The organism is Bacillus sp. JJ1532 (assembly GCF_036965085.1).
Lineage (GTDB): Bacteria > Bacillota > Bacilli > Bacillales > Cytobacillaceae > Cytobacillus.
The window spans coordinates 1-40,961 of record NZ_JBALOW010000041.1 but is presented as its reverse complement, the minus strand read 5'-3'; the positions used below and the strand labels follow the sequence as shown (position 1 = coordinate 40,961).

General features: G+C 35.9%; 29 protein-coding genes. 22 read left to right on the top strand and 7 right to left on the bottom strand.

What is annotated here, in order from left to right; genetic code table 11:
* Positions 1 to 186: 186 nt before the first annotated feature.
* On the bottom strand, positions 187 to 1,071 hold the full coding sequence (locus tag V7122_RS14230) for a helix-turn-helix transcriptional regulator (RefSeq protein ID WP_335527321.1): 885 nt from the start codon (positions 1,069 to 1,071) through the stop codon (positions 187 to 189).
* Between the two features lie 202 nt (positions 1,072 to 1,273).
* Positions 1,274 to 1,894 carry a hypothetical protein gene (locus tag V7122_RS14225; protein ID WP_335527319.1) on the bottom strand — a complete coding sequence of 207 codons (621 nt, stop codon included), beginning with the start codon at positions 1,892 to 1,894 and terminating at the stop codon, positions 1,274 to 1,276.
* Between the two features lie 436 nt (positions 1,895 to 2,330).
* Here V7122_RS14225 and V7122_RS14220 point away from each other — a divergent pair, with 436 nt between their 5' ends.
* Positions 2,331 to 3,305, top strand: a complete 975-nt coding sequence (locus V7122_RS14220) for a nuclease-related domain-containing protein (RefSeq protein ID WP_335527318.1) — start codon at positions 2,331 to 2,333, stop codon at positions 3,303 to 3,305.
* A 464-nt stretch (positions 3,306 to 3,769) separates the two neighbouring features.
* On the opposite strand, the gene V7122_RS14215 is transcribed toward V7122_RS14220, so the two are convergent.
* The gene (locus tag V7122_RS14215) at positions 3,770 to 5,188 is read right to left on the bottom strand and encodes a short-chain fatty acid transporter (RefSeq protein ID WP_335527317.1); all 1,419 of its coding nucleotides are present in this window, start codon (positions 5,186 to 5,188) and stop codon (positions 3,770 to 3,772) included.
* Between the two features lie 314 nt (positions 5,189 to 5,502).
* Here V7122_RS14215 and V7122_RS14210 point away from each other — a divergent pair, with 314 nt between their 5' ends.
* The 3 genes from V7122_RS14210 to V7122_RS14200 all read left to right on the top strand — a co-directional run bounded on the left by V7122_RS14210 (position 5,503) and on the right by V7122_RS14200 (position 9,938).
* Complete coding sequence (locus V7122_RS14210) at positions 5,503 to 6,255, top strand: NUDIX hydrolase (protein WP_335527314.1); 753 nt, start codon at positions 5,503 to 5,505, stop codon at positions 6,253 to 6,255.
* 136 nt (positions 6,256 to 6,391) lie between these two features.
* Positions 6,392 to 7,774: a S41 family peptidase gene (locus V7122_RS14205; protein ID WP_335527312.1), complete on the top strand. Its 1,383-nt coding sequence runs from the start codon at positions 6,392 to 6,394 to the stop codon at positions 7,772 to 7,774.
* A gap of 232 nt (positions 7,775 to 8,006) precedes the next feature.
* Positions 8,007 to 9,938 (top strand): hypothetical protein, encoded by a 1,932-nt coding sequence (locus tag V7122_RS14200; protein ID WP_335527311.1) that lies wholly within the window; start codon positions 8,007 to 8,009, stop codon positions 9,936 to 9,938.
* A gap of 251 nt (positions 9,939 to 10,189) precedes the next feature.
* Here the strand turns inward: V7122_RS14200 and V7122_RS14195 are convergent, their stop codons facing one another.
* Genes V7122_RS14195 through V7122_RS14185 form a run of 3 tightly spaced genes read right to left on the bottom strand, consistent with a single transcriptional unit; the run spans position 10,190 to position 12,181 of the window.
* Entirely contained in the window at positions 10,190 to 10,462 is a 273-nt protein-coding gene (locus V7122_RS14195) for a hypothetical protein (RefSeq protein ID WP_335527308.1), read from the bottom strand.
* Complete coding sequence (locus tag V7122_RS14190; RefSeq protein WP_335527307.1) at positions 10,462 to 11,193, bottom strand: Ig-like domain-containing protein; 732 nt, start codon at positions 11,191 to 11,193, stop codon at positions 10,462 to 10,464. Before V7122_RS14190 ends, V7122_RS14195 begins: the two co-directional genes overlap by 1 nt.
* 1 nt (position 11,194) lies before the next feature.
* Positions 11,195 to 12,181: an Ig-like domain-containing protein gene (locus V7122_RS14185; RefSeq protein ID WP_335527304.1), complete on the bottom strand. Its 987-nt coding sequence runs from the start codon at positions 12,179 to 12,181 to the stop codon at positions 11,195 to 11,197.
* A gap of 586 nt (positions 12,182 to 12,767) precedes the next feature.
* Here V7122_RS14185 and V7122_RS14180 point away from each other — a divergent pair.
* Positions 12,768 to 15,116, top strand: coding sequence for a hypothetical protein (locus V7122_RS14180; RefSeq protein ID WP_335527302.1), 2,349 nt, complete (start codon positions 12,768 to 12,770; stop codon positions 15,114 to 15,116).
* Positions 15,117 to 16,063: 947 nt separating this feature from the next.
* On the opposite strand, the gene V7122_RS14175 is transcribed toward V7122_RS14180, so the two are convergent.
* On the bottom strand, positions 16,064 to 17,392 hold the full coding sequence (locus V7122_RS14175) for an Ig-like domain-containing protein (RefSeq protein WP_335527301.1): 1,329 nt from the start codon (positions 17,390 to 17,392) through the stop codon (positions 16,064 to 16,066).
* 182 nt (positions 17,393 to 17,574) lie between these two features.
* Here V7122_RS14175 and V7122_RS14170 point away from each other — a divergent pair, with 182 nt between their 5' ends.
* The 17 genes from V7122_RS14170 (at position 17,575) to V7122_RS14090 (ending at position 40,913) form a co-directional block, all read left to right on the top strand.
* The gene (locus V7122_RS14170) at positions 17,575 to 19,587 is read left to right on the top strand and encodes a WD40 repeat domain-containing protein (RefSeq protein ID WP_335527298.1); all 2,013 of its coding nucleotides are present in this window, start codon (positions 17,575 to 17,577) and stop codon (positions 19,585 to 19,587) included.
* Between the two features lie 214 nt (positions 19,588 to 19,801).
* Positions 19,802 to 22,453, top strand: a complete 2,652-nt coding sequence (locus V7122_RS14165) for a hypothetical protein (RefSeq protein ID WP_335527296.1) — start codon at positions 19,802 to 19,804, stop codon at positions 22,451 to 22,453.
* Positions 22,454 to 22,714: 261 nt separating this feature from the next.
* On the top strand, positions 22,715 to 23,194 hold the full coding sequence (locus V7122_RS14160) for a tetratricopeptide repeat protein (protein WP_335527294.1): 480 nt from the start codon (positions 22,715 to 22,717) through the stop codon (positions 23,192 to 23,194).
* Positions 23,195 to 23,204: 10 nt separating this feature from the next.
* Positions 23,205 to 24,794, top strand: a complete 1,590-nt coding sequence (locus tag V7122_RS14155; RefSeq protein WP_335527293.1) for an O-antigen ligase family protein — start codon at positions 23,205 to 23,207, stop codon at positions 24,792 to 24,794.
* Positions 24,795 to 25,730, top strand: coding sequence for a Wzz/FepE/Etk N-terminal domain-containing protein (locus tag V7122_RS14150; protein WP_335527291.1), 936 nt, complete (start codon positions 24,795 to 24,797; stop codon positions 25,728 to 25,730).
* 176 nt (positions 25,731 to 25,906) lie between these two features.
* Positions 25,907 to 27,742, top strand: a complete 1,836-nt coding sequence (locus V7122_RS14145) for a polysaccharide biosynthesis protein (RefSeq protein ID WP_335527289.1) — start codon at positions 25,907 to 25,909, stop codon at positions 27,740 to 27,742.
* A 1,090-nt stretch (positions 27,743 to 28,832) separates the two neighbouring features.
* Complete coding sequence (locus V7122_RS14140) at positions 28,833 to 29,450, top strand: sugar transferase (RefSeq protein ID WP_335527287.1); 618 nt, start codon at positions 28,833 to 28,835, stop codon at positions 29,448 to 29,450.
* 41 nt (positions 29,451 to 29,491) lie between these two features.
* On the top strand, positions 29,492 to 30,385 hold the full coding sequence (locus tag V7122_RS14135) for an NAD-dependent epimerase/dehydratase family protein (RefSeq protein WP_335527286.1): 894 nt from the start codon (positions 29,492 to 29,494) through the stop codon (positions 30,383 to 30,385).
* A 21-nt stretch (positions 30,386 to 30,406) separates the two neighbouring features.
* Positions 30,407 to 31,588, top strand: a complete 1,182-nt coding sequence (locus tag V7122_RS14130) for a glycosyltransferase family 4 protein (protein ID WP_335527284.1) — start codon at positions 30,407 to 30,409, stop codon at positions 31,586 to 31,588.
* A 6-nt stretch (positions 31,589 to 31,594) separates the two neighbouring features.
* The gene (locus tag V7122_RS14125; RefSeq protein WP_335527282.1) at positions 31,595 to 32,632 is read left to right on the top strand and encodes a polysaccharide biosynthesis protein; all 1,038 of its coding nucleotides are present in this window, start codon (positions 31,595 to 31,597) and stop codon (positions 32,630 to 32,632) included.
* A 15-nt stretch (positions 32,633 to 32,647) separates the two neighbouring features.
* Positions 32,648 to 33,757 (top strand): capsular polysaccharide biosynthesis protein CapF, encoded by a 1,110-nt coding sequence (locus tag V7122_RS14120; protein WP_335527280.1) that lies wholly within the window; start codon positions 32,648 to 32,650, stop codon positions 33,755 to 33,757.
* A 2-nt stretch (positions 33,758 to 33,759) separates the two neighbouring features.
* The gene (gene wecB / locus V7122_RS14115; protein ID WP_335527278.1) at positions 33,760 to 34,884 is read left to right on the top strand and encodes a non-hydrolyzing UDP-N-acetylglucosamine 2-epimerase; all 1,125 of its coding nucleotides are present in this window, start codon (positions 33,760 to 33,762) and stop codon (positions 34,882 to 34,884) included.
* A gap of 15 nt (positions 34,885 to 34,899) precedes the next feature.
* Positions 34,900 to 36,036: an N-acetyl sugar amidotransferase gene (locus tag V7122_RS14110; RefSeq protein ID WP_335527276.1), complete on the top strand. Its 1,137-nt coding sequence runs from the start codon at positions 34,900 to 34,902 to the stop codon at positions 36,034 to 36,036.
* 62 nt (positions 36,037 to 36,098) lie between these two features.
* Positions 36,099 to 37,307, top strand: a complete 1,209-nt coding sequence (locus tag V7122_RS14105; protein WP_335527275.1) for a glycosyltransferase — start codon at positions 36,099 to 36,101, stop codon at positions 37,305 to 37,307.
* Complete coding sequence (locus tag V7122_RS14100; protein WP_335527273.1) at positions 37,304 to 38,446, top strand: glycosyltransferase family 4 protein; 1,143 nt, start codon at positions 37,304 to 37,306, stop codon at positions 38,444 to 38,446. The genes V7122_RS14105 and V7122_RS14100 overlap by 4 nt, the downstream gene beginning before the upstream one ends.
* 14 nt (positions 38,447 to 38,460) lie before the next feature.
* Positions 38,461 to 39,618 carry a glycosyltransferase gene (locus tag V7122_RS14095; protein WP_335527271.1) on the top strand — a complete coding sequence of 386 codons (1,158 nt, stop codon included), beginning with the start codon at positions 38,461 to 38,463 and terminating at the stop codon, positions 39,616 to 39,618.
* Positions 39,612 to 40,913, top strand: a complete 1,302-nt coding sequence (locus tag V7122_RS14090; RefSeq protein ID WP_335527269.1) for an O-antigen ligase family protein — start codon at positions 39,612 to 39,614, stop codon at positions 40,911 to 40,913. Before V7122_RS14095 ends, V7122_RS14090 begins: the two co-directional genes overlap by 7 nt.
* The last annotated feature ends 48 nt before the right edge of the window (positions 40,914 to 40,961 follow it).

Sequence of the window (40,961 nt, the reverse complement as noted above, 5' to 3'; positions counted from 1 at the left end):
GTTGTACCGGGTAATCAGCCAGTTCAACAGGATCTATACTATGCTGCACAGGATAGTCGGCCAAGTTAGAAATATTAGAACCGAAAGCACCCAATCCTAAAACAGATAATGACAGGGCAGTTACTTTTAATAGTTTTTTCACATTTCCACCAGCTTTCCCATATTTTATAAGATAAGTAGATTGTATCAGGACTTAAGTAGTTTAGCAATCTCACTTTCCATAATACTTAGTAATTTTGTCTTTTTCTCCAATGTTAACAGGTGAAGGCACTCGTCTAAATAGTGTTTTCCTTTTTCAACTTCCCCCATTTGAACATAGTTATGTCCAATTTGGTAATGAAATTCATTTAAGAGATATAGCAATTCTTCATTAATACAGAGATTTAGTCCTTTATAACAATAAGAAAGAGATTCTTCATACATATCTAATTTGGTATACGCTTGAGATAAGCCAAATAAAATTCTTAATTTCCCTTTCATATTTAATACGTGTGGGAGATTTTCTATATTATTTAAGGCCTCAAGAAAAATGGTCACGGCACTGCGATAATTTTTAGTATCGTAAAAAATAAGCCCAATACTTGTTAGGATTTCAATTTCCCTCTCAGTAAGAGATACCCTTTTTGGATTGGTTAACGCTATTGCCTTACTCAAAGTATCAAATGCTTTATCCGAGTCGCCATCAAGGTGATGGTAACAAATTCCCTGATGCCACATCAAATATTGCTTTAAGGATTTTTGAGTAAATAAGGGACTGTCTTCTTCTTGTTGAATGATATTGCTGATTGCTTCGTAATTACGATCTCTTTTAAACTTTTCTATTAGTTGAATAACTGCATTTGGGTAATGGACAGTTGTCTTGGAAGCGATATCGAAAAAATAGGTTAGTTCCATATCGAGCTTTTTTGAGAATTTATAGAGCACATCTATGGTGGGGTAGGATCGTTCTTTTTCGAAAGAGATTAATTCATCTACTGTGCAAATTCCTTCTGCTAATTCCTCTACTGTTAAGTTTTTGTATTGCCGAAAGGATTGGAGGATTTCTCCAAATAAATATTTCTCTAGCTTCATATAAATCCCTCTTTTCAACAATCTCTAATTCTATAGTAACATATTCCTTTTCTCTTAATAAAGGGAAGAGTGACTTATGTTTTGAAAATTCAATAGTATTTGGAAATTTTATTTTCAATGTGGTGAATTTAGAATTATTTATTATTATTCATTATAGTTAATTATTATACAACAGTATTTTGGATCTGTGTATTTTTCAAGGTCATTTCCTCCATGGATAAAATGCTAGATTCAATACTATCCATTGAAAGATCGTTACTATAACCCCGATTTGATCATATATTGGATATTGGTCAAAAAACCTCAGAATAAAGAATTGCAGCGGCAAAAGACATAGGGAGAATAGCAGTAAATTTCGATTTGATTTTTGCCATAAAGGATATAAGTAGGATTGTTGAGTCCGTATATCCCGGATCATCCATCGGATAGATAAACCTAAAAAGAGAAGATCGAAAGGGAAAATGATTTTTCCTACCGGTATGTCTGTTCCTAATGTGTCCCCCCGAAAATGAACTGTTTCGGAGGAGAAAAACCATGAGCCTGATTCAGCGATTAACACGAAAAACCAGAGTAATAAAAGCCAATGAAATGGCTTGCGGGCGCCTCTCCATCCGAGAAAAATGACTGTAATCAGCAATGCGGTGAATATCAGCAGGAGCCAGTAATGCCCGGTGATTCCGCTTCCGCCTATTCCTAGCCATCCTGACCATGTATAGGAGCGGCCATCGAATAGCCCCCGAATCACAGGTAGCCAGAAAGTAATTCCGCTAACCATTACATATGCAAGAATAACGTGCAAAAGCCTATCTGGTTTCCATTTCATGCCGATCACCCCTAATAAATTGTATTAATCTTATTGATTTTCATGCCTTCTAAACGCATTTCTTAGAAAAATTGGAAAAAGGTTTGATACGGGGAAACTTTTTTCTGGAGCTTTAGTAATATATTAATTGAAAAAAATGTCATTTTATCAAATTGGAGTGAATTGGGAGAGAGACCTCTAGGCATGAAGCGGAAGTTTTGGGGGAGGCCATTCGCGCTTAAAAAGATGACAAAACGGAATTGGCTGACAACTTGCTTAAATTGGCTGATAAACCTTCATAATTGGCTGACAAACTACCAAATCTGGCTGATAAGCATGCATAATTGGCTGATAAACTATCGAATCTGGCTGACAAATAAAAAAAGTCCATTCATTAAGAGGAATTCAAGATAAAACATCGAATTAATAACTTCAAATACGGGAGAGGAGTGACATATTGATTAAAAAAGACAGAAAAAAGCCGATCACTTTACGAAAATTGGAAGCTTTGGACAGGAGAATAACGCCTGCTCATCCAAAAAAGCAATTAATAGCGGATGATTTGGCAAAAAAGAGAGCGGGTTTTCGCGGGGAGCAGGCGCTTGATTACCATTTAACCTTCATGCCGACTGAAAACTACCACATTTTCCACAGTTTAAGATTACAGGATCATAAAATGCGATTTTTCCAAATTGATACCTTAATCCTTACTCAAAAATTCCATTTAATCCTCGAAACAAAAAACTTCTCAGGGACCTTGTTTTTCGACCAGGAATTCCATCAATTATTGCGCACCAATCAAAACGAAAGTAAAGCCTATTCCGATCCGATCACCCAAGCAAATAGACAGACCCGTCAACTTCGATTGTGGTTAAATAGTCATCGTTTTCCATCCGCTCCAATCATTCCATTTGTAGTCATCAGTTCTCCATCGACCACGATACAAACGAATCCGCAATATTCCCACCTGCTGCGAAATGTAATTCACTCAGCTGCACTTCCCTTTAAAGTTGAAGAGATTGAGAAAAAACACAAATCGAACCTCTTAACCAAAAAAGAGCTAAATGCCATTTCTCGGCTGCTATTAAAAAAACATGTACCCTTTAATCAGGATATTCTGGCCAAGTTTCAAATTGGAAAAGAAGAGATTGTGACTGGAGTATATTGCAATAGCTGTTTGTTATTCTCCATGCGAAGAGAATGGGGGACTTGGAAGTGCACAAGATGTAACAAGGCAGATCCCGCTGCCCATCTCCAAGCACTTGAAGATTATGCGTTATTGTTTGGACCAACTATTACAAATTTGGAACTAAGAACATTTTTGGGAATCGAATCAGAGTCAGTGGCTAGGAAAATTTTAACCTCAACTTGTCCTGAATCTTTTGGGGAAAAAAAGAATAGAGGATATATAATTCCGATGTGGCTGGATTGACTAGCAGCTTTGGCTTCATCCTTATGAATGGGTTGCGCGCCGCATAATTGGCTTACAAACTGCATGAATTCGCATTGCGTCACCGAATTGGCTGATAAACTGCATGAATTGGCTGATAAACCACTTAAATTGGCTGACAAACCATCAAATTTGGCTGACAAACCTCCTAAATTGGCTGACAAACCATCAAATTTGGCTGACAAATCTACTAAATCTCCCTCAGAGGAGATTTTTTAATAGCATATTTGAGAAATTCCACTAGATTTCTTAGAAAAATTTGATAAAAAGCACTCTTCCAATGAAAAATAGCACTCTTTAAGAAAAAAACCAGGGTTAAAAATGCATTTTACCCAAAATGGAGGGTGTCACCACGGGGACAGGCGCTTGCCACAATTCAACTACGATAAAAAGACAAAACCCCCACTGTAATCAAAACAGAAGGGGCAAAAATATTTTAATCCAAATTATCCCGCAAATACCGGAGCCACATATGGCATTGTTTTTGCCAAAAGCCAAACCAATATTAGGACAACTGGTGCGTGGAAGATTAATTGCAAAATAGAATATCCTGCGAGATCTCTTGCTTTAACTCCCAAAACACCTAATAAAGGCAGCATAAAGAATGGGTTGACCATGTTAGGGAGTGCTTCTGATGCATTATATACCTGCACAATCCAGGCCATGCTGACATTTAATTCTTTTGCGGCTTCAAGTAAGTACGGCGCTTCTACGATCCATTTTCCCCCGCCTGAAGGGAGGAAAAGCCCTAAAATGGCTGAATATACGCCGGCAATGAACGGAAATGAATTTTCTGTTGAAATGGAAAGAAAGAATTTTACTAAAACATCATTCAGTCCAGAGTTCATTAAGATTCCGAAAATCCCAGCATAAAGTGGAAATTGTATGAGTACCCCACCGATAGCAGGCACTGAATTAGCGACTGAGTTCAAGAAGTTTCTAGGTGTCCAGTGCAAAAGCAATCCTATCATTAATAACATAAAGTTATAGTTATTAAGATTCAGTGCAGCAATCGGTCCCGTTTTCGAAATGACGTGAATGATATAAACTGAACCAATCGCAACTAATATTAGATTTAAGATTGGGCTGTATTCAAACCACTCTCCAGGGCGCTCAGCTTTCTTCTTCGTCTCATCAAGATTTCCTATTCTGCCATAATCAATTCCCGCCATTTCGGCAGTTTTCGCTTTGTCTTTACCCGGGGCAGACACATACGCAATCCAAACGGATAAAACAATGAGAACGACAATCATGGTTAAATTTTGCCAGGTAAAAATGGTTTCTGACATGGAAATCGTCCCACTAATTTCGTATAAAGCAGGAGGAATCGATGCTTTCGTTGCCATCAATAAGGCTGCAGAAGAGGAAAGGCCCAATGCCCAAACGCTTCCAAGTCCAAGGAATCCCGCGGCGCCCATTGCCCGGTAATCGACACCTTTTACTCGTTTACTAATCTCTTTTATTAGAATTCCGCTAAAAATCAAGCTAAAACCCCAGCTTAAGAGAGACGTAAACATGGAAAAGAAGGCGACAAAGGCTACTGCTCCCTTTGTTGATTTAGGGATTTCAGCAAGCTTAGCGATAAGTTTATGAACCGGTTTAGAAGAAGCGACCACATAACCTGTAATAATTATAAAGGCCATTTGCATAGTAAAAGGAATTAAATCCCAATAGTGTGTTCCAAAATCAACTCCAATTTCGACAGGAGTCCTTCCCATTAATAAGGCAATAATAGCGATCAAAACGACTGCAATTGCAGCGAAAATATAGGCATCTGGGAACCACCTCTCACTCCAGTTTGCGAGTGAAAAGCCCATACGAGCTAAAAGCCCTTCTTGCTCTGTATTTACTTTATCTTTCTTCATCAAGAGTCACACCCTTCGTAAAATTTTGACTATTTATTTTACCTTTCCACCTCTGATACAACTATAAACTTCGCTTTTGTCTTCTCCCTCATTAGACTGAAACCGCTTCCAAAACTTGCTTATACCATTACCCCCTATGATTGCCCCCATGGAAGATTTTACATTTTGTTTGAATATTAGTAAAATTCATAAATAGAATATACTTTATTCTATTTTCGAATAAAGGGAGAGAAGTGGCATCATGGGACTTCGTGACAAAGGGTAATATGAAGTTATTACCAAAGTTAAAAAAATGCCAAGAAAGGACCCCTCTCATGAACTCAATAATCATTGAAAAAGCACCCGCTATTGTAAAAGTAAAACTGGATCCTATCCCTATCAATCTGCCGCATGAAATCCGACACCAGCATGAACTTTATTGGCAAAAACAAACGAAAACGAATCCCTCCTTACGCAACGGAGAAGTCTTTACGATTACCACTATCAAGCAAACACAGGAGGAGCTTGTCGTTACGGTGGCTAAGACTGACTATAAACATTATTTATACACACTGAACCATGAAAACTGCGAAACACCATGCAAAGTCATTTATACGTGCGCCGCGGTCATAACAAGCGACAAGAAAATAGCCATTGGCCGAATGAATTGGACAACCTCTACACCTGGCCGCCTTCAATTCACTGGAGGAGGACTGGATGAATCGGACCTAGAAGAAACAACATTTAATTTAGAGAAAAACATCAGCAAAGAAATAAAGGAAGAGCTCGGATTAGACATTCACTCACCATCCACTCGCTCTTTTATCCCTAAATTCATAAAGCGTAAAGGTACACATGATTTTTGGGCAATTATTTATGAACTATCTGTTGAGTACACAGCCGCAGAAATGCATGCCCGATTCCTTACCCATAATCATCATTTAATAGAAATGGGACAGCAGCCAGAGTTTGATGATCTTCTATTTGTCCCTATTGAAAAATCAGCTGTAGAAGCCTTCATCCAAAATGAATCATCCCCGATGGTTGATTACCTAGCTCCTATTCTAGTGAAGTATACAGAATGCTAGGGAAAAAATATAACTATAATTCCATCCATAAATATACTAAAATAGGACTTAATACATAATGTCATTATCTGCCGTACGTGTTAGAATCTTCCAGTTACGACCGCGGACGGTGTTTGACAACAAGGGGGGAGCACCAATGGGGAATTTGAAAAAGTATTTTAGTTTATTGCTAGTTTTATTGCTGCTGTCGAATGTGACTTCTGTTTCTGCAGCGGAGCCGATTGATGAAATACGAGATTTGATTAAGGAATATTACATAGAGGACGTGCCGGCATCGGTATTATCAAAGCCGACTGCGAAGGAAATCACGGAGCATTTGGACCCTTATTCCGTCTACATGTCAGCTCAAGAGTTTAACCAGTTTACGAATGGCATTGAGCAGCAGTTAGTGGGAGTTGGGATCGTTCTGGATGAGGATCCAAAGGGAGTCAAGATTATTTCCGTGATCCAAAACGGTCCAGCTGATCGGGCTGGGTTGAAGGCAGGAGATATTATTATCGGTGCCAATGGAACGGGCTTAGCCGGACAATCCGTGCAAAAAGCCGTTTCGATTATTACGGGCGCAGCGGGTACTTCCGTCACGCTGCAATATATTTCAGTAGACACAAATGAAAAGGTCACAAAGACGTTAACAAGAGAATTAATCAGAATTCCGAATGTCGAGTATCAAATGCTCGGAGGGGATATCGGCTATATTCGCCTTCACAGCTTCTCACAAGAGGCAACAGAGGACATTACGAATGCCATTGGAAAATTACCGGGTGCAAAAGGCTGGATTTTTGATCTCCGGAACAACGGCGGAGGCTATGTGTCTACTGCCCAGGAAGTAGCAGGTCTATTCCCTAACGTAACAAACGCGTTCCAGCTTCGATATAAATCGCAGCAGCCTGAGGTTTACGCAGCCCTTCCGCAAAAGGTCAAGTTTACAATCCCAACTCATATTCTCATCAATGAATATAGCGCAAGTGCTTCCGAAATGGTCGCCGTCTCTGTCAAAGAACAAAAAGGGGCAACTTTATACGGACAAACTTCCTTTGGAAAAGGGTCCATGCAGTCGCTATTCACATTAAGTGACAGCAGCACGTTAAAATTAACAACAGCCCGATTCTATTCACCGAGAGGGATTCCTGTTCATGAAGTAGGCGTCACTCCAAATATTGAAACGGCCGTGGGAGAGGAATTAATCGTCTCGCATAGAGATCAACTCCTTGCGAAACACTCAACCTATCAAAAGCTGCCTGCACTAAAGGATGTTCCGGTAACCAAATCATTTACCGTTCAAATGAACATGCAAATGGATTGGTCCAAACTAAACGCTCAGGACGTTCAGCTGATCCAACTAGGCGGCAAGGAAGTACCGGTTGATGTGAAAATAGCGGATGATTATAAAATGACCATCACTCCGAAAGCACATTTGCAATCAAAGGGTAAATATTTGCTCATGATCCATCCGAAATGGACAAGCAAAAGTGCAAAGCAAATGCAGAATGGAATCTATTTAGAGGTAACAGTTAAATAAGATATGGCTAAGTGAACCCGGGAGAAATCCTGGGTTTTCTAATGTTATTGAGAACAAGGAAGAGGGCCATTACCATACTATATGTTCTTTATTAAGAAAAAAATGTTCGTTTTCTATTTAAAATTCAGATTATTTATTGTATAATATAGAATATAATTCAATGGGCATGTTCAAGTTGCTTATTTTTTTAGACTAATTGTTCTATATAACGAATAAAAAGGAGGACATCACATTGGTGCCAAGGTCTTCTCGACATAGGAGTAATAAGAGAAAACAAAGGAAAAGAATGTTTAAGGCTTTTTCGTCTAGTGTAGCTGTTTCATCCCTGATATTAGGAAGCGGGCATTTAGTATCGCCTACATACAGCGAGTTTAATTCAGTTAGAGAACAGGAAGTGGATATTTCTGCATGTTTTATTTTTCCTCAGACGATTGAGCAGATGCGAGACCGTACAATTGAACTTCAAGAGGAAGCGAAGTCTGTATTAGATGAAGCCTTAGGAAAAGTAGCGGAACTAAACGTTGAGTCCATGAATGAGAAATTAGCCGGCTTGAAGAAAGATGACGGAACAGAAGCTGGAGCTGAAGGGGGAACAGAAGGTGGCACTCCCTCCCAAGAACAAGAATCCGGTATAGATGTGACAACAATTGAAGGGCTTCAGGAGGCCCAAGCCCTATTAGTGGCAGAAATCGCCGCTCTAGAAAACACAATGACCACTCTTCAAAACACAATTACTACAAATGAGGAAGAAATAAAAACGCTTGAAGAAATCACCAAAGAGATTGATGAAATGGTAACTCAATTGGAAGAAATCATTTCAGTTGTTTTTCCTAAAGCCCAGGACCAAATTCAAGAAAAATTAGATGAAATGAATGAAATTATTGAATACATTCTTGAAATAAAAGATGCAGCCATCCAAGATTGTAAATTCGAACCTCAGTTTTTCGAGGACATCTTACTGCAAATGAATACGGAAAAAGCCAAGACGGAAGAATTGATCAGCAATCTGGAAGAGAATCTAGCTATTACCCAAGAGCAAATGAATCAGCTGGAAACTAATGCTTTAGAGCTGCAAACGGCCATGGAAGAACTTAAACAGGCAAATGTAGAATTGTTAGCCTCAATAGAAAGTATAAAAGCTCAAATCGCAGCGATCAATCAACAAATCACAGCAATTGGCCAGCAGATTGCTGACATGAAAGCATTACAAGTGCAAAAGGATAGCTTATTCGCAGGAATGGGTGCACTTAAAGAATACTTGGAAAAGTCAACGGACTTATCAGAGGAGCAAATCCAACTATTATTAGAAAAGTTAGCAGGTGTCGTCAAAGACATTGAAAAAATAACCCTTGATAACAAAGACATGTCCGCGATTGAAAAAGCAATACTTGAACTAGACCAAGAAATTAAGCAAGAAGAAGAGAAAGCAAAATTGGAGAAAGAAAGGCTTGCAAAAGAAGAACAGGAAAGACTTGAGAAAGAGCAGTTAGAGCAGGAGGAAAAAGAGCGGGAAGCTAAAGAAGCAGCAGATGAAGAGCTTGATCAGGAGCAAGAACCTGGTGAAGGTGAGGAAGAGCTAGAAGAAAAGCCAGTTGGAGAAGAAAATAAAGAAGATGGAGAGGGTAAAGAAGAGACTGAGGATAAAGATAAAGAAGAGCAAGAAGAAGGTAATGAAGAGGAAGACGGAAACGAAAATGAAGAGGAATCCAAAAAGGGTGATCAGGAGCTAGAGAAAGAAACGGATCAAGAAAATAAAGATAATCCAGGTCAAGGTAATCCTGAAAAAGCAGATCCTGCAAAGCTAGGGCAAGGTAAACCAAATGATAAACCAAAGCAAGAAGTGCCTAAGAAAGAAGAACCAACTAAACCAGGACAAGGCAATGATAACCAAGGTCAAAAACCTCAAGAGCCTCAAGAGCCCAAGCCTGTTAATAATTCCGAGAAGATAGACCAAGGGAATAAAGAGTTAGCAAGAAAAGAAAACTCGAATCAATGGGAAAATGGTATTAATCTTCTATTGAATCTGCTCGAAAGGCAAAAGTCAGGAAATGATAAAAGTACACCACAATTAAAAGACGATAACAAGGTTGAAATGAGAAATGAAGAAACGGACCATCCTGCAGTGGTGGAAGTAGCCCCAACGGCAACTCATAGTCCAGTTTAGATTATTAATTAACATGCAGCTCCGGTAGTAGGTCATGGCTACCGGGGTTTTTCTAGTTGGAGAGGTTTAACTATAGGCAGAGTTGGAAGTCACCCAGTGTATTAAAGATAAAACAAAAAAAGCCAGCACCCTCAATCAAGGATACTGACAAAAGTTCGGCAGATAACTCTGCCCAGTTAGGTAAGCACTAGCCATTGGAACAGTCCATTACTAGTGTCCATCTATAAGACGGTTTGACTATCAAAAAAGTTTCATTCAATCCGAAGAATTTTGAAAATATTTTCTTCTTGTTGGTCTTTCTGAGATAAATCGTCATTTTCCTCATCTGATTCGGTGACTTTACTGTTAGGCTCAGTTTCTGACGAATCATGGGAATCCTCATCCATGACCGTCTCTTGAGACTTGTCTTGTTCACCAGCAGCTTTATTGCCCTCTTTGAACTCACTAAAAAGCGTTGGCCAGATGATCAGGTTAATGATGATGAGGGTAAAAATGAACGTATTGATAAGAGCCTTTTTTGCCATTACGGAATCACGATCTCCTTTGTTTCCAGCACCTTATTGGATATGCTATACCCTTTAATAGTCAGCTTTTCTCCTTTCTTCAGGTCTGGTGTATAAAGGACAAACAAGTTATTTCCCTTATACTCAAATTCATTACTGCCGGCCTTCACCTTCGTCACATGGTCGCTAACTTTAACGGAGATTTCAACAAAGTGTGAATGGCGTTTGGTCTGGGTACTCACCAACTTCGTATCTTTCTGGGTTGAATTTGGAGTGGTGCTGGGACTAGGGTCATTTTTACTAGTGTTTGTTGAAACTTGTCGATTGTCAGTTTTTGTCGGACCGCTTGTCACTTTATTGGTGCTTTCTTTTGTAACTAGCTTAAAAGGCAAAACCGTATGTTCATTCAAAAACGTACTCTTACCCGTTTTTATATTCCCCTTAATGTACAAATAATATTGAACGCCTTCCTTATAAGAAGTTTCCGGTGTAATCGTTACTTTGCTTTCATTGGCAGAGAGACGCAGTTTTGTCTGCAACTTCTTCTGACTTTTATCTATAATATAGAAGTTTTGCTTCTTAACCGTTCCCTTGTTCACGGGTGCAGTAAAAGTAATGGACCAGCTCTTTAATGGATCCTTTATCGTCCGTTCATCTAATACAACCTTTTCAATCGAAGCTTCTCCTCTCAGAATTCCAGGAAATACGACAATAATCGCAATCATGCTAAGAAGAAGTAATGTTCTTCTCATTCTACCTGTCCTCAACCTGTACTTTAATATCCTGCATTAAGCTTTCAGATAGAAGGGTTGTGAACAATTTATCATTGGACAGGAGTTCATAGAAGGTGTAGCCCTTCCCAGCTGTTTGGTACTTAAAGGATTCCTTATAGGAGTTAATTATTTTGCCTTCTTCTGTAGCGAACTTAATTATTTTAGAGTCGATCGTTTTCTGATCTTTATTTTGAACGGTTACACGAACATCAAAGAAGTCAGGAACCTTTGAAAAACCGATATCGAACACCAATGTCCTTTGAGCTGCCCCTTTTGTTTTTGGAGGCACAGGATCAGCAAATCCCTTTTGCAGGACTTTTCCATTCTTCATAATATCAACGTGTACGGTATCTACATCATCACTCTTCGTTGTAATATCAATATTCGTGATGCCGCTAAAGGAAGTTTGGTCATCCTTCATCGCGCCGGGCTTCTTATGCATAATATTAATTTCATTTATATATCTCTCTGGAGCGAAGGCTTTTATTTGCCTAGGAGCATAGTCATCCAGTAAATTCGTCAGCCTTCTTTCGTTTACGACCATGAGTTCATAGAAATCAATGAAGTTCGTATGAAAGGAGTAGGAAAGAGATTGATAATATGTCCCATTTTGCAGCTCAACGGCTGGAGCATTCATTTGAACAAGGTATTCCTTGTTGAAATCCATCATATTCTCTGGAACGATGATTAACGTTTGCCCATCTTTCCGCACATTTTTAATGGGGAAATCATAATAGGTGCTATTGGTTCTTTCATACAATCTTATATATTGTGAGGACACATTTACGATGTTGCTATTAAACTCGATTTTAATGTCTGTATCGATTGGAACATTCTGATCCCCAGCTGCAGGAATGGTTTTTTCGATTTGGGGATAAGTAGTGGCCCTGGCATGGTTGTGAAACGCGGGGCCTATTATAGATAGAAGTAAAATGATCATAACTCCCATCACCTTGGCTGTCTTCATTGTCATTAACCACCTTCATATGTAATGTTTCGTTAGTCTTACTATACAACGAATTTCGACATTTCTCTACCGAAAAAAAGGAAAAAGCCGCCATAATTGGCGACTTTTCCTGAACGCTGAAGCGAAGGTTAGTACAAGCGTACTATACAAGTTAAAGAAAGCATCCATTTGGGAGAAAACCTTCTTACCCCTAGTGTACCAAATAATACGGAAAAATACATGAAAAATTTTCTAATTGACCCATTTTTTTATTTTATATGCAATTTTTTTTTGTTCTTGCATACAATTAAAGGGTGTGCATTGTCTATGAAACAGTAAATATATTACAAAATTAATAAAAATATGATAAAAATTGTAGAAATTTAGCAAGCTTTATATTATCATATGATATATAAACCAAAGTTGGAAAGCCTATCTTCACTTACCAAAAAAAATATACATTGGTAACTATTGCATTAAAGGTAATAGTTTGGTATACTTTTTTACTAGTTAGGTAAGCGGTGGATATAGAGGAAAATACAACCATTGGTTTATTCATTGCTAACAAAAAAATGCACTACATAGCATGAAGGGAGAATACAAGTTTATGAAAAAGAAAGCTATTAAACTAGCAACATCAACAGCTATCGCAGCTTCAGCATTCGTTGCTGCAGCACCAGCTAACCAAGCTGATGCGGCTGTGAACGTAGATCAATTAGTTAAAGATGCAGAAAACGCTGCAGGTGCTCTTAAGTGGGCTATCTCTGTAGAGGGTACAGCTGATGGTAAAACAGCTCCTCACGCTCTTTACAATCTTACAAAAGATACTAACAAAGCAGCTCAAGCAGCTGTTGCAAAAGCTAGCGGAGCTCAAAAAGTTCTTTACACAGCTCGTTTACAAGCTGTTGAACTTCAAATTTCTCGTGCAATGGCTTATATCGATGGAATCACTGCTGGTAAAAAAATCGAAGGTGATACAGCTACATTAAATGCTGCTATCGCTGCAAAAGACCTTGATAAGGTAGAAGATGCTTACCACAAAATGACTAAAGAATACCGCAAGCAAGCTGCGCTTCTTGACCGTGTATATGGTCAATCTACTCGTGACGTTATCCGTAATGCCACGAAGAAACCAGCAGAAGCTGCAATTGAAGCTGTAAAAGTTGACGTTACAGTTAAAATGCACTTAGATGCTGCAGATAAAGCTATCAAAGCTAATGACTTAAAAGCAGCTGGAGAATCTTTAGAAAAAGCTCAAGCTTGGCTTGATAAAGTAAGTGCAACATTCAAAGCTGAATTAACAAAGAGCAGTGAAGATGTAGTTAACGCACTTCCATTAAAAGTATCATCTGTAAGTGCTCTTGATAAAACTACTGTTGAAGTTAAGTTTACAAAAGCTGTAGATGTTGCATCAGTTTCACACTTTGCATTTGATAATAACTTAAGTGTTTCCTCTGTAGTTTTATCTACTGATAAAAAGGTTGCAACATTAAAAACTACAACTCAAGTAGAGGGTAAAACTTATACTTTATCCTATAAAGGTGAAAATACAGGCAAGAACTTTACTGTTGGTAAGAGTGCGGCAGATGATAAACTAACAGTGGATGCAACTGATGTTGCTCGTTTTGACAAAGGTACTAGTCGTTTATATGTAGTTACTCTAAAAAATCCTGATGGATCAGTATTTAAAGGGAAAGCAAAAGTAGATCTACAAAAACTAACATCTGCACTTAAAGCTAATGGTGTTACTACAGATGCTGGAACTGCTATTCTTCAATCCGTTAATGGTGTTACAGGTGTAGCAAGCACAAATGGATTTAATGCTAATATTACAACATGGGAAGGCTTAGTGAATGATGGTAAGTTAAACATTATCGTTGCTAACGCTTCTCTTGCTAATACAACTTCTGTTGGTGTAGCACCAGTAATTACTATGAACAGCAAAGCAGATAATGTATTTGATGCTGATGACAAATCTGTTGAAGGTGGAGCTGTAATCTTCCTTGAACAAGCAGCTAATGCTACTAATAATTTGTTTACAGATATAGATGTTAAGTATGTGAATAAAGATGCGAACTTCTTCACTGCAACAACAACTGGTGGCACAGTTGAAGTTAAATACAACTACGATAGCAATGATATCTATCAAGTTAATGGAAATGCAGTAACTGAGGCTGACTTTGAAAGCAAGCTTTCAAAAGCTGATAGAATTGACGTTAACTACCAAAATAATGCGAAAAATGGTCAATCAATTTTCAATATTACAGTTGATCATAATACTGCTGACTTAACAGTCACTACACCTTCTAAAGGAACATTAAGAGTAACAAATTCTTACTACACATTAGTTGGTACAGCTCAACCTGGCTACACAGTTCATGTTTACAGAAATAACGGTAATAATGCAGTACATGATTCTGGAGAACAATTAATTGGTAAAGTAGTTGCTGATTCAAATGGTAACTGGAGCCTTGGTGTAAACCTTGATACTAACCAATTAAATGATTTCGTTGTAGTACAAGAAATTACAGGTGTAACAGTGGCAAATGGTAAAGCTGGAGTACAAGTGAAACTTCAACATGGTAATTATATCATTACTGGTGCTGTTTTTGCAGATACTAATACTAATGGTTCAGTTGACCTTGGAGAAGTTGCTACAATTACTACAACTTCCGGAGATACAGTGAAAATTGCGGATGGAGCATCAATTACTGTTAAAGACTTTGATGGAACTTATGCTACTTTCACAAACGGTGTTAACAATACAAAAATTGAGAAAGATTCAACTAATGGTAATATCTTTAGAATTACTTTTGGATCTGCAAATGGTTCTATTTCCGGTGGAGATGGTAAATTAACTGGTAACCTAATTATTGATAGTGTTACAGGTATTACGAACCAAGATAATATTGTTTTAAACATTAAAGACAGCACAGATGCTGTAATTAATAACTAATTTTTATAAAGGTGCCTTTCGTGGATAAGTTTAACAGAAATTTGTGCATAGAAAGGACTGAAATTAAGAGGGTTATCGTATAAAGCGATAGCTCTCTTTTTTATATACATCCTAGCAAGCCGTTAATATTTAGTTGGTGAAAGTTCAATTAGAGAATTCAATGCATCCCAAAACAATGACAATTTCTTGCAGATGGTTACAATGATGTTTTCCTTAGGTTTAATGTTTTATTAAAGAAGTTGAAGAAAGTGGAACAGGAAACAGTTATTAAGGAGATTCTTCAAGCTTTAAGGTTGCATTCTAATCAGATGGAGCAATGGTTTAAAAAGAATTGAAAAGATTGAAAAAAGATTTGATTCTATTGAGGAGCGACTCGATCGAATAGAGAAGAAAATGGACGGGTTTCGTGTTGATATTGACAGAGACTTAGGAAACTGTTGACTTCATTGCTAAGAAAACCATACATTACGAAAAAACTCAGTGAGGTTTCATCATCAATAATTCATCTTAACACCCTCTTCATGTAGAGGAACACAATCCCATAGAGTCACATTGTAAAAAGAGTCTTTTGTTAAGTGAATGCTGCTATTCACTTCTGAAAGAGTAATCTTTCATCGTTTTTTTATAGATGAGTTTGAATAGGATCCTTGCTCTGTTAATTGCGATTGAATGTAGACATAATAGATAAAATTTCACATAGAGAATCCGGACTGATAAGTTCTGTTCTTTATGTTCTGTGGTAGTACTCTTTATTTGACAACTTGAAGTGGATACATGTGAGACATGCCCCTTTGATTTTCCCGCATTTTCCCCTATTCTAATCATAAAAAAGGGAAAGCCCTGCGGTGTTTTACCTATCGCAGAACTTTCCTTTAAAATTTAAAAATCCCTAATCCCACTTCAACCTTTAAGAAACAAGAAAATTCGGGGAGATACGGGCACGAACCTCAATAGAAAAAAGTCCCACGATATGTATCCATCACATTAGCTGCAGGGTTTACAAGATCTCTTGCGCCGGAAAGAACAACCGAATAGTAATACCCTTTGCGCAAGCCGATTCGATCAAGTTCTGACTTTGGCACAATGATAGTATCTGTATCACTAGACAATGAAGAATAGGAAACGGCAATTCCTTCAATTGTAATCGCAATCGGAGAACTCGCTGCAATCAATTCGGAAAATTTAATTTCCAAGTTTCCGTTTGGATCTGCTTTCACAGAGTTAACAGTAGGCTTTACTTGGTCGGAAAATATGAATGATGCAACAAAATCGACAGAACCTAGAGAAGCAGAATCTTCTGTTTGGATATTCTTTTTTGCAGTAACGGTATAATTTGAATTTAGGTATAGTGGATCATGCAATTCAATGATGGCGATTTTTTTGTCATCTGAAAGCTTTATACTTTTTATCGTTCTAGTAGAAACGGAGTAGTTGGAAATGTTTTCTGCACTATTCGTCCCATTTCCGGAAATCATCGCCTTGCTAAATTCAACCTTAATTCTTTTAGGCTCAACAGCCGTTACTTTTTCTATTTTAGGAATTGTCGTTTCTGCAATCAGGTTAAAATGATCTGCTAATGCTTTTTTGATACTTGGATTGTCGACATAATTCAAGTATTTCCGCGCTTCTTCAATATGCTTTACAGCAGTGAGATTGTCTTGATTAAGCAACGCTTCTGAAGCTAAATCGATTTCTGCTTTGACTGTGACAGCATACTTTGCGCTATCGCGAATTTTCTCAGCAGAATATTTATACTGTGAGCGAATTAATTCCCTCGTTGACTGGCCGTATACACGGTCCAAAAGGAGTGCTTGTTTACGAATCTCTCCCGAAAGCTCATGATAGGCTTTTTCAGTGGCATCATTGATCAAGTTGCTGTCTAGTTGATTGGTAAGCGCTAATTGTTTTTCTATGATTTTTTCACCGGCAGTGAGGGCGTCAATATACCACATCGTCCGGTTAATATGCAGCTTTACGTTTTGTTCCAGCTCAGCCAAATATGTATGCCTTTGGGCTGCAGGCAATGTCATCACGGCTTTTACCGCATTGTCATATGCTTCCTTGGCAGCATTATAGGCAGCCAATGGACGTGTCTTTCCATCAGCGGTTCCTTCAATCGAAATCGCCCATTTCAAAATCGTTCCTAAATCCTTTGCTTCCTTTACTAGATTACTAACATTACTCGATGAAGCCGCCCCCGCAGGCGAAGCAGCGACAAAGGCAGAGGCTGCCATTAAGGAAGCGCTCATTACTTTAATTGCTTTTTGTCTACTCATTGCAAACTCTCCTATGTTCAAAATATTGGTATTTTTGGCATTGACTATTATATATAATTCTATTGTAAGAGATAATGAGAAGTAATGAAATAGAAAAGTAGAGTAAGTGAAGTACAGCTGCAGTAAATACAAGCCTATTAATCCAATTTTTGCTATAATACTAGAAGAAGGGAGAAGATTGGATGAAAAAAAGGTTTTTCGCACTCGCAATGATTTTTACTTTACTGTTTTCTTTAGAGCAACCAAAGATTATGGCTGAAGGACAAAGTACAGAAGTGGAACAACAGGTTAGAGGCGGTTCAAGTATTATAGGGCCTCAAGTTTTTCAAGTGTCTGCCCTAACGGCTGCATCAGGATCAGATGAAATGGGGCATGCATACATGTATTTCATCATGCATGGCACGCCATCTGCACTGGCAGTCGTAGACTTAAATACGAATGAATTGAAAAAAACATATACGTTGGCAAATTCTACAAGTGCTTGGGGATTAGATGTGGATGAAGATGGAACCGTATGGGTTGGTGGAACAACCGATGGAAACGTGTATAGCTATAACCCGAATACGGATGAGTTCTTCGATCACGGAAATAAGTTAACACTTCCTAAAGATACAGCCATTCAAGATATTGACGCTGTTAATGGCGTTGTCTTTGGGTCAACTGCCTATGGCGGCTCCGTTTTTAAGTATGATTCAATGACTGAGGAATTAGTGAACTATGGGCAAGTTTCGTATCGAAAAGAATTTGCCAAGTCACTTGCGTATGATCAAGAAAGCAATTCTTTATTTGTTGGTGTTGGATCCAAAGCTGATCTCGTAAAATATAATTTGGACACTAAACAGAAAACGGCTTTTCTTCCAAATGAGTATCAAGATGACAAATACGTTCGCGATATTAAGTTCATCGACAATGAAATCTTCGCTCGTATGGAACCCTCTAATAGACTAGTTGTTTTTAATAAAGAGACATTGGAGAAAACTGGTGAGATTGAATTGAACTCAAGAACAATCTCGCAAAAATCCCCATCAGAGGATGTTCTTTTTTACTCCAAGAATAGTACACTCCATAAATATGATTTAAATACAAAGGAAGAAATAAACTTAGGAGTTTCATTATTAAAGGGAACTGAATTGCTGAATATTGAGTTTGTTCAATTAAATGCCGAAAAATATCCTGGGTATACACTGGTTGGACTAATAGATAACGATGGAAATGTCTTTAAGTACAACTTAGAAACGGGACACTATGAAATTACGAAAATGAAATTGCCGGCTCAGCCTGTTACGCTTTATACGATGATTCAGGATGAGAAAAGAGAGAATATTTTTATAAACGGTTATATGTCCGGCGGCTTGGCTATATATAATACGGTTAAACAACAAACAGAATTATATCCGAATATAAGCCAGATTGAGTCGATGACTACTGCTGGAAATAAGCTATACATCGGTGCTTACCCGAGGGCGAGAGTGTTAGAGCTTGATTTATCGCTTCCTTGGAGTGAGACAAATCCACGGGAGATCATGAGATTGGGTCAGAATGGCCAAGAACGATCAACAGCGATTGCAACCGTACCAAATCTAAATAAAGTGTATGTCGGCACATACCCTGAAACGAGCACCGGCGGAGGTGCCCTTGCTGTTTATGACTTAAAGGAAAACAAATACGATGTATATGAGAATTATATTTATAATCAAAGTTTAGTTTCTTTTTTAAGCCACGATGATTCTATTTATGTTGGGACCTCGATTCATGCTAATTACAATGTAAATAATCGCGGAGCAAGGTTTTTCCGTTTCGATCCGAAAGACCCAGAGAGGAAAGAATATATTTATCTGCCGCTTGACGCAAGTATGATTACGAGCTTAATATCTGATAAAAATGGAATCATATGGGGTATGGCAGATGGGACTCTCTTTTCATACGACCCAAAAACAAAAGAAATCAAAACGAAACAAATACTCGAATTGATCTCAGGTCGATTCCGCAATGCTAAAATTCTTGAAGGCATTGATGGCCACATTTATGGCGCTGTGGAGGGAAGGCTATTCGAGGCTGATCCTAAAACTTTAGATATTACGATTTTAAAGGAAGTTGGGGCAAATGAAATCGCCCAGGATTCAAATGGAGATTTATATTTCCGTCATGAAGCAACTTTATGGAAATATCACTTTTTTCAAAATAAAAATAAATAATAGTTAGGCCAGTTAGAAATGTATATTAGAAATCAACCTATTTTTGGTAGGTTGATTTTTTTTATTACCAAAATAATGGTAGAAATACGATTTATACTTGAAATATTATCCTCTATAACCAAATTAATAGTCTGTTGGCATATTTTTTGCATTTAATCAGGTAGAAAATTACTTTAATATATTCCTTGTAGGGGCAATTCACCAGCCTTACATAATGTTGGTATATTACAATAATAATATAAATATCTATCTAGGGGGATTTATCTTGAACAAGAAAAAAGCAATTAAAGTACTTAGTGCAACAGCAATCGCAGCATCTGCATTCGTTGCAACAGCTCCAGCTGGCGCTGACGCAGCAGCAACTGATGTTCAAACTTTAGTGAAAAAAGCTAAAGATGCTGGCACAGTTTTAAAATGGGCTATCTCTACAGAAGGTTCTGCAGATGGAAAAACTCGTCCATATGCACAATACAATGCAGCGAAAGCAGCTCGTGATGCAGCAGTAAAAGCAATTAACAAATTACCTGCATCTCAAAAAGCAGGATACCTTGCTGACATCGAGCAAAATGTAACTCTACATATTAACCGTACAATGGCTTACATCGATGCTATTACAGCTGGTGAAAAAATTACTGTTAAGAAACAAGCTCTTGAAGCACAAATCGAAAAGAATTTAATCGATGATGCTACTGAGAAAGCTTACCATGAGTTATCAACTGAAATTCGTAAGCAAGCAATCCTTTTAGACCGCGTTTACGGACAATCTACTCGTGACGAAATTCGTGCACAATACAAGAAATCTGCTGAAGCAGTACGTGACAGCGTAAAATTCGAAGTATCTGTGAAAATTGAATTAGACTTAGCGAAAAAAGCTCTTGCTGCTAACAATATTGCAGATGTAGAAAAGCACCTTGCTGCAGCTGGAGAGTACATGAAAGAAGTTAAAAACGAAGCTATGAAAGCTGCTTTAACTAAAGCTTTAGAAGAAGTTGAAGCCCAATTAACACCTGCTGTTAAATCTGTTGCAGCGCTTAATGCAAAACAAATTGAAGTAAAGTTTAATAGTGTATTAAATGCTGATACAGCACTTACAGGAGATGCTACTGAAACATCTTTATATACACTTGATAATGTAGCTGCTACTAGCGTTAAACTTTCAGATGATAAAAAATCTGTCATTTTAACTTTTGCAGCTGGCATAGAAGGTAAAGATAAAGTAGTAGTAGTCAACCCGGTTTTAACTACAAAAAAAGATAAAGATGGTAAATTTGTAGAAACAGAAAAACATAGCCAAATCTTCACATATACTGATGAGGTAAAGCCTGAAGTAACATCAACTACTTATGAAAATGGAAAGATTATTGTCACTTATTCAGAACAAATCGGTACTAAGCCATCTGTTGTTCGTGTGAATGGTACTCCTGTTTCAACAAGCGATGTAGCGATTGCTACTGCAGACTCAACAAAAGTAGAAATCACATATGCGGGATTACAAGCTGGCGCATCTGCTTCACTATATATTGCTGGAACTAAGGATAAAGCAACTGTTGCGAATGAAGCAGCATTATTTAATGGTACTGTCGTAGCTCCTGTAGCAGATACTGCTAAACCAGCAGTTACTAATGTAGAAGTAACAGGCCAAAATACTGCTAAAATTACTTTAAGCAAAGCTATTTCTGAAGCTTCTTTAGCTGCGAAATTACAACAGGGCGCTACTCAACATAATGTAACTTTAGTTAAAGACACAAATGATTCAACAGGAAAGACTTACACTTTACCAGTTGATATAAATGGTGGAACAGCTGGTGATGGAATCTTTGCTGGAACATCAACAACTGAAGCATTTGTTTTATACATTGCTGCGAATGCGATGACTGACAGCTCTAATTCAGCTCTTAAGAATGATTTGTTCAGCACAAATATTACTTTTGTAAAAGATACAAAAGCTCCTGCATTAGTAGAGACAAAAGTTTCAACTGATAACAAAAAGTTAGATTTTACTTTTGATGAAGCATTAACAGTAAAAGGCTCAACAAGTGCAATTGTTGTTAAAAATAGTGAAGGTGTAAAGATTACTGATTTAGCTGAATCTGCTCGTAAATCTGACGATGTAAAAACTTATCAAGTGGATACAAAAACTGGAGATGTTGCTTTAGAACCAGGCACTTACACAGTTACTCTTCCTGTTGGATTCTTCGAAGACCAATATGGAAACAAAACAAGTGAAATGACTGCAACATTTACCGTGGGTGCGCCAAATACTGCTGATACTACAAAGCCAACAGTAAGTGTTTCAACATCTGGAACAAATGAATTTCAACTAGTTTATAGTGAAGAAGTAACTTCAAACGCTCTAAATCTTGCTAACTACAAGCTTGATGGTCAAGCACTTCCGGTTGGAACCGATATCTTCTTTACTTCATCAGCTAAAACAACTGTTAAAATTGTTTTACCTGAGAACTCTATTAACATTGGTGATCAATCAACTGGAGCACTTGCTCATTTAAACATTTCCAGTGTAGCAGACAAAGCAGGCAATGTATTAGATACAGTTAACACTTCTGTTACTGTAAAAGACAACACTTCTGCTAAAGTAACGAACGTTCAATTTATCGGCACTGATGTATATGTAACATTTAACGAAGCGGTAGCAGTACCGGCTACAACAAATGCAGCTGATTTATTCAAGGTTTCTGTTAACGGAACAGACTTAACAGCGTCTGGTTTAACAAATGTTGCTACAGTAATTGGAAACACGAAGCAAGTTAAATTCTCATTAAAAGCTGCACCAGCTGCAACTCCAGTAGTAGCAGTTAAAGCAGGTCAAACAACACTTAAAGATGCTAATGGTGTTGTTGTAAAATAATATAATTTGTTTAAATCTAAGCCCTGTAGGATATCATTATCCTTTCAGGGCTTTTTTATTTGTGATCCGGTAGGTTTAATCTGGATGGTGGCAACTGTTCAAAAAGAAGTCACAATGCGCCTAAAAGGTTCTGCTGTCATGTGTTGCGGTGGGAAGTTATTCAAATCAATCAAATTCCTAACTCCTATTGATAATATAGTAGGATTGCCATAAAATTAGTAAAGAAGATAAAATGTAGAACTTTGACAGAAGGAGTCTAAAATGAAAGAAATTTATCGAAAGCTAATGCTATTAGGCTTAGTTATATTTATAGGAATTGGGGTTTTTTATACATATAAAGAAGGGAAGAAACAGGATAGAGGTTTTGTAGAGGATTCCCAAAGCTACCAGCATTCTTTAGCCCAAATGCAGGAAGAGGATTATAAAGGTGCTAAAGAACAACTTATAAATCTTCATAATAAGTATCCAGACCAGGCAATTATTACAAGAAATCTGGGTCTTGTATACGCGATAGAAGGAGAAATGGATAAGGCGGCCTTATATTATAAAAAGGCGGTGGATCAACGGCCGTTTATTATTCAGGATCCAATGTTCACTTTGCAGTTTGCTGAAATTCTTCTATCATTAGAAGAAAATGATGCAGCAAAGGAATACTTAGAATATAGTAAAAAACTTGGAATTCCTGAAGAGTTTAAGGGTCATGTTGAAGAACTCTTAGCTTACATAGAGACCATGAAATAAAGGTGAGAAAATGTCGAAAATAGAAGAGTTATTCGGAGAAAGAATAAAGGAAAATTCTTTACATTTTAATAAAATTATTAAAATAGAGAACGAAGAACAATTAGAAATTAATAAAGTTGATAGAATTCTAACGATAGGGTTAGCATTGTTAATCTTAATAGTCCCACTTGCCGTACGAGTTCATTTTACGGACTTCGTAAGCCCGCTGGTAACTGGATCAGATATAGATACAGGTGTTAAATCTGATATTTTTACTTACTATAAATTTATTACTCTTGTGATAGGGACGATAATTCTTAGTATTGTATTTTTATATAAAGTGTTTTTCGTTGGCTATATTATTCCGAAATCAAAAATCAATATTCTTACTGGTATTCTTGTTATTACTATAATAGTATCTGCTCTGTTTGCACCTAATAAAACACTAGCTCTCTTAGGAATGTACAACCGACATGATGGAACGATTTCATATCTATGTTATATCGCTCTGTTTTTTATTGCGGCAAATATTAAATATTCACCTAAATCCCTTAAAATGTTGACTTACTGTCTTGTTCCTTTTGTAATAGTTAATACATCTCTAGGTCTATTTATACTTTACGGAATTGATGTTTTTAAATGGACTTGGATAAATAAATTAATTTTTGGCGAATTGCCAGAGGGATCGAATGTAAATGCGGGTTCTCAGCTCTGGTCAACTTTTAATAACCCTAACTACATTAGTGGCTTTGCCGGGACATTAACTGCACTATTCTTTACCTTATCTATATTAAATAAAAATATCATTGAAAAAATAGTTATGTTAATCATTTCACTCGCAAGTTTCTCGATGGTGTTAACCTCGCTTTCAACAAGCGGGTTTCTAGCATTTTTAATTACAGTGCCGTTAATTTTAATTATAGGATTATTTTCGAAATCGAAGGGTAAGTCACTTTCGTTTTTCTTATTAGGGGTTCTAGGGTTTGCACTTATTCTAAATGCATTTGCAATAAAAAACCCGAAAGTTTGGGACGAGTCAATTGGTTTTATTGTCAGTAAGAATCCATATGTAGAGGTTAAACAATCTGCAAAAGAATTATTGGACTTTGACTTTGAATCAAAGGTGACAGCAGCAAAAGTGGACTATAAGCTAAAAGAATTGCCTCCTTCAGGATATTCAGCAGGATCGGGTCGTTCCTATATTTGGGAGAAAGCAATTGAGATGATAGGAGAAAGGCCAATACTAGGATATGGTTTGGACACATTTGTCTTTCATTTTCCACAAGATGATCCCGAGAAAAACTCAGCTTTAGGAACCTTTAATGTCATTACAGATAAACCTCACAATCTATTTATTGGGCTAGCCTATGGTGCTGGTGTGTTTTCAGCCATTGCTCTTATCCTTTTAATTTTAGCTCTTTTAGTAAAATGGGTTATTGATTTATTCAAAAGAAACTTAAGTAAGGAAACAATAGCAATAGGAATGATGATAGTAGCATTCTTAGTTCAAGCTATGTTTAATGATTCCATTATTGGTTTTACAAACGTGATATTTATATTCATAGGTGTACTAACAGCAAGTATCATAAATAACAAAAATGAAATTATAGGGGAAAAGTAAATGCAGGATGAAATTAGCTTACGAGAGTTAATCGAAACAATTTTGAATGGCAAGTGGATTATTGCAATCATAACAGCAATAGCAGTGTTAATTGCAGCAGTAGCAAGTTATTTTATAATCCAGCCTTCTTATGAAACAAGTGCAAAGGTTTTGGTGAATAGTGTGAAACAGGAAAATGCGGGTAGTGAGTTGGCAACGTATTTAAACGAAGCTGTATCACCACAAGTATTTTCAGAGAGATTGCAATCGTCTCAGTTATTAAAAAGAGTAATCGAAAAAGAAGGGTTAAAAGACTGGACAGTAAAAGGGCTAAGAATGAACTTAACTGTTGAAACAAAGCCAGACTCGAATATTGTGACTTTAACCTTAAAAGGAAAGGATCCAATAGTTATTCAAAAAACGCTTACTGCTATTTTAGAAGAATCAAAAGTATACATTGGGGAAAAGGTTTCTGAAAAACTAAACAGCTTAGCTGCTCAGTATAATGATCAACTGATGATTGAAAAGGAGAATTTAGATGAAGCCCTTAAAGAGTACAATCAATTAAGGGCTGCAGAGGGGCTTCCTTCAATTGTATTGTTAGATGCTATCACTTCAAAGGAAAAACAATATATTCTTCAAATTAGTAATGAACAACTAGCGGAATTGCAAACACTAAACAAAGATAAGCAAGTTCAATTTGAAAAGATTAATAATAAAGTGATGGCCCTAACAAACCTTTATAACAAATATTCTGATCAATATGAAGAAGCTCGAAGCATAGCGGAATTATATAAAGCAGATAGCAAACTGTCGATTCTTGCTGAAGCGGAAATCCCGTCTGACCCTGTTTCACCGAAAAAGACACTAAATTTAGCTATTGCACTAGTTTTAGGTCTGATGATTGGTGTAGCCGTTGTTTTCTTGCGCCATTATTGGAAGAATTCCGCTGTCTAAAGGTGCCGATAGATAGGGCATTATTCTATCTATTAATTAGTTATTGTCTGAGATAATAATGCTGAGGGCGGAATTGAGCCAGTATTTATCGAACATTTTAATATCTAATGGTAAAGCATCTTATGGTAGTATGTTTTATCATTGGATTTTTATTTTGGGAATAGGGGGATATGCTGATGACTTATCAAAAACGGCTGACGTTTTTGAGTATGCTCGACTCTTTAATTGTCTTATCAGCAATATATTTTAGCTATTTAATGCTTCATCCATATTTAGGCATATTTAAACTAGGCTCCTTATTGGTAAGTTCGATTACTTTGTTAGTCTGCCATCATTTGTTTGCTTATTTATACAAGCTTTATAAAAAGGCGTGGGAGTATGCGAGTGTCCGGGAATTACTAGCCATTGTCCAAGCCGTAACACTTTCTATTGTTACAACTGCCATTATCCAGATTATTATTTTTAATGATATTTATGTTCGCGCACTTTTTATTACATGGATGATTCATGTGCTACTAATAGGGGGCTCACGATTTTCATGGCGGATGTTCCGCGACCGCTACATACGGAATGAAGAAGTAGACAGAAAACTCACATTAATCATTGGGGCTGGATCAGCAGGAACCATGGTAGCTCGACAATTATTAAACAGTCATGATGCTGAGTTAAGACCTGTTGCTTTTATTGATGATGATCGGAAGAAGTACAACCTACAAATTCTGGGTTTACCTGTTATTGGGAATTCGAGTCATATTGTTAAAGCTGCCCAGATGTTGAAAATAGAAAACATTATCATTGCAATTCCTTCTTTAAATAAACAAGAACTAAATCGAATCTTTGATGAATGTGCAAAAACCAACGCTAAGACGCAAATAATGCCTAAGCTTGAAGATATTATGCTTGGGAAAGTATCAATTAATCAATTTCGAGATGTACAGGTTGAGGACTTGTTAGGCAGAGAACCAATTGAACTTGACATCAATAGTATCTCCGAATATTTGCTAAATAAAATCGTGCTTGTTACAGGGGCAGGTGGTTCGATTGGCTCGGAAATATGCCGACAAATATGTTCCTTCTACCCTACTAAAATTGTTCTTGTTGGGCATGGGGAAAATAGCATCTATCAAATTAAGATGGAACTGCGTAACCATTATGGAAGGTCAATAGAAATAATCCCAGTTATCGGGGATGTACAAGACCGGACAAGAATGTTCGAAATCATGGAAGAGTATAGTCCTGATGTGGTCTACCATGCAGCTGCACATAAGCACGTACCACTAATGGAGTACAACCCGAAGGAAGCAGTGAAAAACAATGTTTTAGGTACAAAAAATGTTGCGGAAGCTGCCGACACCTTTAGCGTGAAGACATTTGTGATGATTTCATCAGATAAGGCCGTGAATCCAACAAACGTCATGGGTGCAACAAAACGGATTGCTGAAATGGTTATTCAGCAGTTAGCAAATGTGAGCAGAACAAAATTTGTTGCAGTTCGTTTCGGGAATGTACTTGGAAGCAGAGGAAGTGTTATTCCACTTTTTAAAAAGCAAATTCAATCTGGTGGACCAGTAACTGTAACACATCCTGAAATGACACGATATTTTATGACAATTCCAGAAGCTTCAAGATTGGTGATACAAGCAGGAGCCTTAGCACGAGGCGGGGAAATTTTTGTGTTAGATATGGGAGAACCGGTTAAGATTATAGATCTGGCGAAAAATCTCATTAAGCTGTCAGGCTACACAATTGAAGAAATTGGAATCAAATACTCGGGGATTCGCCCAGGGGAAAAGATGTATGAGGAATTGCTCGGGGAAAGTGAGGTTCATAAGGAAGCGGTTTTTCCGAAGATATTTATCGGTAAAGCGGTTTTGGAGCAGGTGGAAGAGATTGAGTATCTTTTGGTCCATCATGACCAGTTATCACCTGACGAAATTAAAGAATTTGTAATTAATTTGGCTAATCGGAAGAAGAATAGGGTTTTATATAAAGGTGAAGTTGAAATCGGATAATGGAACTAAATTTGTTGAAATCCTTTATAGCCGCATGAATTAGTAAATAACTAAGTCCCTGTTTATTTGATTTGAATTATAGGATGGACAGGGAGCTGTTATTCTCTTTTATGAATTACGCTAGCTTTAGAATATGTGTCATTATCGTTGGATTAAGTAAAATTCAATTTGTAAGACTTGTTAGTCTTCGGGTCTTCAGTGTATACAGATGTACCAGAAAGAGTTAAAAAGAAGTATTTATGTGTCTTTTAAAATTGTTTTTGTCTCGTTTACTAAAATATGTTTTCGGCGATGTCTCCTGACCATTATCGATGGGGGCACTCGGTCATGCCGTGGGTAGAGTTATTCTGCCTTAGACGCTTGTTGTCAAGGGTGTGGCGTGAGGGTAGGTTGGATACCTATAAATTGAAAAAGTACATCTTAGGATTTAAATAATAATTTCTGGAGAACCTTTAAAAGAATTTTTAACTTTCTAGGATTAGGATATGCAATATTGTGTGCTCGGAAGTTTATTAGGATAAGCCGTTTCAGTGTTGCAGGAAATGATATAGTTCAAATGGTGTCAGATGGAAGTAACAAGTCGATATGGAAAAATTGATCCTTCTTATCAATTATGAGGCACCTTCTAATCTTTCGATTACAGGACATTATACTTTTACTCAGAAACTTTTATGTTTATAGAGTGTTCATGAACTAGGTACAGGTGGGGAAATCCAGCTACATATGCAATTCAGAGTTGAATTAGATTCAGCAGGTGTGTGCATATTGGTTTGAAGGGGAGCGGTATGATGTTAGGGAGAATTTGAGGTTTATTAAGACTACTATTGTGTGGTTGTTGAAGGATAGAGGGCTGAGAGGGAAGTTGTTAGAGTATCTATAGGATATTAAAGGAAAGGGTTTAGTGAAATAAAGGGTTGGAATATTAATGGGCCATTGTTCATATAGGTTATTTTTGATATATGGGCAAGGTTTTTTTGTTTTGTCAAGGAATGAAATGTTAGTGGGTTAGTAGTTGGTTGGAAAAAGGAGGAATTGAGGATTCCGATTAAGTCCTAATTTACTAAATAACTTTTCAAGGAGTGCCACAGGTATGTATTTTAAGATAAAAAGACTGATAGATATCATTCTTTCTTTAATAGGACTTATTGTTTTATCTCCTATTTTCTTAATCCTTATAGTTGCTATTAAGCTCGGTTCAAAGGGTCCCGTTCTTTTTAAGCAAAAGAGGGTTGGAATCAATAAGAAACATTTTAATATATTGAAGTTTCGTACTATGAGAATAGATACGCCAAAGGATACTCCTACTCATTTATTAGGGAATCCGGACCAATATATTACGAAGGTGGGGAAGTTTTTAAGAAAGACTTCACTTGATGAGCTACCCCAAATTTGGAATATCTTTGTTGGGCAGATGAGTATCATTGGGCCCAGACCAGCGTTGTGGAATCAATACGATTTGATTGCTGAACGGGATAAATATAGTGCTAATGATGTTCCACCAGGGCTGACTGGTTGGGCGCAAATTAATGGACGTGATGAGCTTCCTATAGAAGTTAAGGCCAAGTTAGATGGGGAGTATGTTGAAAAGATTAGTCTCTGGATGGATATAAAGTGCTTCTTTGGGACTATCGTCAGTGTTTTGAAGAGTGATGGTGTTATTGAAGGTGGCACTGGAGCTAAGAAGGAAGTTGCAAGTACCAAAGAGTGACAGGCTCTTCAGGAAAGTACACAGATTGAGGTGGAATAAACATGTTATTAGTTACAGGGATTACAGGACATAGTGGCAAGTATTTCTTGAAAGAGCTTATTAAAAACAATTACGAAGGTCCGATTCGTTGTACTATCAGAGAAAATTCTGATACAACGATGATAGATAATTCCGGATTAAATATAGAAAAGGTAGTTGGGGATTTAGAAAATCAAGAGTTTATGAATGATGTTATGAATGGTGTTAATACAGTTGTGCATATAGCGTCTATCTTTTATTCAATAACGCTTATGAAGGCGGCTGTTAAGAACAATGTTAAGAGAGCAATACTTGTCCATACTACTGGCATTTATTCAAAGTATAAGAGTGCATCAGAAGAATATAAGGATATTGAAAAAAACATAGATAAAATTATTAAGGAAAGTAATTCTAAGATAGGCCTTATATATTTAAGGCCAACCATGATTTACGGATACATCAATGATAGGAATATGATTGTTTTTATTAAAATGGTGGATAAATTAAGAGTATTTCCCATCATTAATCAGGGAGGGAATACGTTACAACCTGTCAATGGGAGAGATTTGGGGAAGGCTTATTATCAGGTTTTAATGAAGCCTAATATCATGAAAGGTGATTACATTTTATCAGGTGAAAAGTCTATTTCAATGAAAGACTTGTATATGTTAATTAGCAGCATTCTTAATAAAAAAACTATTTTTATAAATGTACCCTTGATGATGGGGGTATTCATGGCTAATTTCCTTAAAATCTGTACTTTAGGTAAGGTTGATTATATAGAGAAAGTTCAGAGAATGGGTGAGGATAGAAGTTTTTCACATAAAACTGCTAAAGAGGATTTTTCCTATAATCCTATGCCACTTTCCGAAGGATTAAAACTTGAAATTGAAGAGTATATAAAAAAGGTTCAATAGAAATTGGAGGCTTTTGGCTAAATGAAAATCCTTGTTGTCTGCCAATATTACTTTCCGGAGCCTTTTCGCATTTCAGATATATGTGAATCATTAGTGGAAAAGGGACATGATGTAACGGTACTAACAGGCCTTCCAAATTATCCAGAGGGCCAAGTACTCGATGGTTACCGGTATGGTAAGAAAAGGAATGAAGTGTTAAATGGTGTAAAAGTTATACGGAGTTTTGAAATAGGTCGTGGAAATAATAAGTTAAAGCTTTTTTTAAACTATCTTAGTTTTGCAGTATCAGGATCGCTGAAGGCATTTTTTATGAAAGATAAATTTGATGTAGTATTGGTCAATCAACTTTCGCCCGTAATGATGGGGATCCCAGCTATTGTTTATAAGAGAAAGCATAAAAAAAAGATTTTATTTTACTGCCTTGACCTATGGCCAGATAGTTTAGCTGCTGGTGGAATCAATGAAAGTTCAAAAGTTTATAAGTTTTTTATGAGGATATCCCAATGGATTTATAACTCAGCGGATTGCATAGCAGTTACTTCTACTATGTTTGAAGAATATTTCAGAAATACTCTTGGAGTAAACAAAAAAATACACCATATACCGCAATATGCTGAGGATTTGTTTACTGAAAGCATTGAAGTTGCTAAAGATGATAAATATAATTTTGTATTCGCTGGAAATATTGGTGATATGCAGAGCGTGGAAACGATAGTTAAAGCAGCAAAGGTATTGCGTGAGCACAATAATATTGTTTTTCATATAGTCGGAGATGGATCTAGATTAGAAGAATGTAAGTTGCTTAGCGAAAAAATGGAATTAAACAACATTATATATTATGGAAGAAAGCCTGTAAGTGAAATGCCTCATTATTATGGGTTAGCTGATGCAATGTTAATAACCTTAAAGAATAATAAGACTATTTCTTATACGCTGCCAGGTAAAGTGCAATCATATATGGCAGCTGGCAAACCTATAATTGGAGCAATCAATGGTGAGACAAATCGAGTAATAAAAGATGCTGAATGTGGGTTGTGTTGCGCTGCCGAAAATTATAGTGAATTGGCTAATTTAATAATACAGTTCTGTAATAGTAATGAGAAAGAAAAAATGGCTCAAAACTCATATAAATACTACATTAAAAACTATAGTAAAAAAAGATTTATGTCGTTGTTAGAGGGCACCCTAACTAATTTGGAGTGATAAATGATGTTTAAAGATAAAACTTTATTAATTACTGGTGGAACAGGTTCGTTTGGAAATGCGGTAATGAAGAGATTTTTATATACAGATATCAAAGAAGTAAGGATATTTTCTCGAGATGAAAAGAAACAAGATGATATGCGGAATCTTTACAAAAATGATAAGCTCAAGTTTTATCTTGGCGATGTAAGAGATTTAGCAAGTGTAAAAAATGCTATGCATGGGGTGGATTATATTTTCCATGCAGCGGCACTAAAGCAAGTACCATCTTGTGAATTTTTCCCTTTAGAAGCGGTAAAAACAAATATATTAGGTACTGATAATGTATTAACGGCTGCTATTGAATATGGAGTAAAGAAGGCTATTTGTCTTTCAACTGATAAAGCTGCTTATCCGATTAATGCAATGGGTATCTCAAAAGCGATGATGGAAAAGGTATTTGTTGCTAAATCGAAAACTGTTGATCCAGATAGAACACTAATTTGTGGAACTAGATATGGTAATGTGATGGCCTCACGTGGCTCTGTTATACCATTATTTATTGAACAAATTAAAAGTGGTCAGCCTTTAACAGTAACAAATCCTAATATGACAAGATTCCTTATGAGTCTAGAAGAAGCAGTAGAGTTAGTAGTATTTGCATTTCAAAATGCTGGGGCTGGAGATATCATGGTTCAAAAATCTCCTGCCAGCACTATTGGAGACCTTGCTCAAGCTGTAAAAGAATTATTTAATGCAGATAATGAAATAAAAATTATTGGAACCCGTCATGGAGAAAAACGTTATGAAACACTTCTTACTAAAGAGGAATATGTGAAGGCGGAAGATTTACCTGGTTTCTTTAAAGTTCCTGCAGATCAAAGAGATCTTAACTATGATAAGTATTTTGCAGAGGGAGATCTAAAGCTTACTACTGTAGAAGAATATAATTCGGATAATACACAAATTCTTAGCATTGAACAAATTAAAGAAAAATTACTTGAATTAGAGTATGTGCAAAATGAGCTAATGGAATGGAATAAAAAGGTTCATGTCATGAACTAAAGGGGGTATGTACGGATGAAAATTCTTGTAACAGGTGCAGGGGGATTTGTGGGAAAAAACCTTATCTATGAGCTTAAAAATAAAGGATATAATGATATTTTTGAGTTTACTAGAGATAGTGATTATTCATGTTTAGAAAAGTATACAAAGGAATGTGACTTTGTATTTCATTTGGCTGGAGTAAACAGACCTCAGGAAGAAAATGAATTTATGGAAGGTAATTTTGGCTCGATATCTAAATTGCTAGAACTATTAAAGAAACATAGCAATAAGGCTCCCGTTCTTTTTACTTCTTCTATTCAAGCAGAAAAGGATAATCCATATGGTAGAAGTAAAAAGGCTGGAGAGGATTTACTGTTTAATTATTATAATGAAACTGATGCAAAAGTTTATATATATCGACTTCCAAACTTATTTGGTAAATGGAGTAAACCTAACTATAATACGGTGGTAGCTACATTTTGTCATAATATAGCTAGAGATTTAGATATAAAGATAAATAATCCGGATATAGAGTTGAATCTTTGTTATATAGATGATGTATTAGAGGAGTTTATAAGAGCACTTGAGGGAAATCCTACTATGCAAGATGATCAATGTGTTGTACCAGTAACACATAATATTAAACTTGGAGAATTGGCTGAAATTATAAAGAGTTTTAAAGAAAGTAGATTAAACTTAAGTATTCCTAATATGGAAGATGGTCTAACTAAGAAACTTTATAGTACCTATTTAAGCTTTTTACCAGAAGATCAGTTTTCCTATGATCTTAAGATGAATCTTGATAATAGAGGTTCCTTTACAGAATTTATGAGAACATCTGAAAGAGGACAAGTTTCTGTAAATGTTTCAAAACCAGGCGTCGCTAAAGGAAATCATTGGCATCATACTAAAAACGAAAAGTTTTTAGTTGTTAGTGGAGACGGGTTAATCCGTTTTAGAAGAATTGACTCCGAAGAAATTATTGAATATAGGGTTAGTGGAAAAAAGCTTCAAGTAGTAGATATACCAACCGGGTTTACTCATTCTATTGTAAATGTCGGAAAAAGCGATTTAGTTACAATAATGTGGGCAAACGAATGTTTTGACCCAGAAAAACCGGACACCTATTTCGTGGAGGTATAGTAATGAAGAAACTAAAAGTCATGACAGTCGTTGGTACAAGACCTGAGATTATAAGATTGTCAGCAGTAATAAATAAATTGGAAGAGTCGAATGCAATTGAACATACACTAGTTCATACGGGACAAAATTATGACTATGAATTGAACGAAGTGTTCTTCAAAGATTTTAATTTGAAAAAACCAGATTTTTTTCTAAATGCAGCAACTGGTACAGCGGTGGAGACTATTGGGAATATACTAGTTAAAATAGATCCTGTTATGGAAGAAGTAAAACCAGATGCCTTTATAGTGCTTGGAGACACGAATAGCTGTTTATGTGCAATTGCAGCAAAAAGACGTCATATTCCAATATTCCATATGGAGGCTGGGAATAGATGTTTTGACCAAAGAGTTCCAGAAGAAACAAACAGGAAAATTGTTGATCATACAGCGGATATTAATTTAACTTATAGCGACATTGCAAGAGAGTATCTAATTAGAGAGGGATTCCCTTCAGATAGGATAATAAAAACGGGTAGCCCTATGTTTGAAGTTCTTAACTCTAGGAAAGATGACATTGAGAAATCTGATGTTTTAGAGAGACTGGGACTGGAAGAAGGACAATATTTTGTAGTATCGGCTCACAGAGAAGAAAATATTAATTCGGATATTAATTTCTTAGATTTGGTTGAAAGTTTAAATGCAATTGCAGAAATGTATAATATGCCTGTAATTTTAAGTACACATCCTAGAACTAGAAAAATGATTGAGATTAAGGGGATAGAATTTAATCCTTTAGTGAAAACAATGAAACCTTTAGGGTTTAATGATTATGTGAAACTTCAAACTAAGGCAAAAGGTGTACTAAGTGATAGCGGAACAATAAGCGAAGAATCTTCTATTCTTGGGTTTAGAGCTCTTAATATAAGACAAGCTCATGAAAGGCCAGAAGCTATGGAAGAAGCATCGGTAATGATGGTAGGACTCAAGAAAGAAAGAATTTTACAAGGGTTAGAAATTTTAGAAACGCAGGATAGAGAAACCTTGAGACTAGTTAAGGACTATAGTATGCCTAATGTGTCAGAAAAAGTATTAAGAATTGTATTGTCTTATACAGACTATGTTAATAGAGTGGTTTGGGGCAAATAAGGGAGAGAATAGTTTATGATAAAACGAGACTATCAAATTTGTTCAAACTGTGTAATGGATACAACTGATAGTAAAATTGTTTTTGATGAAAAAGGTGTCTGTGATTATTGTAATAGCTATTTTAATGATATCTTACCCGATTGGCAGCCAAACATGACAAATGAAGCCGAACTTGAAAGAATTTCAAAAGAAATCCGTGAGGCTGGTAAGGGGAAAAAGTATGATTGTATTATTGGGTTTAGTGGAGGTACAGATAGTTCTTATTTAGCTTATATTGCAAAAGAAAAGATGGGTTTGAGACCTTTACTGTATTCAGTTGATACTGGATGGAACCTAAATGTAGCCGAAGAGAATATAAAAAAGCTTGTTAAAGCATTAGATTTAGATATCTACACTGAAGTTGTTAACCCGGATGAAATGAAAGATTTGCAACTGGCCTTTTTTAAATCTCAGGTTGCTTATCAAGATCTCCCACAAGACCATGTTATTTTTGCTGGGTTATATAATTATACAATGAAGAATGGTATGAAATATGTTTTAACTGGATCCAACATTGCTACGGAATGTGTTAGACCACCGATAGAGTGGGTTCATCTTAATGATCTTACATTAATAAAGGACATCCACAAAAGGTTTGGGAAAGTTAAGTTAAAGACACTTCCAATGTGCGGGATGTTTAAGTATAGACTAAACTATGCCTATATTAAGGGAATGAAGCGTGTAGCTCCTTTAGATATTATTCATTATGATAAGGATGCAGCTGAAAAGGAATTAAAATACAAATTTGGTTGGGAAAAATACGAGAATAAACATTATGAAAATATCTTTACAAGATTCTATGAAGGATATTATTTACCCAAAAAATTTGGTTATGACAAGAGAAAGTCTTATTTTTCCAATTTAATTTTAACTGGACAGATGACTAGGGATGAAGCATTAGAAAAGTTAGTAGAATCACCGTATAACGAAGAAATTATGCAAGAAGACATGGAATATATTGCAATGAAGCTAGGGATTACAAAAGGTGAGCTTGAGGAAATAATTAATGGTAAAAATAAGACCTACAAAGACTATAAAAATTCTTTAAGTTTAATTGAATTTTCAATAAAACTAGCTAAAAAACTTGGAGTTGAGAAACGGAATTTCCGTTAATTAAGAGTTTTGGGTGACATACTACGCGCTGAATAAGTGCCTCATGGGGGGATGGTGATTAAATGAGGATATTACTGATTGATGTAAATTACAAAAATAGCAGTACCGGAAAAATCGTATATGATTTGTATAACTCACTTAATAATGAGGGACATACTGTAGCAGTCTGTTACGGTAGAGGCCCAATTGCAGATGAACCAGGTGTATTTAAATTTAGTAGCAATTTGGAAGTATATGCTCATGCATTTCTAACAAGAGTAACAGGACTTACAGGGAATTATTCATATTTTGCAACGAAAAAGCTGATTAGATTCATGGAAGAGTTTAAGCCTGATGTTGTTCATATACATGAACTTCATGCATATTTTGTTAATATTGCACCGGTGATGAATCACTTAAAGAAAAAAAATATTAAAACTGTGTGGACCTTTCATTGTGAGTTTATGTATACGGGAAAATGTGGATATGCTTATGATTGTGATAAATGGAAGACAGAATGTGGAAAATGCCCCCGCTTGAAAGAATATCCTTCGAGTATGTTTTTTGATTTTACTAAGAAAATGTTTAACTATAAGAAAAAACTGTTTGAGGGATTTGACAATCTTACAATTGTAACACCATCAAAATGGTTGGCAGATAGAGTGAAGGAGTCCTTTTTAAAAGACAAGGATGTACGCGTTATTCACAATGGAATTGATACCAAGAATGTATTTCATCCAAAATCTTATGGACATCTAAAAAAAAAGCATAATATTACAGATGAAAAGATAGTCCTTGCAGTAGCCCCTGATTTGATGTCTGCTCGTAAAGGTGGCCGTTGGGTTTTAGACCTAGCAAAAAGGATGAAAGGTACTAAAATTAAGTTCATATTTATAGGTGTTAAAGACGTTAGTGAAAATTTTGGGGAGAATATTATAGCTCTAAGTAAAACTAATAACCAACATGAACTTGCTGAATATTATTCAATGGCAGATGTTTTTGTTATTTGCAGTGAAAAAGAAAATTTCCCGACAACATGTATTGAGGCTTTATCGTGTGGAACTCCAATAATTGGTTTTGATGAAGGAGGTACTAAAGAGACGGCTCCGGAAGGATACGGAACTTTTGTCCCGTACGGTGATATAAAACAACTAAAAATGGCCTTAAAAACTGCGTTAACTAATGATGAGTATTTCAAATCTGAGCAAGAATGTTCAAACTATGGATTAAAAAAATATTCAAAAACTGAGATGTGTGAGAAATACTTGCAACTTTATCAGGAGGAGATATGAAGATATTACATGTATGTCTTGCATCAGCCTATACGGAAGGAATGACCTATCAAGAAAACTTTCTGTCGGATCAAAATGTTAAAGATGGCCATAATGTAATAATAGTCTCTGATTGTAACAAGTATGAAAATGGTAGCATGGTTCGAACTGATGCTGAAGATAAAATCCTAACCAATGGTATTAGATTAATACGATTAGAATATGACAGAATAATAAATACTTTTATAAGCGGTAAAATACGCAAAGTTTCTGCTTTAAATAGTATAATAATGCAGCTGTCACCAGACGTAATTTTATTTCATGGTGTTGCTGGTTGGGAAATGTTAACAGTAGCTAGATATAAAAGAGATAACCCCAAAACTAAATTATATATCGATAGTCATGAAGATTATAATAATTCAGCTAGAAATAGTATCTCAAGGATCATTCAATATAAGTGGTTTAACAGATTAATTGTAAAAAAAATATTGCCCTACGTAGACAAAGTGTTATGTGTTAGCTACGAATCATTTCTATTTTTAGAAGAACTTTATCATATTCCAAAAAATTTATTGGAGTTTTATCCGTTGGGAGGAGTTATTATAGAGTCTTCTACACGGCGAAAGAAAAGAGAATTAGTTCGCACAGAACTAGGCCTTAAAGAAAATGATATTGTATTTATGCATTCTGGCAAAATGAGTGCAGAGAAGAGAACCAAGGAGTTGTTAACAGCATTTAAAAGAGTGAAGAATGAAAGGTTTAAACTAATTCTAGTTGGTTCTCTTCCAAATACTGTTGCTGAGGAAGTTAACCCATTAATTGAAGCTGATGAAAGAATAAGGTTTTTAGGATGGAAAAATAGAGGGGAAATTATTAATTACCTATGTGCTTCTGATATGTATTTACAGCCTGGTAGCCAATCGGCAACAATGCAAAATGCAATTTGCTGTGGGTGTTCAGTTATGCTCTTTCCTCATAAAAGTCATGGACCTTATTTAGACAATAATGGTTTTTATGTCAAAACTGTAGAAGATATGGTTAGTGTATTTCAGAAGATAGGGGAAAACCCTGAGAAATTAAAAGAAATGAGCAAAGCTTCTTTTAAGATTGCATATGAATTGCTTGATTATAGAAAGTTAGCAGCAAGATTATATGAATGAGGGGTAAGTTGATAATGAATATTCTAATAATACCCTCTTGGTATCCTAGTAAAGGAAATCGGCTTAGTGGATCATTTTTTAGGGAACAAGCTATTGCTTTAAAAAACGCTGGACATCATGTAATAGTGTTAAATGTAACTTATCAGGATAGACATAGGTATTTTGATCCGGACAATTTTAAATTTAAAAAGTTTAACGATGAAGGTGTAATAGTATATTCCTATGTAACGCCTGCATTTGGAATTAATAGAGTTAAAAAACTTATGATTAAGAGCTTCTTAAGACGAACAGAAAGAATGTTCCGGAAAATACTACAGGATGAAGAAACAGTTGATATAATACATGCACATTCTTATATGCCTGCTGGTTATTGTGCTTGTGAGCTAGGTAAAAAGAATAATATACCAGTAGTTATTACTGAACATTCAAGTAGTATTATACAAAATAATATGTCATCTATTGAAATATTTTATCTAAAAAAGTGTGTAGAGTTGTCCTCAGCTTTCATCTGTGTTGGGGAAGGACTTAAGCAAAGTGTAATTAAAAAGACAGGGGCAAAACAAACAATTGAAGTTCTACCAAATATTGTATCTCCATTGTTTGAGTATAAGGGGAAAAAAGGTAATACAAATAAATTTATATTCTGTAGTGTTGGAAATTTAAATGCTGGAAAACGGTTTGGACTAACTATAGATGCTTTTACAAAAGCTTTTAAGGGTAAAAGTCATATTAAATTACAAATTGTTGGCGGAGGCACATTATATAGTAAATTAAAAGAACAAATAGATAATCTTGGGATGAACGAACAAATATCTTTACTTGGAGCAATGTCTAGAGAAAAAGTAGCACAACAGATGCAAGTCTGTGATGTATTCGTGCTAGCAAGTGCATTTGAAACCTTCGGTGTTGTGTATATTGAAGCAATGGCTTGTGGTAAGCCGGTTATTGGAACAAGGAACGGCGGGGCAGATTATATAATAAATAAAGAAAATGGAATATTAATAGATGTAGATAATGTGAACCAGTTAACAGAAGCATTGGAGGAAATGGTTGAGAATTATCGTAGTTATAATATGGAAAGAATAAGCCAAAATACTATTAAGCAATACTCCGAAGTACCTGTTACTAGCAGATTAAATATTATATACGAAAGGTGTATTAAAGGATGGTAATAGGTGTTTATAGTAAAAACAGAGGATGCCAGAAGGAAATCAAATCAATCAAAAAATCTAGACATGTCTCAAAAACAAAATACGCTTTATTCGGACTGGTGACGGCTAGTTGTTTAGGTGAAACATTTAATTTATTTGGGATAAAACTTTCTTGGGTGTTGGCTATATTGACTATGGTGCTCTTTTTTTTAGAATATCTCAATAATAAAATAAGAATTCCGACCTATGACATAAAAAAATACGTTTCTTTTTTTACTCTTTGGTTTATTTATGCAACACTTCAAATGTTGTTTATCCTACAAAACGATTATGCTATTTCTAGTTATTTTTCTTTGGTTGTTAATGTGTTTATTGTTATTATGTTAGCACTAAATCTTCATAGTATTGATGATTTAATTTTTATTAATAGAGGTTTAATACTAGGTCTAATAATAAATTTGCTTATAGCTTTTTGGGAGATAGCTACTGGAAATCATATAGTTCCTTTAAGTGATATAGATCAGTTATATTATCGTAATAAACCAGTAAGTGTATTTGTAAATGGGAATGATCTTGCAACATTCATCTGTTGTGGTATTGTCTCAGTTATTTTAAATTACGCACTTACTAAAAAAAATTGGATTATTACGCTTGCTATAATTATAGCATCAGTATTTGTGCTAATTCAAATTGATGCAAGGGCTCCTATATATGGTATGGTACTATATTGCATGAGTTTTACACTAATCTATATATTGTTAGTTATAAACAAAAATAGTGAGTATTTTTTTACTATTATATCTATTATGTTGACTTTCATAGGTCTAATTGCAAGCCTTTTAGTATTATATAATTACTCATTAACAGAATTAGTGTCAATGATTAGCTCACCTGGAAATGAAAAGAGTGATCTGTTGAGGTTAAGTCTAACAAAGGAGGCTATTCAGGCATTTTTTAATTCTGCTTTCTTAGGTATCGGTCCAGGTCAAAGTATAAATCTATTGGGTATTAACGTGCACAACTTTTTCCTAGAAATAATGTCTGAGTTTGGAGTCATTATTATAAGTGGAATTATTTTGATATTCATATATTTATTTAAAGCATATAAGTGGAAACTACCTTCACTGTTAACTCTTTGTATAATGTCTTTTCCTCCTGCATTCGTTCTAATTGGTATTTCATCTAGTAGTGCTAATAGAATTAGAGCTACTTGGATACTTATTACACTTTTGTACATTACAATAAGTTTGTACAAGAAAGAGCAAAGTAAAAAGTTAGCGGGAAGTGAATCGGATATTAAGGAAGTTAGTAGTTAAATTCATATGTCTAATTTATTGATGGTTATTTTATTAAATTTTAGAATC

Bases quoted from the DNA above. Each gene is read 5' to 3' on its own strand.
- V7122_RS14230 (WP_335527321.1), bottom strand. From the start codon at position 1,071: ATGAAGCTAGAGAAATATTTATTTGGAGAAATCCTCCAATCCTTTCGG.
- V7122_RS14225 (WP_335527319.1), bottom strand. From the start codon at position 1,894: ATGAAATGGAAACCAGATAGGCTTTTGCACGTTATTCTTGCATATGTA.
- V7122_RS14215 (WP_335527317.1), bottom strand. From the start codon at position 5,188: ATGAAGAAAGATAAAGTAAATACAGAGCAAGAAGGGCTTTTAGCTCGT.
- V7122_RS14210 (WP_335527314.1), top strand. From the start codon at position 5,503: ATGAACTCAATAATCATTGAAAAAGCACCCGCTATTGTAAAAGTAAAA.
- V7122_RS14205 (WP_335527312.1), top strand. From the start codon at position 6,392: ATGGGGAATTTGAAAAAGTATTTTAGTTTATTGCTAGTTTTATTGCTG.
- V7122_RS14195 (WP_335527308.1), bottom strand. From the start codon at position 10,462: ATGGCAAAAAAGGCTCTTATCAATACGTTCATTTTTACCCTCATCATC.
- V7122_RS14190 (WP_335527307.1), bottom strand. From the start codon at position 11,193: ATGAGAAGAACATTACTTCTTCTTAGCATGATTGCGATTATTGTCGTA.
- V7122_RS14185 (WP_335527304.1), bottom strand. From the start codon at position 12,181: ATGAAGACAGCCAAGGTGATGGGAGTTATGATCATTTTACTTCTATCT.
- V7122_RS14180 (WP_335527302.1), top strand. From the start codon at position 12,768: ATGAAAAAGAAAGCTATTAAACTAGCAACATCAACAGCTATCGCAGCT.
- V7122_RS14175 (WP_335527301.1), bottom strand. From the start codon at position 17,392: ATGAGTAGACAAAAAGCAATTAAAGTAATGAGCGCTTCCTTAATGGCA.
- V7122_RS14170 (WP_335527298.1), top strand. From the start codon at position 17,575: ATGAAAAAAAGGTTTTTCGCACTCGCAATGATTTTTACTTTACTGTTT.
- V7122_RS14165 (WP_335527296.1), top strand. From the start codon at position 19,802: ATGTTGGTATATTACAATAATAATATAAATATCTATCTAGGGGGATTT.
- V7122_RS14160 (WP_335527294.1), top strand. From the start codon at position 22,715: ATGAAAGAAATTTATCGAAAGCTAATGCTATTAGGCTTAGTTATATTT.
- V7122_RS14155 (WP_335527293.1), top strand. From the start codon at position 23,205: ATGTCGAAAATAGAAGAGTTATTCGGAGAAAGAATAAAGGAAAATTCT.
- V7122_RS14150 (WP_335527291.1), top strand. From the start codon at position 24,795: ATGCAGGATGAAATTAGCTTACGAGAGTTAATCGAAACAATTTTGAAT.
- V7122_RS14145 (WP_335527289.1), top strand. From the start codon at position 25,907: ATGACTTATCAAAAACGGCTGACGTTTTTGAGTATGCTCGACTCTTTA.
- V7122_RS14140 (WP_335527287.1), top strand. From the start codon at position 28,833: ATGTATTTTAAGATAAAAAGACTGATAGATATCATTCTTTCTTTAATA.
- V7122_RS14135 (WP_335527286.1), top strand. From the start codon at position 29,492: ATGTTATTAGTTACAGGGATTACAGGACATAGTGGCAAGTATTTCTTG.
- V7122_RS14130 (WP_335527284.1), top strand. From the start codon at position 30,407: ATGAAAATCCTTGTTGTCTGCCAATATTACTTTCCGGAGCCTTTTCGC.
- V7122_RS14125 (WP_335527282.1), top strand. From the start codon at position 31,595: ATGTTTAAAGATAAAACTTTATTAATTACTGGTGGAACAGGTTCGTTT.
- V7122_RS14120 (WP_335527280.1), top strand. From the start codon at position 32,648: ATGAAAATTCTTGTAACAGGTGCAGGGGGATTTGTGGGAAAAAACCTT.
- wecB (WP_335527278.1), top strand. From the start codon at position 33,760: ATGAAGAAACTAAAAGTCATGACAGTCGTTGGTACAAGACCTGAGATT.
- V7122_RS14110 (WP_335527276.1), top strand. From the start codon at position 34,900: ATGATAAAACGAGACTATCAAATTTGTTCAAACTGTGTAATGGATACA.
- V7122_RS14105 (WP_335527275.1), top strand. From the start codon at position 36,099: ATGAGGATATTACTGATTGATGTAAATTACAAAAATAGCAGTACCGGA.
- V7122_RS14100 (WP_335527273.1), top strand. From the start codon at position 37,304: ATGAAGATATTACATGTATGTCTTGCATCAGCCTATACGGAAGGAATG.
- V7122_RS14095 (WP_335527271.1), top strand. From the start codon at position 38,461: ATGAATATTCTAATAATACCCTCTTGGTATCCTAGTAAAGGAAATCGG.
- V7122_RS14090 (WP_335527269.1), top strand. From the start codon at position 39,612: ATGGTAATAGGTGTTTATAGTAAAAACAGAGGATGCCAGAAGGAAATC.